The organism is Halorubrum yunnanense, from assembly GCF_026586675.1.
GTDB lineage: Archaea > Halobacteriota > Halobacteria > Halobacteriales > Haloferacaceae > Halorubrum > Halorubrum yunnanense.
In genome coordinates, this window is sequence record NZ_JAODIX010000008.1 from 9,120 (window position 1) to 55,547 (window position 46,428).

A 46,428-nucleotide genomic window follows, 5' to 3' on the forward strand; every position below is an offset into this window, starting at 1 on the left:
CCCCCCCCCACGAGGCTGGGGAGGTGTGAGGTGCGGCGCTGTCGGTGCGGGTGGGATTCAAAGGGGCAGCCGCGAGCGGTCACAGGCGACGCAAGCACTGGAAGGAGCGAGCAACACGAGCGACTGAAGCGCGCAGCGAGCGTGTGACCGCCTCGCGGCTGGGGCTTTGCAGGCATTCACCGCCGTTCTGCCACCAGCAGCTGCATATAATTGAGCGGCTGAGGCTGTAGAAGTGCACACCGTGGCAGTAATCGATTATAACCGATCGAGAGTCTATTCAACGACCGCGAGCGCGACCCCCTCCACGTCCCGCACGCCGACCACCTGGTGGCGCCAGCCGTCGCCGGCGTCGACGCAGAGCGTGCCGCCCGCGGTGACGGCGACGGAGAGTCCCGGCCCGTAGCCGAGCGCGACCGCGTCCTCATCGACCGGGAGGTCGGCCACCCGCCACGTCTCGTCGTCCCACGCGTCGGTCCCTCCCGCGGTCTCTTCGGCCCCGTGAACTCGGATCTCCCCGCCGACGACCGCCATCGCGTGGCCGTCGCCGTCGGCCGCGACCGCCTCGGCGACTCCCTCCAGTGCCGTCATCCAGCCGTTGCCGAGCCAGTAGAGCCCGGACCCGGTCGCCGCGAGGGGCATCCCCGAGCCGGCGACGTCGCGGGCGTCGTCGAGGCCCACCGCGGCAAGCGCGGGATCGGAGCCCGTGCCGTCGCCCCCGGAGACCTGATACACGCCGTCGCCGGCGGCGACGAGGGGACCGTCGATCGCGCGCGGGTCCGAGACGGTTCCCGCGTGAGCCGACGTCGACACCGACCCCTCGCCGTCGACCGCGATTCGGTCAATCCCGCCGTCCTCGCCCGCGACGAGGAAGGCGTCGTCGTGGACGCCCACGGCGACGAGAGGGTCGGAGGCAACGGGCTCGAACTCGGGGGTGTCGCCGACAGCGGCGACGCGCAGCCCCTCACCGGTCGCGACCCCGACGAGGTCCGCCCTCGCCTCGGAGGGGAGCACGGCGACGTCGCGGGCCGGCTCGCGGGCGACCATGTCGAACGCGCCGACCTTGTCGGCCGACAGCGCCACCCGGACGACGCCGCCTTCGGTGGCGACGTAGGCGTCGGTGCGGCCCGCCGTCCCGGCGTACACGCGCTTCTCCTCGATCGAGATGTCGTCCTCCGCGGGTGCCATCGGCCGGGGGTTCGGGCGGGGGTCTCATAAGCCCCGCGAGCGGTCGCGCCGAGATCGACCGCCGCCCGCCGATTTCGACGCGCATTAGGTCGGCGACCGCGTAGCGCCGGCCGTGCAATCGGTCGCCGCCGAGGTCGTCGCCCTGCTCGTCGAGGTCGCCCCGCGGCTCGCCCGCATCGCGGCGTTCATCGCGGTCGGCGTCTTCGCCGCCAACGTCGCGGTCGCGTTCGGGCTGATCCGGTACGTCGCCGGGCTGGCGGGGTGGCTCACCCGGCCCGCGAACCTCCCCGACGAGGTGGGCACCGCGATTCTCACGACGGCGGCGTCGACGACCGCGGGCTACGCCACGCTCGCCGAGTACCGCGAGTCGGGGCTGCTCGATGACCGGGCGACGCTCGTCGCGGTGACAATCAACACGTTCTTCGGCTTCGTCCAGCACGTGTTCACGTTCTACATCCCCGTGTTGATCCCGATCTTGGGCGTCGAGAGGGGGGTCGTCTACGTCTCCGCGCGCGCCGGGATCGCGCTGGCGATCACGGTCACGGGCGTCCTCGCCGGCGGCGTCCTGCTCTCCGAGCGCAACGTGGACCGGTCGGCGCTCTCCGAGGTCGACGCGAGCGGTCCCGACGTAGACGAGCGCACGAGCCGCGAGCGCGTCCGAGAGGCCGCCGAGAAGTCGTGGGGCACCCTCCGCCGGATCGTCCCGCGGCTCGCGGTCGTGTACACGCTCGTGATCGGGCTCGTCAACAACGTCGACGTGGAGGCCCTGACGAGCGTCGCCGAGCCGATCACCGGCGTCTTAGGGCTCCCCGGCGCCGCGGTTCCCGTGATCGCCGTCTACACCCTCGACACGACCGCCGGCGCCGTCACCCTCGCCGGCGCCGACCCGGGCGTGTTCACCACCCGGACCGCGGTCGCGAGCCTGCTCATCGGCGGCATCCTCTCGTTCGCCGTCTCCACGTTCCGACGCTCGATCCCCTTCCAGTACGGGATCTGGGGCGCCGAGTTCGGGACGAGGGTGATCGTCGTCAACACCGCGCTGAAGCTCGTCTTCATCTCGGCGGCGGTCGCGCTGCTGCTCGCGCCGGTGTGGTGAGGCGGGGGTCGGTGGAGTGACACGGTCATCGCCGCAACGGCCGATCGCGGCTCTGAGAAACGAGTTATAAATCGAAACGCGGTCGGCGCGCGCCTCTGAGCCCCCAACGGGCGCGAAGAGCGCGTGCGAGGCAGCCCGCGGCGGCGTTTATAAACGCCGCCGCGGCGAGGCTGGGGAGGCGTGAGGCGCTGTGCGGTGCCGTGCGGGTGGGACTCAAAGAGGCAGTCGCGAGGGCGAAGCACGGCGTAGTAAGCACCGCAGCGAAGGAGCGGTAGCGACTGAGCGAGGAGCGAAACAAGCCGCGCGAGTCCTCGCGGCTGGGGCGTTGGAGGTGTTTTCAGTCGATTCCCAGTCAGCGACGTGGAAACGACGGCCAACTGGCAACAACCGACCGGTCACTGGGTGAAATATCCCGCTCGAAACGACTGCGACCTCTCGACTTATTCCAGGTCGAACCGGTCGAGCCGCATCACCTTCGTCCACGCGTCGACGAAGTCCCGCACGAGCTTCTCCTCACCGTCCTCGCTCCCGTACACCTCCGCGATGGCGCGGAGCCGGGAGTGCGAGCCGAAGATGAGGTCCAGTCGGGTGGCCTCCCACGCGACCGCGCCGCTCTCGCGGTCGATCCCCTCGAAGGCGTTCGCGGTCTCCGCGTCCTCGTCGACGGGGCGCCACTCGATGCCCATGTCGAGCAGGTTCACGAAGAAGTCGTTCGTTAGCGTCCCGGGGCTGTCGGTGAGGACGCCGCGGTCCGTGTTCTCGTAGGTGGCGCCGAGCGCGCGCATGCCGCCCACGAGCGCCGTCGTCTCGCCGGCGTCCAGGTCGAGGAGGTCCGCCTTGTCGACGAGCAACTCCTCGGGCTCCTCGTCGCCAGCGTCGCCGATGTAGTTCCGGAATCCGTCGACGCGCGGGTTAAGCGCCTCGAACGCGTCGGCGTCGGTCTGCTCCTGCGAGGCGTCGGCGCGCCCCGGCTCGAACGGCACCGTCACGTCGTAGCCGGCGTCGGCGGCCGCCTGCTCGACGGCGGCGCTGCCGCCGAGGACGATCAGATCGGCCAGCGAGACGCGAACGTCGTCGCGAGAGGCGTTGAACTCCTCCCGGATCCCTTCGAGGGTGTCTAGCACCGTCTCGAGCTCATCCGGCTCGTTGACCTCCCAGTCGCGCTGGGGATCGAGCCGGACGCGCGCGCCGTTCGCGCCGCCGCGCTTGTCGCTGTCGCGGTACGTGGACGCGGAGGCCCACGCGGTCTTGACGAGCTGTTGCCGCGTCAGATCGGCGTCGAGGAGCTCCGTCTTGAGCGCCGCGACCTCCGCGTCGCCGATCAGGTCGTGGTCGACCTCGGGGATCGGGTCCTGCCAGATCATCTCCTCGTCCGGGACCTCGGGACCGAGGAACCGCGACGGCGGGCCCATGTCGCGGTGGGTCAGCTTGTACCAGGCCTTCGCGAAGTTCATCCCGAACGCCATCGGGTTCTCCTGGAACTCCTCCATGATCTCGCGGTAGGCGGGGTCGCGCTTCAGCGCGATGTCCGTCGTGAGCATCATGGGCGTGACCCCCTCGTCGGGGTCGTGGGCGTCCGGGGCGCTCCCGCGGAGCTCCCCGTCCTTGGGCGTCCACTGCCAGGCGCCGCCGGGGCCCTTCTCCGCGACCCACTCGTACTCGAGCAGGTTGTCGATGTAGCCCATGTCCCACTCGGTCGGCGAGCCGGTCCAGGGGCCCTCGATCCCGCTGGTGATGGTGTCGCCGCCCTTCCCGGTGCCGTGGTCGTTCTCCCAGCCGAGGCCCTGCGCCTCGATGGGGGCGGCCTCGGGCTCCGGACCGAGGTTCTCGTCGGGGTCGGCGGCGCCGTGGACCTTCCCGAACGTGTGGCCGCCGGCGATGAGCGCGGCGGTCTCCTTGTCGTTCATCGCCATGCGGTCGAACGTCTGGCGGATGTTCTTCGCCGACAGCTCGGGGTCGGGGTTCCCGTCCGGCCCCTCGGGGTTCACGTAGATGAGCCCCATCACGGACGCGCCGAGCCCCTTGTCGATGTCGCCGGGCTTGTCGAAGCGCTCCTGGGTGTCCATCTCGGACTCCGGGCCCCAGTAGACGGACTTGTCCGGCTCGAAGGCGTCCTCGCGGCCGCCGGCGTAGCCGAACGTCTTGAAGCCCATCGACTCGATGGCGACGTTCCCGGCGAGGATCATCAGGTCGGCCCACGAGAGGGCGCGGCCGTACTTCTGTTTGATCGGGAGGAGCAGCCGCCGCGCCTTGTCGAGGTTCGCGTTGTCGGGCCAGCTGTTGAGCGGCGCGAGCCGCTGCCGACCGCCGGCCGCGCCCCCGCGACCGTCGGCCGTCCGGTAGGTCCCGGCGCTGTGCCACGCCATCCGAATGAAGAGCGGCCCGTAGTGGCCGTAGTCGGCGGGCCACCAGTCCTGCGAGCTCGTCATCAGCTCTTCGAGGTCCGACTTGACCGCGTCGAAGTCGAGCGACTGGAACGCCTCGGCGTAGTCGAAGTCGTCCTCGTAAGGTCCGACGTCGCGGGCGTTCTGGTCGAGCATCTCCAGGTCCAACTGGTTTGGCCACCAGTCGTGGTTTGCCTTCTGAGACATTAGGTTCACCTCCAGCTTCCGGTACCTCGAATAAAAAGGTATTCGCTTTGGAGAGATACACCCAGCAAAAATAACCTGTGTTTTTATATCATAAAAATATGTTTTGATACTGCGAAAACACGGCGACTTTGTTACGCGTCGCCGTTCGTTCACGGGACCGGACGGCCGAGACACGCGGTGAGAAACGATTACCGAACCGATCCGTCCAGAGTTGCACCCGACGACCTCGCGGCTCCGCCCGAACGTGTTCGTCTCAACACGGATGCGGACGGGTCGCGAACGCTCGGACGCATGCCGAGACTCGACGTCCGCGACATACCGCCGGTGAACAGGCACGACCGAATCCACGACGAGTTCGACGGGATCGCCCCGGGCGAGACGCTCACCATCGTCAACGACCACGAGCCGAAGCCGCTGTACTACGAGATGGCCGCCGAAGTGCCCGACTTCGACGAGGAGGGGTACGAGGTTCGGAAAGACGCGCCCGACGAGTTCGTCGCCGAGTTCCCGAAGGTCGAGGGCTGAGACCGCGACGCTACTCGTTCGACGACGACCGCCCGCCTGAGCCGGTCGCCGGCCCTCCGTCGGCGTCGAACAGTCGCGCGAGAGCGCGGGCGGTCGCGTCGCCCGGGGCCGACCGTTCCAGCGCCGCCTCGGGGCGGGACGTGAGCCGCCGGCGCAGGGCGGCGCCGAGGAGACGGACCGTCTCCCGCTGCTCGTCCGTCAGGTCGCCCCGCGCCTCGAGCTTCGAGACCGCCTCCTCGACCTGGCGGCGCTCGATGCCCTCGGCCCGGCGTCGGAGCCGCCGTCGGACGCGGTCCGGGTCGGCTCGCGCGTCGCTCGGGGGAGCCGGTCGCGCGTCGGTCGACGAGTCGGGTCGCGCGTCGGTCGACGAGTCGGGTCGCGCGTCGGAGCGTTCGAGTGCCACATCCGCCCCTCGACTCCCACGCGGGTGAGGGTTCCCTCGAACGTGTTCGGCCCTCGGCTCCCGGCGGGCGCACACTCGACTTCTCGCCGCGCGACGCCGGCGTATGGAGTCCGCCCGCTTCCCGTTCGTCTCCCCCGACGCGGCGCTGATCACCGGCCTGGCCTGACGAGTCTACCGCGAGGGCCACGAGGTGAAGTACCACATCGAGGCCGAAAGCGATCGGGAGATCGGCGACGGGTTCGTTCCCGAGACCGACGACTGGCGCGCTCGCTCCCGCCGCCGGTCGGGTCACCGAGGAACCGTGCGGTGAGCGACGCCGGTTCTCGCTTTCCGACGGACGGACGACCCTCCACGACTTTTTAACCGTCCGGGTCCACCACTCGCGGTATGGCGAAGTACTCGACGGGCGGTGGCGGCGGCGGCGACGACGGCGACGCCTGCGAGCTCTGCGGGCGCGAGACCACGAAGCTCCAGCGGGCGACGGTCGCCGGCGCGAAGCTGCTCGTGTGTTCCGACTGCCGGCCGCACGACGACGCCGGCAACGCGCCCGAAAGCGGGGACCGTTCGGGGTCCGGCGGGAGCCGCGGCGGGAGTTCCGGGGAGAGCCCGGGCGGCGCCAGCGCCGAGTCGAGCGGTCCGGAGAGCCGGAAGAAGGAGCTCGCCCGGAAGCAGGCGAAGATGTACGACTCCGCGACCGGCGACTCCAAGCACTGGGAGGAGGACGGGACGAGCTACGAGTCCGACCGGCTCCCGTACCTCGTCTCCGGCTACGGCGACGACGTGGCGGCGGCCCGGCAGGCGGCCGGCCTCACCGTCGAGGAGGTCGCCGAGGAGCTCGATGTCGACGAGGACGACCTGTTCGCGGTCGAGGACGGGCGGGCCGCGACGGCCGGCGTCGGCGGCTCGGTCGTCCGCGCCCTCGAAGAGCGGTTCGGCGTCGAGATCGTCGACGAGTGACGCGTGCGACGATGAAGGCGATCAAGGACAGCGTCCACGGCCACGTCCGGCTCGGCGACGTCGCCGCCGAGCTGATCGACACGCCCGCCTTCCAGCGGCTGCGCCACATCAAACAGCTGTCCACCGTCCGGCTGGTGTACCCCTCCGCGAACCACACCCGCTTCGAGCACAGCCTCGGCGTCTACCACCTCGCGCGGAGCGCGGTCGAGGGGTTCGACCTCGACGCCGACACCGCCGCCCACGTCCGGGCGGCGGCGCTCCTCCACGACGCCGGCCACGGTCCCTACGGCCACCAGACCGAGGGGATCATCCGGCGCGCGACGGGCCGCGACCACGACGACGTCGCGTGGCTCCTGACCGACGCCGACCGCGAGGTGTGCCAGGTCCTCGAGCGCAACGGGCTCGACCCCGAACGGGTCGCCTCGCTGATCGCGGGCGAGGGTGGACTCGGGGCCCTGGTCTCGGGCGAGCTCGACGTCGACCGGATGGACTACCTCGTGCGCGACGCCCACCACACGGGCGTCCCGTACGGCACGGTCGACACCGGGCGGCTCGTCAACGCGCTCCGGCTCGCGGGCGGCGGGAGCGCGGGCGGCGAGGCGAGCGGCTCCGGCTCGGTCGACCCCGAGCGTGCGGAGCTCGTACTCGCCGAGGGGAACGTCCCGACGGCGGAGAGCCTGCTCGTCGCGCGCTCGCTGATGAACGCGGTCGTCTACCGCCACCACGTCTCGCGGGTCGCCGGCGCGATGCTGGAGCGCGCCTGCGAGCGCTACCTCGACCGGACCGGCACCGACCCGGGGGCGTTCCGCCGGATGGCCGACCACGACCTCCTCGTCGAGCTCCGCGAGACCGTCCCCGAGCTCGGCCGACGCATCGAGCGCCGCGACCTCTACAAGCGGGCGGTGTGGGTCGGGCTGGCCGACGTGCCAGCCGGGACGGTCGACGCGGGCCACGCGGAGGAGGTCGCCGCCGAGCGCGAGATCGCCGACGCCGTCGGGCTGGACCGCGAGGCGGTCGTCGTCGACGTGCCCTCCCGACCCGGGCTGAAGGAATCGGGCTCGACCGTCGTCGTCGACGGCGTGCCGCAGCGCTTGGAGGACGCGTCGGAGCTCGTCGGGGGGTTGCGGAGCGCCGAGCGCTGCCGCTGGACGCTCGGCGTCTACTGTCCGGCCGAACACGTCGACGCAGTCGGCGACGCCGCGCGTGACGTGCTCGGACTCCGCGGCGTCGGCGCGCGGGCCTGACGGGTCAGTCGTTCTGTGGCGCCGGCACCGCGAACACCGGACGGTCGCTCCCGAGGACGACGTCCTGCGTCACGCTCCCGAACATGGCTTTCCCGGTCGGGCTGCGCTTGCGGCCGGAGACGCAGATGGCGTTCGCGTCGACGTCGGCGGCGGCCGCGAGCAGCTCGCCAGCCGGGTCCCCGCTCGCCTCGCGGTGGACGCAGGTGACCCCGGCCGCCTCGAGCGTCTCCCGAGCGCGCCGAACGGCCGACAGCTGGTGGACCGAGGCGCCCTCCGGGTTCTCCCGGAACACGTGGCACAGGTGCGCCTTCATGTCGTCGGCCGCGTGCGGGAGGTCGGCCACGGCCTCCGCCTGCTCGACCGCGCGTCGGTCCGCCTCGTCGTCGATCCCGATGAGTACTTCGTACATGTGCTTACGTTCGCGGACGAGGCATATAAACGATGGCGTGGGTTCCCGCGCGTCGCCACCGGCCCTCCCACTCCTTTTATCAGACGCAGACGAACCGGCCTGCATGATCACGGTCAAGGACACCGTCCACGACCACATCGAGATCGACGGTGTCGCCGCGGCGCTGATCGACACCCCCGCAGTGCAGCGCCTCCGCCACGTGAAACAGCTCGGCACGGTCCAGCTCGTCTACCCCTCCGCAAACCACACCCGCTTCGAACACAGCCTCGGCGTCTACCACCTCGCCAGCCGCGCGCTCGACGGCCTCGGTATCGGGGGGAAGCGGGCCGAGCGGATCGAGGCGGCGGCGATGCTCCACGACGTTGGACACGGCCCGTTCAGCCACAACCTGGAGTCGCTCACCCACCGCCGCACCGGGAAGTACCACGACGACGTCGGCGAACTCCTCGCGACCGGGGCGGTCGGCGAGGTCCTCCGGGACCACGACCTCGACCCGTCCCGGATCGCCGACATCGTCGCCGGCGAGGGACGGTACGCCGGGCTCGTCTCGGGCGAGCTCGACGTCGACCGCATGGACTACCTCGTGCGCGACGCTTACCACACCGGCGTCCCGTACGGCACCGTCGACACCGAGCGGTTCGTCCGGGAGCTGACGTTCGTCGAGCGGGACCGGGAGGCGGGGGAGGGCGGCCCGGACCGCGACGGCCCCGAGCTGGTCCTCGACGAGGGAAACGTCCAGACCGCGGAGAGCCTCCTGCTCGCGCGCGCGCTGATGAACCCGGTCGTCTACACCCACCACGTCGCGCGCATCTCGAAGGCGATGCTGCGACGGGCCGCGAGCGAGCTGCTCGACGCGACCGCGACGACGGCCGCCGAGCTCAGGCGCATGGACGACCACGACTTCCTCGCCGCGATCCGCGACTGCGGGGCGACCGCCGAGCTCTCCCGGCGCTACGACGATCGAGACCTCTACAAGCTGGCGGTGTGGGCCGAGTACGACGACGTGCCCGAGCGCGTCCACGAGGCGGACCACGCGACCGAGACCGACTTGGAGCGCGAGATCGCGCAAGAGGCGGGCGTCGCCCGCGGACACGTTGTCCTCGACGTGCCGCCGGAGCCGTCCATGCGCGAGTCGACCGCCCGCGTGACGGTCAGCGGTGAGGTCCGCCGGCTGGAGCGCCAGTCTCCACTGGTCTCCGCGCTCCGGACCGCACAGCGCAACCAGTGGCGCCTCGGCGTGTACGCCCCCGAGCCGGCCACCGACCGCGTCGGTCGCGCGGCCGCGGACGTGCTCGGGCTCGACCCAGACGGGCTCGTGACCGAGGTCCGCGGCGCGATACCGACGACGCTCGACGAGTTCGAGTAGGCGGACGGGACGCCCTCTCACCGGTCCGTTCCGTGACGTTTTAAGCCCGGGCTGGCGACCGTTGAGTATGCATCTGGAGGGGACGGTACTCGTCGGCGAGGCGTTCGAGCCCGTCGAGGGGCGGGTGGTCGTCGACGACGGCGAGATCGTCCGGATCGAAGAGGCGTCGGTCGAGAGCGACGACGTGATCCTCCCGGCGTTCGTCAACGCCCACACCCACATCGGCGACTCCATTGCGAAGGAAGCCGGCGAGGGGCTCTCGCTCGACGAGCTCGTCGCGCCGCCGGACGGGCTCAAACACCGGCTGCTCCGGTCGGCGAGCCACGAGGAGAAGGTGGCGGCCATGGCGCGGACGCTCCGGTACATGGAGTCGACCGGGACGAGCACGTTCCTGGAGTTCCGCGAGGGCGGCCGCGACGGCGTGGCCGCCCTCCGGGACGCGGTCGCCGGGGAGGGCGTCGACTTCGGCGAGCGCGCGATCGAGCCGGTCGTGCTCGGCCGCGACGACCCCGGCGTGCTCTCGGTCGCCGACGGCTACGGCGCCTCGGGCGCCCGGGACGGGGACTTCGACGCCGTGCGGGCGGACGCCCGCGACGCTGGGAAGCTGTTCGGGATCCACGCCGGCGAGCGCGACGCCGACGACATCAACCCCGCGATGGACTTGGACCCGGAGTTCCTCGTTCACATGGTCCACGCCGAGGGCATCCACCTCGACCGCCTCGAGGACCGGGGCACGCCGGTCGTCGTCTGCCCCCGCTCGAACCTCGTGACGAAGGTCGGCGTCCCGCCGATCCGGGACATCGCGGAGCGCACGACCGTCGCGCTCGGCACCGACAACGTCATGCTCGACTCCCCGTCGATGTTCCGCGAGATGGAGTTCGCCGCGAAGCTGGCCGACCTCCCCGCCCGCGACGTGCTCCGGATGGCAACCGTCAACGGCGCCGAGATCGCGGGGCTGAACCGGGGCATCGTCGAGCCGGGCGCCGACGCCGACCTGCTCGTACTCGACGGCGACTCCGACAACCTCGCCGGCGCGCGCGACCTCGTCCGCGCGATCGTCCGCCGGGCGGGCGCCGCCGACGTCTCGCGGGTCGTGATCGGCGGCGACGAGGTCGGCGGCGACGAGGTCGGCGGCGACGGAGTCGACGCGTCGGGGGACTGAAGCCGGTCGCGTCCGTACCGATCGCCGATGGCAACGTTCTCGCTCCTGGCCGGCCTCGCGCTCGGGCCGGTCGTCGGACTGCTCGCGACGCTCGCGATGGACCGCGTGATGCCCCGGCTCCCGGAGGGAGCGACGGCTCCCGATGTCGCCGCGGGCGTACTCACCGACACGCGGGTCGACGACGCCCCCGAGCGGCTGGCGACGCGGGTCCACTACGTCGCCGGCGGCGGGTCCGGGCTCCTCTTCGTCGGGCTCGTCTCCGCGGTCCAGATCGGCCTCGGCGCCGGCGTCTCGCTCGCGATCGCCGTCGCCTCGCCCGTCATGTTCGCGCTGATGGTCGGCTTCTTCGCGCTCGTTCCGCTCCCGCGCGCACAGGGGCTCCCCCGGCAGCGCCTCTCGCCGATCCGGCGCGACTGGGCGGTCTCGGCCGCGGCGTACGTCGTCGTCGCCGCGGTCCTCGTCGCGGTCGCGGGCGGCGTTTGACCGCGGCCGAGATCCGGTCCCACGCAACGGGAGAGAAACGGTTTAGTCGCTGGCACCTGCCGGATCGCTCATGCACGCCATCACTCGATCCGGCTGGATCGAGGTCATCTCGGGGTCGATGTTCTCGGGCAAGACCGAGGAGCTGTTGCGCCGCCTCCGCCGCTCCGAGATCGCGGGGCAGTCCGTCGCCGTGTACAAACCCGCGGTCGACGACCGCTACGGCGAGGAGACAATCGGCAGCCACACGGGCCGTCAGTGGGAGGCGTCCGTCGTCGACAACGAGGGCGACGGGCCCCTGGACGTCCTCGACGACGAGCCGTTCCCGGAGGTCGTCGCGATCGACGAGGCGAACTTCTTTTCGGACGCGCTCGTCGAGGTCTGTAACGCGCTCGCCGACGCCGGGACCCGCGTGATCGTCTCCGGCACCGACCAGACGTTCCGGGGCGAGCCGTTCGACCCGCTCCCGCAGCTCATGGCGACCGCCGAGTACGTCGACAAGCTCCAGGCGATCTGCTCGCAGTGCGGCGAGCCGGCCTCGCGGAACCAGCGGCTCATCGAGGGCGAGCCGGCCCACGAGGACGATCCGACGATCCTCGTCGGCGCCGAGGAGTCGTACGAGGCCCGGTGTCGCGACTGTCACGTCCTCCGGACCGGCGAGCGCCCGGACGGCGGCCGGCGGTACTTGCCCGACGAGGAGTCGGGATCCGAGGACTCGATCGACGGCGCCGAGGAACCGATCGACGCGAGCGACGACTGAGAGGATAGACGCGAGCGACGGCTGAAGGATAGACGCGAACGGGAACGGTCGCGGGCGCCGACGCTTTTCGGAGCTACTCGCCCGTCCGGTCGTCGAGCGCTCTCGGCGGCTCCTCGGCGTCGGGCTCGGCCGTCGCGGCGCGGTACAGCCCGCCGAGCGAGACGACCGCGAGGACGGCGCCCTCCGTCCGGGCCGCGACGTAGGTCCACTCGCGAGGCTCCACGTCGGCCGCGTCCCGGTACGCGATGCGGGTCCACGCCCGCACGATCGGGCGCGGGGCGAGCGTCTGGACCACTCCGACGAGGCCGACTGCCAACAGCAGGGCTGCTCTCATACCGGCCCCTTCGCCGGACGAGTTCAAAAACGATGCGGGGGGGACGTCGGTGTTCAGAGCGAGCCGCCGCGCCGGCGACTCACACCGGTTCGGCGGCCGCGAGGAACCGCCGACAGGTCGCGGCGGCCCACTCCCGAACCGGGGGCGCGTCCGACCACAGCACCGCGGCGAGCCCCCGCTCGTCGAACAGCCCGACGATCGCGCGCTCGCCGACGAGGAGCACGCCCATCGGGGAATCGCCGCCGTGGCGGGACGCCTCGACGCCGTGCGCGTCGAGCACCGACCGGATCGCGGCGCCGGCGGGACCGTCGAATCGGTCGCCGGCGCTCCCGGTGAAGACGAGTCGCGCCTCCCCGCTGACCCCGTCCGCGACCCCCCGGGCGAGCGACGGGTCGATCCGCGGGATCACGCCGACGACCGAGTCGCCGCCGTCGGACCGTTCGACGAGCGCGGAGAGCCGCGCGGCGGGCCCGGGATCGCCGCCGCGCTCGACGACGGTGACCGGGGTCTCCGGGCCGCCGAGGTCGCCGCCGACAGCCGACTCCACGAGCGCGCGGAGCGAGGCTCCGGGTCCGTCACCGCTCGCCGGTCGGGAGCCGTCGTCACTCATCATCCTCGTCCTCCCGCGGCCGCGCCGGGTACGACTGCCGGCCGCCGGTCGACCGTCGGGCGAGCAGGCGAGCCGTCGCCCGTCGCCGGTCGTCCGGGCGCTCCTGGGTCGTCTCGTCGTAGTACAGCACCGTCAGGCCGAGCCCCGCCCGCAGGAGCTCGTTGGCCGCGAACCGGTACCGGTCGCCGCTCGGCCCGGACGGCGTCGGCGACGCGGACCGGAGGTGGCCCTCGACGAAGAGGTAACCGCCGGGGGCGAGAGCCTCGGAGAGATCGGCAAAGCGGTCGAGGGTGTGGAAGAAGCTCATCGTTATCAGCTCGTACGCCTCGCTCGGGAAGCCGTACGTGGAGATGTCGCCGCAGATCGGTTCGATCCGATCGGTGATCCCGCGCTCTCCGGCGCGCTCCCGGATGATTCTCAGTCCTTCTCGGGAGGTGTCGAGGGCGTCGACCGCGTAGCCGGCCTGGGCGAGGAACACCGCGTTCCGGCCGGTGCCCGCGGCGACATCAAGCGCGCGCCCGTCGGGGACCGAGGGCTCGTACGAGCGCAGCACGGCCGACGGCTCCGGCTCCCGCGGGTACTCGCCCGACGCGAACCGCTCGTCCCACTCGGTCATGGGCGCGCTTGCGTCCGGCCGAGCGTAAACCCCACGGGCGTGGGGGTCGCAGGGCGGGCATGGACGAGACGGAGTCGACCGCGGCGGCCCTCGGCGAGCTGCTGACCGACCGCGAGGAGTCGCTCGCGGTCGCGGAGTCGCTGACCGGCGGGCTGGTGGGGTCGCGCGTGACGGACGTGCCCGGCGCGAGCGCCTACTTCGATCGGGGGTTCGTCACCTACGCGTACGACGCGAAACGGGAGCTGCTCGGCGTCTCCCGGGAGTCGCTCGACGCCGAGGGGGCGGTGAGCGCGACCGTCGCCGAGGAAATGGCCGCCGGCGCGCGGGACCGCGCGGACGCGACGTGGGCGGTCGCCACCACCGGGATCGCCGGCCCGGGCGGCGGCACTGCTGAGAAGCCCGTGGGCCTCGTGTACGTCGCGGTCGCGCACGCCGCGCCGTGGGGGACCGAGGCGTCGTTCGTCCGGAGCGAGCGCGTCGTCCTTGACGGGAACCGGAACGCCGTGAAACGCGGCGCGGTCGACGCCGCGCTCGACGCCTTGGTCCGGGCGATCCGCGAGGTCGACGCCGAGGGGTCAGCGGGCGAGCCGGACGGGTCGCCGCCGTCCGAGTAATTCGGGTGTGCGAGCGTTTATCACCGTGTCCCGTGTACGTCCGCCATGGTCGAACGCGTACTGGTGGCGATGGACGGCTCAGAGCTCTCTAAGCGGGCGCTGCGCTACGCTCTCGACGCGCATCGAGACGCCGACGTGACGGTGTTACACGTCGTCGGCGAGCCCTCCGGGATGATGGGGGCGGCGACGGGTATCGCGCTCGCTGACGACAGCGAGGAGCGGGTCCGGGAGCTCTCCGAGGACGTGTTCGAACAGGCGGGAGAGATCGCCTCGGAGCACGGGGTCGCCGTCGGCGTGGAGTCCGAGGTCGGGTCACCTGCCAGCCGGATCGTAGAGCGCGCCGAGGAGTTCGACGTGGTCGTGATCGGGACGCACAGCGGGTCGCTCGCCGACCGGCTCCTCGTCGGCAACGTGGCGAAGTCGGTGTTTCAGAATTCGCCGGTGCCCGTGACGGTCGTGCGGTAAGCCGGGGGCTCCCGGTCCGCGCCGTCAGCCGTCGATGTACGCGTGACCGACGACCGCGACGATCAGCGCCGCGACCACGATCCACGCGAACGGCTCGACGGCGAGGAGGCGGAGCGGCCGGGCTACCGACTCGTCAAGCCCAAATAACGCCCCGGTGGCGAAGACGATCGCGAGGGCTAGGGCGGTGACGACCCCGGCGACGCCGAGGAGAGCGGTGTCCGTCCGGTCCATACTGCGGATCGGAGCGGGACGAACATAAACGGATCCCGACGGGATCTGCGTCGGTCTCGGAGGAGAGCGCGAAGCCAGGTTGACATCCTCTCCGCCCTGATGGGCGAAGATCCCCACGGCACCGTACCGCTGGGTTGGGCGCTCTTCTGTGGGAGAGTGTTGATGCAGTCGCGGCCGGTTGAGCGAGTGTCGTGACCATTGTTCTGGGAGTCTCTGCAACAGGATCTCATCTCGTCCCGTTCAACAACAAATCGCAACACAGCGGCCCATCAACAATGTGCTACAGAAGAGCGATACGGAAATCCAAACCTAACTAACCGTCGAAGGGTCACGCGAAAGCGTTCTTGAACCCCGAGGAAACACGGAACCTCAAACTCCACTTTGTGGAATCTTCGCCCTTTAGCGCGGGGAGGATGTCAACGAACACGACGTGGAACACGAACCCGAACACGGCTACTGCTACCGTCGTGCGTCGTGGGAGGCCTGCGACCGTTGCTACCTGCCAACAACAGAGTGCAAATACCCCGATGAGAACGTATCGACGCGACCAACGTGAGGTCTCAGCGGTCGTGTTTCACCCCTGTCGAACTCGTCATAAATGACGCTCAGTCGTCGAGCGCGACGATGCGGCCGTCCGCGGTGACGACGAGCACCTCGTCGGTCCCGTCGCCGGTCACGTCGGCGAACAGCGGTCCCGCGTACACCACGGCGGTGCCCACGTCCCCGCGGGCGATCGCCTCGCCGCTGGGGTTCAGTGCGAGCACCTCGCCCTCCCGATTCACCGCGACGGGGCCGGGACCGACGGCCGCGCTGACGGTGCCGACGCCCGGCGCGTTCACCCGGGTGTCGCCCCCGTACTGCTGTTTCCAAATAACCTCCCCGCTGGGGAGGTCGACGGCCCAGACGCTGCGCACGCCGCCGACGTGGACCCGGCCACGGTCCGTCTCGCCAACGGAGAGTGGGAGGTCTTGGAGCCCGATCTCGTACCTGCTGGAGCCGTCGGCGGCGTCAAGCGCCTCGAGGTTCCCGTTCGTTCCGCCGAGCGCGATGACGGGACCGTCCTCCGTGTCGGCCGCGTTCCAATTCAGCGGCGTGACCGACGGCGTCACCGTCCAGCGGACGTCGCCGTTCGCGTCGAGCAGGCGCACCGTGGCCGCCTCGTCGCCGACGGTCGAGACCGCGACCCCGCGGGCGTCGTCCGCCGGGCCGTCGGACTCGTCACCCTCGGGGGCGACGATCAGCGGCCGTCGGTCGACCGGCTCGTCGAGGGTCGTCTCGAACACCGTCTCCCCGCCGCCGTCCACGGCGAGGACGCGACCGTCGGCCGTGGCCGCCGCGACCTCGGCGCTCCCGTCGCCGGTGAGGTCGCCGATCGCGGGGCGGAATCCGCCCGATCCGCCGAGTTCGGCGGTGAAGCGCGTCGCGCCGTCCGCCGCGTCGAGGACGATGAGCGACCCGGACTCGGTCGTGAACGCGACGACCTCCTCGCCGTCGAGCGTCCCGGCGGCGAGGGCGCTCACGTCGGGCGGATCGTCGCCCGTCGCGTCGCCGTCGCCCCCGCCGGCCCCGTCGACGGACGAGGGCGGGGCGCGCCACTCGACGTCCCCGCCGACCGCGGTCGCGCGGACGACGCGCTCGCCGTCCTCGACGGTCGACTGGAGGACGAGCGAGTCGCCGTCCATCGTGGCGACGACCGCGCCGCTCCCGTCGTCGCCCGCGACGGGCGCCGTCTCCCACACGATCTCTGAGTCGGTCGCGGCGTCGTCGACACCGACGAACGCGAAGAGGGCGACGCCGACGCCGGTCGCGCCGCCGGCGAGGAGGATCAGGCTCGCGAACAGAACGCGGCGGTCCATTAGTGACCGGTTCGGGCGTCGCGGGCATACCACTGTCGGATGCGGGTGGCGGGGGCACGGCGAACGGCCGGAGAGCGCGCCGGCTACAGCAGGGTGGCGACGCTGTCGGCGTGGGTCTCGCCGACGAGCTCTCGGAGTGCGTCCGGGTCGCGCTCGCCGTTCGCGTTGACGAGGTAGACGGCGCCGTCGCGCTCGCCGTACGCGCCGTGGAAGTCGTACACGAAGCCGTACACGTCGGCGTCGGCCGCGGTCTCGGTCTCGCGGGCGACCGCCACCTGCTCGTGGACGTTGTACTCGACGAGGCGGTTGTGGAGGCTCGCATCGGCGCCGTCGGCTTCCCCGCCTCCGCCGATCGCCGCGAGGCCGGCCTCGACGGTCGGGGCGAGCTCCTCGACGTCCGCCCGGACGCCGGGGTCGTCAGGGACGGCGTCGTCGCGGACCGCGGCGAGGGCGGCGCCGACGGCCCCGCAACCGGTGTGCCCGACGACCGCGAGGACGCCCGTTCCGGTGTGTGCCAGGGGGTAGGCGACGCTACCGGAGAGCACGCGCTCGCCGTCGACGACGCTGCTCACGCGGTTTCCGATGTTTCCCGCGGTGAAGAGGAATCCCGGCCGGTCGACCGCCCACATCCCCTCCTGCGAGACGCGCGAGTCCGAACAGCAGACGGAGACGACGGGCGGCCGCTGGCCGTCGCGCCGGGCGGCGAGGTCGGCCGCGGCGGCGGAGTCGACGTGGTCGTCGTTCCCGTCGAGGAGGTCGGCGAGGAGGTCGCGGGTCATACGCTGATGATCGGTCGTACGGCCAGTTTAGACCGCGATCCCGGTGATCTGGATCAGAAATCCGAGGACGAACACGGCGAGCAGCGCGATCGTCGCGACCACGACGGCCGGCGCGAGGGCCTCCTCGTTCTGGTCGAGGACGATGCTTTCCATGTCTTGCATACGAGTCGCGTCGTCGCCGCGGGGTTTGAACGCTTCGCTCGCCTCCGAGACCCGAGACGCCCCCGAGGTCGGACCCGCCGGACGCTGAAGGGAACTTTCTTCTACTTCTCGGCGGACCGTACAGGTAGATGAGCAACGGAGGGCGACGACTCGCCGGACCGGACGGAGGCGCCGATGTCGAACCGTGACGCGGCCGACGGCGCTGGGCTCGCGGGAGCGGACTCCGGGACCACGGCATCCGCGGGTCCGGTCACCGATCACGACGCTGACCCGGCCGCGGCGACCGACGCGGAGGGGCCCGAGGCCGAGGCGGGCGCCCTTGCGGTCGTCTGCGGGCTCCCCGGAGTCGGCAAGACGACGGTCGCCGAGCGCGTGGCGGCCCATCTCGACGGGGAGATCCTTCGCACGGACGTGATCCGCAAGGAGCTGTTCGGCGATCCCGAGTACACGGACGCGGAGACCGAGGCGGTGTACGCGGAGCTGATCGACCGGGCCCGCGAGCGCGTCGTCGACGGCGACGCCGTCGTCCTCGACGCGACGTTTGCCGACGCCCGCTTCCGCGCCGACGTCCGAGAGACGGGCGAGCGGGCGGCCGCCTCGTTCGACCTCGTGGAGGTCGAGTGCGACGAGGCGGTCGTCGAGCGACGCATCGAGCGCCGCGACGGGATCAGCGACGCCGACTTCGAGGTCCACCTCCACTTCAGGGACGTCTTCGACCGGATCGAGACCGACCACGCCGTCGTCGACAACTCGGGGGACGAGGCGGCGACGCTCGCGCAGGTCGACGCGGCGTTCGACGACTCGGTCGATGAGGCGTCTGACGGTGCGGTCGGTGAGGCGTCCGACGGTGCGGTCGACCGCGACGGGTGAGCGGCGGGCGGCAGGCCCGCCCGTCTCGGTGCGTGCTATTGATCCGCACGACAATCGCGCACACGCGTCTCCCATCACTTATACCCACGAACGCACTACGATGTGTATGAGCGAAGAATCCGGGCGTCGGAACCTCCGAATGCCCTCGGACGACGAAGTGTTCGCCGTGGTGACGGAGCATCTCGGCGGGAACCACGTCCGCCTGCGCTGCGTCGACGGCGAGACGCGACTGGGCCGGATCCCCGGCCGCATGAAGTACCGCACCTGGATCAGCGAGGGCGACGTCGTGCTCGCCGAACCGTGGGACTGGCAGGACGAGAAGGCGAACGTCGAGTGGCGCTACGACGACGACGACGCGGACCAGCTCCGGCGCGAAGGACACATTCAGTAGTCGCTTCCGGGCGTCCGTCGACCGTCTCAGAGTAACTCACCGCGTAGCGACGGGTCTCGCCCGGTGTGCTCGCCGCGCTCCGTTCCCGCTCGCGGTGATGTTCGCGTCGGCGGCAGCCTCCTCGACGGATCGAATCAGGCGAACAGCAGAACGATCACGGCCGCGAACGCCAGCTCGCCGCCGACGAGGAAGACGGCGACCAGCCAGTAGCGGTAGGTCCAGATCCACTCGACGGTCCGGTTCCATCGGGCCGCGAGCGGGCCCTCTTCGGTGGCGTCCTCGCTCTCGTTGCGCCCCCTCACGTACGTCTCGTCGAGCCGCCACCCCTCGTCGGGGTCGTACGTCGCGGGGATCCGCGTCCCGACCAGCTCGTCCACGTCGAGCGGCGAGACGCCGGCGGCGTCGAGGAACGCGAGGAACGCCTCGGACTCCGCGAGAGACCCGTTCCGGGGCGCCGGGAAGCGCTCGACGTGGGTCGTCCCGCCGTGCGGCGGGCGAAGCTCGACGGCGACGCGGCGCCCCGTCGACCGCAGCGCGGTCACGACGAGGACGCTCTCCTCGTCGTTGAGGTACGCCTCTCGGAGGCGACGCTGGACCTCGCCGTCGACGGCCCCCGTTGCGCCGGAGGTCTCGTCGGGCGTCCTCGCCGCCTCGGGGGGCTCGTCGATCGCTTCCGTCAGCTCGCCGCCGTCGCCGGGTGGCGGCCCGGTCCCGTGCCCGTCGTCGGAGGGGTCGTCGGGCATTCGACCGGCGGTTGGCGACGCGCGCTGATAAGCCCGTGGCAGCCGCGAGGGCGAGGCTCGACCGGACCTCGGGGCCCACCGACCGTCTCGTCCCGGAAACCGTTTGAACCTCGGCGGCTACCCTCGGGTATGCGCGAGGTGACCCTTCGGATCCGTCACCGCGGCGGGCCGGAGTCAGAGGTGAGCGCCCGCCACCCGGAGGTGACGCTGCGGTCGGTCTCGTCAATGACCGGGCGGGGAAGCGAGCGGAAGCGGATCGTGGAGCTCCGCGGACCGACCGCGGAGGTCGAGTCGTTCGTCGAGGAGTTCCGCGCGGCCGACGACGTCGTGGCGGCGGAGCCGCTCTCGCCGGTCACCGGCAACCACGCCTACGTGGCGGTGGTGATCGACAGCGACGGCTGGGAGGGGATCCGCGAGCGGCTCTCGGAGCTGGGGATCCACTACCGGACCGGGACGACCATCGCCGGCGGGATCGAGCGCTGGACGGTGTACATCGAGGCCGACGACGACCTCTCGGCGGTGATCCGCGAGCTGGAGCGCGGCGGCAACGACGTCGAGCTCGCGCGCAACGTCGAGCTGTCGTCGATCGATCGACCCCCGGGGCTGCCGGCGTCGGGTATCCTCGACGGCCTCACGTCGAGACAGCGGGAGGTGCTCGCCACGGCGATCGCGGTCGGCTACTACGACCACGGGGGCGGCGTGGGCGTCGAGGACGTCGCGGACGAGCTCGGGCTCGGGTCGACGACGGTGTGGGAGCACCTCTCGCGGGCGGAGTCGACGGTGATGAACGCCCTCTTCGATCGGTTCGAGGGGTAGCGGTGCCCGTCGAGAGGCCGCGGCGCAACTCACAACCCCTCCTCCGTCGAAGGAGGGGCATGCCCGCGACCCTCGACACCGGCGTCACGCTCGTCCGCAACGCGACCCTTCTCGCGACTGTCGGCGAGACGACCTTCCTCGTCGACCCGCTGTTCGCGCCGCGGGGCGCGTTGCCGCCGATCGACGACACGCCGAACGACCGAGCGAACCCCCTCGTTCCGATGCCCGACGTCGACCTGTCGCACGACGCCGTGATCGTCACCCACCGACATCCCGACCACTTCGACGACGCGGCGAAGGCAGAACTCGAATCGGACGTCCCGCTGTTCTGCCAACCCGCCGAGACGGGGGCGTTCGCCGACGAGGGGTTCACCGACGTGCGCCCCGTCGAGGACGCCGGGTCGTTCGCGGGGGTCACCCTCCACCGGACCCCCGGCCGTCACGGGCACGGCGAGCTGGCCGAAAAGATGGGCCCGGTCTCCGGCTTCGTCCTCGAGGGCGACGAGACGCTGTACCTCGCCGGCGACACGGTCTGGTACGAGCCGGTCGCGGAGACGCTGGACCGGTTCGACCCCGACACCGTCGTGCTCAACGGCGGCGCGGCGCGATTCAATCAGGGGGAGCCGATCACGATGGGGGTCGACGACGTCGCCGCCGTGCGCGAGGCCACCGACGCCGCGGTCGCCGTAGTCCACATGGAGGCGATCAACCACTGCCTGCTGTCGCGGGAGGAACTCCGGTCGGAGACCGAGGGTGTTCTCGTTCCCGAGGACGGCGAGGAAATCGAGTTTTAAGCGCGTAGCTATCGAAAGAGCGGCGTTCCACAGGAGGTCCGGGTGCGAGAATCGAACCCGCGTCTCAGCCTCCACAAGGCTGAAGGATAGTCCACTACCCTAACCCGGACACGCGTCGATATCTATCCCGCTTTGATAAATAACCGTTACGACTCCCGGACGGGCGTGTGACGCGGTGCCGTCCGGAAATTGGCCGCGCTCAGTCCCGTTCGGCCGGCGTCCCGGCATCGTCAACGACCACGCCGCTTTTACTGCCGGCCGCCGTAGCCCGCGGCAACCGTGGCGTTCACCGATAAGATCTACGTGAAGAACCACCGGCAGCTCGCCTCCCAGCTGGAGACGAACATTCCGAAGGGCGCGTTCGCCGGCGCCACCCTCGACATGCTGTTCACCGGCGACGGGCTCTCGAAGCTTGACTCCACGACTCAAGACCGGATTCTGGACTTCGCCGAGGATTTCCTCGACTGCGACTGTCAGGCGAACCCCTACTGCGGCTGTCCCGAGGAGAAGTTCATGCGGTACGTGTTGGAGCTCCGCGCCGAGGGGCTCGGCCCGCAGGCGATCGTGGACGTGATGACTGACGACTACATGGTGTACGCGTACACCGGCGACGTGCTCTCGTTCCTCGACGACTCGGTGCGGAACCTGGAGGCCGTCGAGACCCTCGCGGACGTCGAGGGCGACGAGGAGATGTCCGATCGAGCGCGGCGAGCGAAGCGCGAGTTATCGGGATAAGACGCGTATCGGTACCGCGGTTCTGTTGATGTCGTCGGTGGTTTATAACCCGTTACCGGCGACTGCGCGACGGACGGCTACGGAATCCCAGTTGTCCACATATAACTGAATGATTGTGGATCGGTGGAGAACGCTCACAAAGCCCCAGTCGCTTGTTTATAACTGAATGACTGTGGATCGGTGGAGAACGCTCACAAAGCCCCAGTCGCTTGTTTATAACTGAATGACTGTGGATCGGTGGAGAACGCTCACAAAGCCCCAGCCGCTCGTTTATAACTGAATGACTGTGGATCGGTGGAGAACGCTCACAAAGCCCCAGCCGCGAGGACTCGCGCGACTCGCTGCGCGCTTCAGTCGCTCACTCCGTTCGCTCCTTCCAGTGCTTGCGTCGTCGTGCTTCGCCCTCGCGACTGCCCCTTTGAGTCCCACCCAACCGCACAGCACCGCGCCTCACGCCTCCCCAGCCTCGTCGGCCGCCCTCCGCGTCGCTTCGAGCGGCCGACTCCAGCGAGGGACCGAAGGTCCCTCTGGCAGCCGGCGCGACGCGCCGGCGACCTCGCGCGTGCTGCTCGCGGCCGGCAGGCCGCTCGCAGGCACGCGCCACCGCGATTATTTATAAATATCGGAGCCGGTTTCCAGCCGATCGTCTTCCCGGCCGCGTAGAGCCTCCGAACGGTCTAAGTGCGCTCGCGCCTGAACTCGGGTAATGAGTCTTCGGCCCGCGTGGCTGACCTTCAGGCGATACGCGGCGGCGACGACGGGGATGACGCTGACGCTGTTCGCGATCGGCGTCTACACCGCGGCGACCGGCTCCGGGCTGGCGTGCGAGGCCCAGTGGCCGCTCTGCTCCGACCAGCTCATCCCCGCGATGACGATCAACCCCGACTTCATCGAGTGGTTCCACCGCGCGTGGGCGATGGTCACCGGCTTCCTCATCATCGGGACCGCGGGCTGGACGTGGCTCGGGAGCTTCGACCGGCGGACCCGACTCGCGGCGACGCTCGCGGTCGTCATCCTCCCGCTGCAGATCACCGTCGGCGCGATCACCGTCACGGTCGGCGGGCTCGTCCCCGGCGGCTACGCCGTCTCGACGCACGCGGCCCACCTCGTCGTCGCGCTGACCATCTTCACGCTGCTGGGGCTGGCGACCGTCTGGGGCGGCGGGGGCGGCCGGGGATCGGCGCGGCTCCTCCGAGTCGCGGCGACCGTCGGCGTCGCCGGGATCGCCGCCAGCGCGGTCTTCTCGCGGGCGGTCCCGTTCGTCACGTACTCGCCGGGCGCGCAGGCCGGCTTCTACGCCGCCGGGCTCGCGGGCCACCTCGGGCTCGTCGCGACGGTCGCGTTCGCCACCGAAGCGGTCCGGTCGGGCTACCCCGGCGTGAGCGCCTCAGCGGCCGGCACGGTCCGCTTCCTCGCCGCGGGCGCGATGGCCGCGCTCGTCGCGACGCTCCTGCTGGGCCGGGATCTGGTGTTGTACACCCCGGGTTGGGAGCGGCTCAACCTCGCCGCGCTGAGTGTCGCCGTCGCGCTCGCTGCGGCCGCGGCGTGGGTCGCGCGCGACGGCGACGACGCTGGAGCCGCGACGGAGCCGATCGGCGGCGACTGAGCGCCTCCGGGGCCGAGCGCTCCCGGAGGCCGTTTTTTCCGATCTCCCGGACCGACCGAGCGCTGTTCGAGAGACGCCGATCGGCGACGGGACCGACGCTCCGCCCGCGGAGGAAAGGTTAAAATCGCTTCCCGTTCTCTCACCGGTATGTCATATCGCACGGAGACCGACGTGAGTCGTCGAACGTATCTGAAGTTGACCGGCGGCGCCGGCGCCGTCGGACTGACCGGCGTCGCCGGCTGCCTCGGCGACGGCGGAGACGGCACGACGATCACCCCGGGTACCGCGCCGGGGTTCCCCCCGTTCGAGATGCAGGAGGACGGGGAGCTGATCGGCTTCGACATCGAGCTGCTCGAGGCCGTCGTCGGCGAGACCGAGTACGAACTCGGCGAGTGGGCGACCTTCGAGTTCGACTCGCTCATCCCGGCGCTCACTCAGAACGAGGAGATCGACGTGATCGCGGCCGCGATGACGATCACCGAGGAGCGCCAGGAGACGATCGCCTTCTCCGACCCGTACTGGGAGTCCGACCAGGCGATCCTCGTGCGCGGGGGCGGCGACTTCCAGCCGTCGGGCTGGGAGGACTTCGAGGGCGTCAGCGTGGGCGCGCAGTCGGGAACGACCGGCGCCGACCAGGTCCAGTCGAACCTCGTCGAACCCGGCATCGTCGCCGAGGACGACTCCAGGACGTACGGGAGCTACGTCCTCGCGGTCGAGGACCTCGAGAACGGCAACATCGACGCCGTCGTCGTCGACAACCCGGTCGCCGAGACGTTCGCGGCCAACCGCGACGTGACGATCGCGTTCGTCGAGGAGACCGGTGAGGAGTTCGGATTCGGTCTCCGGCAGGGCGAGTCCGACTTCCAGTCGGCGCTGAACGACGGCCTCGCGACCGTCCGCGACGACGGGGCGTACGAGGAGATAACCAACACCTGGTTCGGGCAGGAGTAGGATGTCGGTCGCGGGGACGCTCGCGCTCGCGGCGGCCGAGAGCCTCGGCGCCGTAGCGAGCGAGTCAGCCGTCGGGGCCGCCCCCGCGTTCATCGGCGAGGCCGCCGACTGGGAGTTCGTCTTCAGGAACGCGGACTACCTCGGGGTCGGCGCCCTGTTGACGATCGGGCTCACGGTCGCGTCGATCCTCCTCGGCTTCCTCGTCGGCTTCCCGGCCGGCGCGGTCGAGGTGTACGGCGACGGCTCCCTCAAGCGGGCGGTCAGCGTCGCGGGGGTCGTCCTCCGCGGGACCCCCATCGTCGTGATCCTCATCGTGATGTACTTCGTCGTCGGGGTCCCGCAGATCAACCTCGGGGTCGCCTCGGTCTCCTCGGCGGTCACTGCCGGGATACTCGGCCTCGGCCTCCGCAGCGCCGCCTACCAGTCGCAGATCTTCCGGGCGGCGCTGTCGAGCGTCGACGCCGGCCAGCTGGAGGCCGGCCGCTCGATCGGGCTCTCGCGGTTCGAGGCGGTCCGACACGTCGTGGTCCCGCAGGCCCTGCGCCGGTCGCTCCCGGGATTCCAAAACGAGTTCACCATCGTGTTGAAGGACACGAGCATCGTCTTCGCGATCGGCCTCGCCGAGCTGTTGACCCGCGGGTACGACCTGTTCTCGGAACAGACGACCGCGGTGCTCGAAGTGATCCTCTTCATCAGTGCAATCTACTTCGTCCTCACGTTCACGACGAACCGCGCGCTCGACCGCCTCGGCGACCGCTACGCGATCCCGGAGGGGGAGTCGGCGTGAGCGATGACGACTTCCTCCGGGTGGCCGACGTCTCGAAGTGGTACGGCGACGAGCAGGTGCTCGAGGACGTCTCCTTCGAGATGGACCGCGGCGACGTCACCGTCCTGATCGGCCCGTCCGGCTCCGGCAAGTCGACGATGCTGCGCTGCGTCAACCGGCTCGCCGAGGCACAGGAGGGGTCGATCCTGCTCGACGGGGAGGAGGTGCTCTCGCCCGACCTCGACGTCGACGACCTCCGCCGGGAGGTCGGCATGGTGTTCCAGGGGTTCAACCTGTTCGCGCACCTGAGCGCACGCGGCAACGTCGCGCTCGGCCCCCGCCGGGTCCTCGGCCTCTCCGACGCCGACGCCGGGGAGCGGGCGGAGGAACAGCTCGACCGTGTCGGGCTCGCCGACCAGCTCGACTCCTACCCCGCGGAGCTGTCGGGGGGTCAGAAACAGCGGGTCGGCATCGCCCGCGCGCTGGCGATGGAGCCGAAGCTGATGCTGTTCGACGAGCCGACGAGCGCGCTGGACCCGGAGCTCATCGGCGAGGTGCTGGAGGTGATGCACGGGCTCGTCGACGAGGGGATGACGATGCTCGTCGTCACCCACGAGATGAGCTTCGCCCGCGAGGTGGCCGACGAGGTCGTGTTCCTCGACGAGGGGCGCGTCGTCGAGCGGGGACCGCCGGACCAGCTGTTCGAACGACCGGACGAGGAGCGGACCGGCCGCTTCCTCGAGCGGATCGCGAGTCACGACTGATGGCGAGCGCGACGAGACCCACGACGGTCCGGGAACGCGTGGCGGAGTCCGACCGGTCGGTCGGCCGGCTCCTCCTCGTCGCCGCCGGCGCGCTGTTCTGGGGCTGGCTCGTCGTCAGCTGGGTTAACCGGTGGGTCGGCGGCGTCCTCGTGCCGGTCGGCCAGCCGCTCGTCCCGCCCGGAGCCGTCGAGGCGACCCTCGCCGGCGTTCCCGGGCTCGCTGCGTACGCGGCCGACGCCGCGTTCGTGGTCGAGCTCACGCCCGAGTTCGCGCGGGGGACGTGGCTCACCGTCGTGATCACTGCGGTGAGCCTCGGCCTCGGCTTCGTCATCGCCGTCCCGTTGGCGGTGACGCGGGTGTACGGCCGGGTTTCGGCGTGGGTCTCGCTCGCGTACACGGAGCTGTTGCGCGGCACGCCCCTCCTGGCGCAGCTGTTCGTGCTCTACTACGGGCTCAACCTCGCGAGCTACGTCCCCGGCGCGCTCTCCGGCGTCTTCGCGCGCAACGTCGTGTGGGTGGCGATCCTGGGGTTCACGCTCAACGGCGCCGCCTATCAGGCGGAGTACATCCGCGGCGCGTTAGAGAGCGTCGAGGAGGGGCAGATCACCGCCGGCCGCGCGATCGGTCTCTCGAAGCTGGAGACGATCTACTACGTCGTGCTCCCGCAGGGGCTCCGGTACGCGATCCCGTCGTGGACCAACGAGTTCGTCTACCTCATCAAGTACTCGTCGCTGGCGGCCTTCATTACGGTGCCTGAGCTGTACTACCGGGCCGACCAGATCGCCTCCGAGACGTTCCGGTACACGCTCATCTTCGTTCTCACCGGCGTGATGTACCTCGCCCTGGTCCTCACCGCCTCGAAGGTGATGGCGCGCGTCGAGGGCGCGGTCGCGATCCCCGGGCTGGGCGCTGAGCGAGGGGAGTGAGCGGCGTCATCTCGCGAACTCCGTGACGACCTCGACGCCGTGCACCTCGTACTCGCCGAGCGCGGCGAGGCGGTCGGAGACGTCCGAGAGACTGACCTCGTCGCTCACGAGCGCGCCGGGGTCGACGTCGGTCGCCTCGACGAGCGCGAACAGGTCGTCGTAGCTCGTCGGCGGCATCCCGCGCGAGCCGAGGAACGACACCTCCCAGCGGGTCATCCAGTCGGTCGGGAGCGACACCTCGCCGCGCTCGGTCTCGGTGGTCAGCCCAACCTGGACGTGGCTCCCGCGGGGTCGCACGGAGCGGACCGAGTTCCGGCAGGTCTCGGCGATACCCAGCGCGTCGACGGAGACGTCGGCGCCGCCGTCCGTGAGGTCTCTGACGCGGTCGGGGACCCCGCTCTCGTCCCCGCCGCCGTCGGACTCGATTTCGGCCGGGTTCACGAGCTCGTCGGCGCCGATGTCGCCCGCGAGCGAGAGCGCGGCGTCGTCGACGTCGACGGCGAGGACCCGGGCGCCGAGCGCGTCGCCGAGCTGTATCGCGGAGAGCCCGACGCCGCCGCAGCCGTGGACCGCGAGCCACTCGCCCCCGCTCAGGCCCGCCCGCTCGGCGAGCGCGTGGTAGGCGGTCATGTACCGACAGCCGAGCGCGGCCGCCGCGGTCGCCTCGAGCCACGAGGGGCGCTCGACGAGGTTGTAGTCGGCGGCCGGGACCGCCACCCGCTCCGCGAAGGCGCCGGGGGCGTCCGGCTCGAAGCCCAGCGCGCGTCCATCGGCGCAGACGTTGCCGGCGCCCCGCCGGCAGTACGGGCAGACGCCGTCGCCGAGCGAGAAGGGGACGACGACCCGGTCGCCGGGCGCGAACCGGTCGACGGACCGGCCGACGGCGACCACCTCGCCCGCGGGCTCGTGGCCGAGTACCTGCCCGCGCGGGACGCGGTCGTCGGCCCACTCGCCGTGCCCCATCCAGGCGTGCCAGTCGCTCCGGCAGACGCCGCAGGCCGCCACGCGGACCACGGCCTCGTCCGGTCCGGGCTCGGGGGCGGGGACGTCGCGGACCGCCAGCGGCTCGCCGTACTCGCGAAGGATCGCCGCGCGCATGCCCGGGGAGACGGAGCGGAGCGGGGTAAAACCCTCCCGAACCGGGACCGGACCGGACCGATCGGGGTCGGAGCCCTGGCGTCCGACTCGCATTCCATTCTTGATAAAACGAGCCACAGCGTGGAAACGCAGACTCGGCGTTCGACTCGAGACGCCCTCTTCGGCCTCCCAACGTTAATTTCGCGGAGAGACGGGTTTGATATCGAAAGTCAGACAACTGATAGTTAAATAAGGTTTAATATCCTACAATACTCCGGTAGAAACGTGACTTCCCCGACAGCGCGTCGACCCGGTATCGCCTATCGGCGGCCCGACGCCGACCCGAGTCGGCTCGTCGTCGAGGCCGCCGGCGATCCGCGGTTGGACGTCGACGCCCTCCCCCGAACCGACTGGTTGGAGTCGACGGTCGAGGCCGACCGCGAGCGCCTCCGATCGGCCCTCGACGGCGGAGCCGTCGACGTCACCTACCGCCTCGCGATCGGCGACGACGAGAGTCCCACGTGGGTCCGGGAGTACGGGCGCCCGGACGGGAGCGGCGACGTCGTCGGCTACCTCCTCCCGGCGAGCGAACGGACCGAGCGCCGCCGTCTGGAGCGCCAGCGCGAGCGCTCGGAGGAGTTCGCCAGCGTCGTCTCGCACGACCTGCGGAACCCGCTCTCGGTCGCCGTCGGCAACGTGGAACTGGCGAAGGAGCTCGACGGCGAGGCGGCCGACGAGCGGCTCGATCGCGCCCACGACGCGTTGGACCGGATGGACGACCTCATTTCCGACCTCCTGGCGCTCGCCCGCAAGGGGCGGTTCGTCGAGGAGACCGCGACGGTCGACCTGCGCTCCGTCGTCGACGCGGCGTGGCGCACGGCGGGGACCGCTCCCGACGTCGCGCTCGTCGTCGAGGACCCGCTCCCGGCGGTCGAATGCGACCGCAGCCGCCTGCAGGAGGCGTTTGAGAACCTCTTTCGAAACGCCGTCGAACACGGAGCGCCGGACGGCTGCTCGCCGAGCGACGTGTCCAAGGAGGCCGAAACGGACGCCGCTGGCGACGGTACCGGGGGCGACGGCGCGTCGACGAACGCGTCGCTTCGAGTCTCTGTCGGTTCGCTCCCGGGCGGGTTCTACGTCGCCGACGACGGGGTCGGAATCGATCCGTCGGAGCGGGAGTCGGTGTTCGAGCCGGGACAGACGACCGCGGAGGACGGCACCGGATTCGGACTGGCGATCGTCGAGCGCATCGTCGAGGCCCACGGCTGGTCGGTGTCGGCCACGGAGAGCCGGGCTGGCGGCGCGCGGTTCGAGTTCGACGGGGTCGACGTCGTCGAGGGCGAGCCGACGGGGGCAGACGAGCGAAGCGTCGCGACCGAGTCCGGCGGCTCACCGCCGTCGACGGAGTAGCGGCGGGGGTCACGGCGGCGCGCGTTCAGACGAAATCGCTCAGCCCGGCCTGCCCGTCGTCCTCGCTGTCTCCGTCGTCCGCGTCACCGGTGTCGCCGGCGTCGTTCGCCGTCTCCGCGGGGTCTCCCACGGGATCCGAGCCGCCGTCAGCGCCCGCATCGCCAGTCCCCTCTGCGCCGGCGCCCGGTCCCTCTGCCGCCCGCGCGCCGCCAGCGAACGCGCCCTCGGCGTGGTCCTCCATGCGCTCCTCTCGGAGCGCCTGCGCGTCCTCGACGATCGACGCGACCTTGTTTGTGGACTCTCCGGAGCCGGTGACGAAGGCCACGCCGGCCTCGTCGAGGTCGTAGGCGGCCGCCATCGCGACCGTCAGCTCGCGGGGCTTGCAGTGGTGGGTGACGGTCTCCAGGAACGGGAGCACCTCGCGGCGCGCGGTCGCGACGCTGCAGCCGCTTCTGGCCGCAATCTGTCCGACCACCTCGTCGGCGGTCGCGTCCGAAGACGACCAGAACTGCGGCCGGCCGTAGCGCGTCCACCCGCCCTTCTCCCCGTCGCGGGCGGCGGCGACCCCGGCGGCCGCGTTGTCGGTCGCGTAGCGCCAGTAGGTGTAGTTCTGCGTGGCGCGCACGCGGCCCAGCCAGACGTCGGCGTTGGCGAGGAAGTCGTAGGCGCGCACGGCCTCCATCGGCTCGTACACGTCGAGGACGTTGTTCTCGATCCACCTCGTGAGGTCGTCGGGGGTCTCGTCGACTGCGTACGCCGACTGCAGCGCCTCCTCCGCCGATTCCTCTTTCAAGACCGCGTCGAGGAACGGGAACAGCCCGAGCGCCTTGTCGCGGTCGCCGGTGACCACGTCCTCGACCGCGATCGAGTCGCGCCCCTCCGTGGCCGCCTGCAGGTCGTTGATCGCGCCGCGGAGATCGCCGCGGTTGCGCTCGGCGATCCGTTCGAGCGCGTCCGACTCGAATTCGATGTGTTCCTTCCGGCAGATGTCCCGCAGCACCGGGACGATGGACCGCGCGGAGACGTCGCGGAACTCGATCTCCTGGGTTGCGTTCCGGAGCCCGCGCGCCATGTCGTAGTAGTCGTTGGCGATCAAGACGATCGGCTGGCCCGACTCCTTGACCAGCTCCGTGATCGCCGAGGCGCCCCCGCGGTCGTAGTTGCCGTGGATGTTGTCGGCCTCGTCCAAGACCACGAGCTGGCGGGAGGCCGTGTCGCCGCCGGTCGCCCCGCCGCCGGCCGCGCTCCCGCCGAGGGTGGCGTTGCGGGCGGCCCGCCCCGCGAAGCGCTCGATGACGTCGGCGGTGCGCTGGTCGGAGGCGTTCAGCTCGACCGTCTCCCACTCCATGTCGTTCGCGAGCGCGTGGGCCGCGCTCGTCTTCCCGACGCCCGGGCTCCCGTGGAGGACGACGGCCTCGCGGTGGTCGTCCCACGAGCGCGCCCAGTCCGCGAACGCGTCGCGGGCCTTGTCGTTGCCGCGGACCTCCGAGAGGGTACTCGGGCGATACTTCTCCGTCCAGTCGGCCATTACCGGAGCAAAGAGCGAGTCGCGTTTAGTGGTTCCGGAGCGTCACTCGTCGAGCGCCGCACTTCTCGCTTCCCCTCGAAGTTCGTCGGCGCTCTTCGCGACATCCGCGAACTCGTCTCTGAGCGCGTCAAGCGGATCGTCGGCAAGCGGAATCAGTTTGATTCCGTGGCGAAGTCCGACGATGCGGTAGCGATCGCCGTATCGGTCCCGAAGGTCCTTCGCAAGCGTGAGACGACCACGTTCGTCGACCGGTTTCTCGGACATATCCGGGTATTTATATGGTGCCGAGATGCGTTTTTCGTGATACAGAGTCCGCTAACGCTCTCCAGCGCGGTGCTCGGTGAAAATTGAGTGGGACCGCTGAGAGTCGAACTCAGGTCATACGGACCCCATCCGCATAGGATACCACTACCCCACGGTCCCCGTCTGCACGCGAAAAAATGAGAGTGCGGTAATTAAGCACTTCGTTTCACTCGTCGTCGTCCTCGCGCGGAACCACCAGATCGCTGCCGACGGGGACGGTCGGCTCGTGCTCGTTACACCGGATCGGCGCGGACGATCTTATAAAAGAACGCGTTCCAGCGAGACGACGACGCCCGACTCGGCGTCGGGGTCGCCCACGAGCCGACCGAGACAGACCGCGACGCCGTCGGAGGTGTGGCAGGCGACGAGCGACGGGTCGTCGTCGGTCCCCACCGGCTCCGCGCCCGACTCCGCCTCGATGACTCCGGGCGCGTACACCGGCGCGCCGGTGGCGACGTTGCGCGCGGCCGAGGGAGCGATTGTGACCGACGGGAGGTGCACCAGCGCCTCCTCGGCCGGTCGGACGACCTCGCGAAGCAGCGACTCGTCGCCCTCGCGCGCCCACGCGAGGCCGTCGACGAGGTCCTGTAGCGCGCGGAGGTCGCCGTCGTCGAAGGGGTCGGTGGCGGTCCGGCGGAGATGGCCCATGTGGGCGCCCACGCCGGTCGCGAGGCCGATGTCGTGACACAGCTTTCGGACGTATGTCCCCGACTCACACCGGATCCGGAAGAGCGCCTGCCGGTCCCGAACCTCCAACACGTCAAGCCTGTGGATCGTCCGTGTCCGGAGCCGACGGGTCACGGCGCTCTTCCGCGGCGGCTTCTGGTAGATCTCCGCCTCGAACTCGCCGGCGACCTCGCGGAAGTCGCCCGGGGCCGGGCCGTGAAGCTCCAGCACCGAGACGTACTCCTTGCTCCCTTCGAGGAACACCTGCGCCGCCCGGGTCGCGTCGCCGGTGAGGGTCGGCAGACAGCCGGTGACCTTCGGGTCGAGGGTCCCGGCATGGGCGACGCCGTCGATCGGCTCGCCCTCGGGGTCGAGCGCGTCGAGGGCCTCGTTGATCGCGTCGCGCACCCACGCGGAGAGCTGGTGCGAGGAGGGGCCGGCGGGCTTGTCGACGTTGACGACGCCGAACCGGAGCAGCTCGGGGACGGAGCGCTCGCCGGGCGGGGCCCGGAGGGGGTCGCCGGCGGAACCGGCGGAGGCAGTAGCGGGGTCGTCGGCGTCGTCGGCTGTGTCGGTCATCTTGGAGTAGCGTCTCGTCGCGAACTCAGAAGTCGTAGCTCACGCCCTCGATGGGCGTCTTCCCCTCGTCGTCGTCGGGGTCGTGCGCGTCGACGGTGGCGACGAGCACGTCGAGGAAGCGCTCGGGCCCCCAGCGGGCAGTGTTGTACGCGGCGTCGTAGATGGACAGATCGTCGATGTCGATGTCGTAGAGCTCGCGGTACCGCTTGCGCTCGGAGTCCTCGCGCCGCTCCGTCTCGGCCCGCGCGCGGTCGACGGGCTTGGCCTCGCGCTCGGCGATCCGCTCGGCGCGGACCGCGATCGGGGCGTCGAACCAGAACCGGAAGTCGGCGTGATCGGCCGCGAGCCACCCGGCGAGCCGCGACTCCAGGACCAGCTCGTCGCGCGTCGCGGCGATCTCGCGGAGGCGGCCGTCGAGCTTGTGATCGAACCGGGGGTCCTCCTCGGCGAACTCGTTGAACTCGACCGGCGTCATGTCGCGTTCGGCCGCCATCTCGCGGAAGATGTCGCCGCCGGAGACGTGCTCCACGCCGAGGCGTTCGGCGAGTCCCGCGGCGTTCGTGCTCTTCCCGCTACCCGGCGGGCCGGAGACGGTGATCAACATATCGCTACTGCGCGGCTGTCGTTCAAAACGGTTGTCGTTCGTCCGTCGCGGGTGACTCGCTCTCGCCGTCGCTCCCGCGGGGACGGCACCTCCCGCTACGGGTCCCGCGTCGCCGCGGTCATCGACCAGACGGCGACGAGGCCGAGCAGGACGGCGGGGACGAACGGGAGCGCGAGGTACGTGGCGAAGAACGGCAGCCCGAACCAGCCCGCGGCGTACGGGTAGAGGTAGATGATCCCGGGGATGACGAGGACGCACGTGAACAGCACGGCCGTCAGCGCCCACCCCTTCCGGCCGAAGCCGTCGGCGGTCGGCGCTTCGCTCGCCGACGTCTCGCCGTCGTGTCCGTCCGGGACGTGGACGTAGCCGCCGTCCGCGCTTCCGTCCGCGTCGGTCTCAGAGCTCACTATCCGGTTTAACCACTACCTTGCCAAAGCCCTCACGATTCTCGATCATCTCGTGGGCGCGCGCGGCCTCGCTCATCGGAAGGGTGTCGCGAACGCGCGGCTCGAAGGTGCCGTCCCAGACGAAGTCGAGGACGTCGTCGACTTCCCCGGGCGTCGCCATCGTCGAGCCGATGACCGACAGCTGGTTCCAGAAGATGCGGTTGAGCCCCGCGTCCGGGTTCGGTCCGGTGGTGGCGCCGCAGGTGACGAGCCGACCGCCCTTCGCCAGCGACTTCAGGGAGTTCGGGTAGGTCGCCTCGCCGACGTGGTCGACGACGACGTCGACGCCGCGGCGGCCGGTGAGCTCCGAGACCTCCTCGGCGAAGTCGTTCGTCTCGTAGTCGATGACGTGGTCGGCGCCGCACTCCTCGGCGTGCGAGAGCTTCTCCTCGGTGGAGGCGGTCGCGAACACCTCACAGCCCGCGTGGTCGGCGATCTGGACCGCCGCGTGACCGACGCCGCCCGAGGCGCCGAGCACGAGCACCGACTCGCCCGCCTCGATGTCGGCGCGGGTCTGGAGCATCCGCCACGCGGTCTGGAAGACGAGCGAGGCCGAGCCCGCGACCTCCCAGTCGACGCCCGACGGGACCGGCACGAGGTTCTCGGCGGGGACGGCGGCGCGCTCGGCGTGGACGCCGCGGACGTGTTCGCCGATGATGTGGAACGAGGGGCACAGCGACTCCCCGCCGTGGCGGCAGAACTCGCACTCGCCGCAGGAGACGCCGGCGCTCACGGCGACGCGGTCGCCGGGCTCGAAGCGGGACACCCCTTCGCCGACGGCCTCGACGACGCCGGCCGCGTCGCTGCCGGGGATGTGCGGCATCCCGAGGTCGATTCCGGGCATCCCGCGACGCGTCCAGATGTCGAGGTGGTTCAGCGCGCCCGCCTTGACGTCGACGAGGACCTCGCCGCGGTCGGGCTCGGGGTCCGGGAACTCGCCGTACTCGATCACGTCGCGGTCGCCGTGGGAGTCGAACTGGACGGCCTTCATGGATCTGCTCACCCGCGGCACCCACTAAACAGTACGCCAAACGGAACCGCCTCGCGCGAGCCGCCGCTCCCCGCGAGGATTCGCGCCCCTCCGTGTTAACCACTCTCGGCCGTGCGAACCGGCCGCATCCGTCTCGGCCCTTTCGTGATGTTTAAGTACCGAAAGCGGGACCGTACTGATGCACGAACTGCAGGGGCGTCGGGTCCCGAGTCCACGAGGGCGATGATACAACGCGGGTTGCGGTAGCCAAGCCTGGCCCAAGGCGCAGGGTTGCTAACTCTGTGGCGTCACTGCCTCCGGGGTTCGAATCCCCGCCGCAACGCTCGAACGGACCGAGTACCGCCGGATTCGCGCCGGTAGGCCTCACCACAACCAACACATGAGCACGGAAGAATCACAGGACGACTCACCGGAGGAGGAGGAAGACCTCCAGTACTTCGTCCGGATCGGGGGCGCTGACCTCGACGGGACGAAGACGGTCGAGCGAAGCCTGTCCGAACTCGACGGCATCGGCACGCGCACGGCGCGGCTGGTCGCCGAGAAGGCCGACGTGGACCGAAACGCCACGTTCGGGCTCCTCGACGAGGGCGACATCGACGCGGTGGTCGACATCGCGGAGAACCTCGAAGACCACGTCCCGTCGTGGATGACGAACAGACAGAACGACTTCTACTCCGGAGAGACGACGCACCTCGTCGGCACCGACGTCAGCGAGAAGCGCCGGCACGACATCAACCGGATGAAGGTCATCAAATCGTACAAGGGCGTTCGCCACAAGCGCGGCCAGAAGGTACGCGGCCAGCGCACGAAGTCCACGGGGCGGTCCGAGGGCACCATCGGCGTCAACGTCGAGGAGATCCGCGAGGAGATGGCCGAAGAAGAAGCGGAGGGTGACGACGAATGAGCACCGGCAAAAACACCAAAGGCTACGAGACGCCGAACCACCCGTATCAGGGCGAGCGCATCGCCGAGGAGTCCGACCTCCTCTCGCGGTACGGCCTGAAGAACAAAGAGGAGTTCTGGCGCGCCCAGTCCGAGCTGCGCAGCATGCGACGCGAGGCGCGTCGCCTGCTCGGCGAGGCCCAGGGCGACGTCGACGCCGCCCAAGAGGCCGGCGCGGAGTTCGTCGCACGGCTCCGCCGCATCGGCATCCTCGGCGACAACGACGACATCTCCGCGGTCCTCTCGCTGGACGTGACCGACCTGCTCGAGCGCCGCCTCCAGACGGTCGCCTACCGGCAGGGGTTCGCGTCCTCGACCCAGCAGGCCCGACAGTTCATCGTCCACGGCCACATCACCGTCGACGGCGCCCGCGTCACGCGCCCCTCGGTGAAGGTCGACGTGGACGACGAGGGCGTCATCGCCTTCGACGAGACGAGCCCGCTCGCGGACGATCTCCACCCCGAGCGCGCGGAGTCACAGGAGTAAGCATACATGAGTGAATCCGAGGACGGAAAGTGGGGCATCGCCCACGTCTACGCGTCGTTCAACAACACGCTCATCACGGTCACCGACGAGACAGGCGCCGAGACGATCGCCAAGTCGTCCGGCGGCACCGTGGTGAAGCAGAACCGCGACGAGGCGTCGCCGTACGCCGCCATGCAGATGGCGGAGGTCGTCGCCGAACGCGTCAAGGACGCCGGCCTGGAGGGCGTGCACGTTCGCGTGCGCGGCCCCGGCGGCAACCTGAACAAGTCCACCGGTCCCGGTGCGCAGGCGACGATCCGCGCGCTCTCGCGTGCGGGCGTCGAGATCGGCCGGATCGAGGACGTCACGCCCATCCCGCACGACGGGACGAAGGCGCCGAAGAACAAACGAGTCTGACATGACGGAAGACGACTTCGACGTCCAGTACGTCGAACGGGACGAACGAAGCGCGCGGGTGCTGATCCGCGGGCTCACGCCGGCGTTCGCCAACGGCATCCGCCGCGCGATGATCGCCGACGTCCCGACGTTCTCGATCGACACCGCCCGGTTCGTCGAGAACTCCTCCGTCATGTTCGACGAGATGATCGGCCTCCGACTGGGGCTGGTGCCCCTGAAGACGCCGCTCGACGACTTCGAGGTCGGCGACGAGGTCACCCTCGCGCTCGACGTCGAGGGACCGGCGACGGCGTACTCCGGCGACATCGAGTGCGCTGACCCGCTCGTCGAGGTCGCCGACGATAACGTGCCGATCATCGAGCTGAAGGAGGGACAGCGGCTGGAGTTCGAGGCGGACGCGGTGCTGAACACCGGCAAGGAGCACGCCAAACACCAGGGCGGCGTCTCGGTCGGCTACCGCCACCTCCAGCGCGCCTCGGTCGAGGGCGACCGCGGGGAGTTCGACGACGACGAGCCGCGGATCCTCCGCGGCGTCATCGAGGCGCCCGACGGGTCGATAGAGCTCACCGACGAGTTCGACAACGACCTCTCGGAGCGGTTCCCCGGGAAGGAGGTCGCGGTCGAGGACGTCCCCGGCGCGTTCGTCTTCCACATCGAGACGGACGGGTCGTTCAGCGTCGAGGAACTGCTGCTCCGCGCGATCGACTCCATCGAGGAGCGCGCGGACGAACTACAGACGAAAGTCGCGGTCTAACGTAATGACGGACCTTCAAACCGCACGCTCGGCGCTCGCCCCTGCACGGAGTCGCGACGCCGGGACCGAAAGTGGTTTGAAGGGAGCCGAGTTACGCAGGAGTGCACGCAGGGATAGCCAAGTCAGGCCAACGGCGCAGCGTTCAGGGCGCTGTCCTGTAGAGGTCCGCAGGTTCAAATCCTGCTCCCTGCACTCCGTTTTCACGAACTCTCCGATTCAGGAGGGACAGCTATGAGTAGCAAGACGAATCCGAAACTACAGAACCTCATCGCCGATCTGAAGTCGGTCTCGCGCGATTCCGGTGCCAACGTGTGGCAGGATATCGCCGACCGACTGGAGAAGCCACGGCGCACGCACGCTGAGGTCAACCTGGGCCGCATCGAACGGTACGCTCAGGAAGACGAGACGGTCGTCGTCCCCGGCAAGGTGCTGGGCAGCGGTGTGCTCGAAAAGAACGTCACCGTCGCCGCGGTCGACTTCTCGGGAACGGCCCGCACGAAGATCGACCAGGCCGGCGAAGCGGTGTCGCTAGAACAGTTCGTCGAACAGAACCCCGAAGGGACCAACGTCCGGGTGATTCGATGAGCATCGCGAAGATCGACGCGGACGTCGTCGTCGACGCCCGCGACTGCATCCTCGGTCGCGTCTCGTCGAAGGTCGCACAGCGCGTCCTCGACGGCGAGACGGTCGCCGTCGTCAACGCCGAGCACGCGGTCATCACCGGCAACGAGGAGGCGACGATGGAGACGTACCACACCCGCGCGGAGATCGGCTCCGACAGCGGACCGTACTACCCCAAGCGCCCCGACCGGATCTTCAAGCGTGCCATCCGCGGCATGCTGCCGTACAAGACGGAGGACGGCCGCGAGGCGTTCTCGAACGTCCGCGTCTACGTGGGCAACCCCTACGAGCGCGACGAGGATGCCGAGAGCGTCGTCCTCGACGGCACCTCGCTCGACCGCCTCTCGAACATCAAATTCACGACGCTCGGAGAGATCTCCGAGTCTCTGGGAGCCAACGTCACATGGTAACTAACACCTCAGGCAAGAAGAAGACGGCCGTCGCCCGCGCCACGGTGCGCGAGGGCGAGGGTCGCGTTCGCATCAACTCCCAGCCAGTCGAGCTGGTCGAACCGGAGCAGGCGCGACTCAAGATGCTTGAGCCGTTCCGCATCGCGGGCGACGAGCTCCGCGACGGCGTCGACATCGACATCAACGTCGAGGGCGGCGGCTTCAGCGGCCAGGCCGACGCGACGCGGACCGCCATCGCGCGCGGTCTCGTCCAGCACCTCGGCGACGCCGAGCTGCGCGACGCGTACATGAGCTTCGACCGCACGCTGCTGGTCAACGACGTGCGCCAGTCCGAACCCAAGAAGTGGGGCGGACCCGGCGCGCGTGCCCGTTACCAGAAGTCCTACCGCTGAGGTGATCCAGTCATGATGATCCCCGTCCGGTGTTTCACGTGCGGTAACGTCATCGGTGAACACTGGGAGGAGTTCAAGGAGCGCGCCCGCGAGGGAGACGAGGACCCCGGTGAGGTGCTCGACGAACTCGGGGTCGACCGGCACTGCTGCCGCCGGATGATGGTCAGCCATCGCGACCTCGTCGACGTCGTCTCGCCGTACCAGTAACAATGTCAGGACAGCGATACAATCGATACGAGAAGGCACGCATCCTCGGCGCCCGAGCGCTGCAGGTGTCGTACGGAGCGCCCGTGCTGATCGACACGGACCAGACGGAGCCCATCCTCGTCGCCGCCGAGGAGTACGACGCGGGCGCGCTCCCGTTCACGGTCCGGAGGGAGTCCAACTGATGACCCGAATCACCAGGGTCTCGCTGCGCCGGGTGCTCGACTCGCGGGGGAACCCGACCGTCGAGGCCGACGTGCTCACCGAGTCCGGCGGCTTCGGCCGCGGGGCGGCGCCCAGCGGGGCGTCCACCGGCGAGTATGAGGCGATCGAACTGCCCGCCAGCGAGTCGATCGCGAAGGCCCGCGAACACGCGGTGCCTCGGCTCGAAGGGCAGTACGCCGGCGATCAGCGCGCCGTCGACGCCGCGCTCCGCGCGGCCGACGGCACGGACGACTTCTCGAACATCGGCGCCAACAGCGCCGTCGCCATCTCGATGGCGGCCGCCAAGGCCGCCGCCGACGTGCTCGGGGCCCCGTTGTACCAGCACCTCGGCGGCGCGTTCCGCGGCGAGAACTTCCCGATCCCGCTCGGCAACGTCGTCGGCGGCGGGGAGCACGCCAAGGAGGCGACCCACATCCAGGAGTTTCTCTCGGCGCCCGTGGGCGCGCCCAGCGTCTCGGAGGCCGTCTTCGCGAACGCCGCGGTCCACGCGGCGGTCGCGGACGTGCTCGACGAGCGGGGCGTGCCGGCCGCGAAGGGCGACGAGGGCGCGTGGGCGCCACCCATCTCGGACGCCGAGGCGTTCGAGGTCGTCGAAGAGGCGGTCGCCCGCGTCGAGGACGACGTGGGCTTCGAGATCCGCTTCGGGCTCGACATGGCCGCCGCGGAGCTGTACGACGACGACCGAGAGGCGTACGTCTACGGCGACGAGACCAAGTCGGCCGGCGAGCAGATCGAGTACGTCGCCGGCCTCGTCGACGAGTACGACCTCGCGTACGTCGAGGACCCGCTCGACGAGAACGATTACGCGGCGTTCGCGGAGCTGACCGACCGGGTCGGCGACCGGACGCTGATCTGCGGCGACGACCTGTTCGTCACCAACGTCGAGCGGCTCCGGGAGGGAATCGAGACCGACGCGGCAAACAGCATCCTGATCAAGCCGAACCAGATCGGGACGCTGTCGGACGCGTTCGACGCGGTCGAACTCGCCGCCCGCAACGGGTACGAGACGATCATCTCCCACCGTTCGGGCGAGACCGAGGACACCACGATCGCACACCTCGCCGTGGCGACCGACGCCGGGTTCATCAAGACCGGCACGGTCGGCGGCGAGCGCACCGCCAAGCTGAACGAACTGGTCCGCATCGCGGACGACGCGGTATGACGGGCCCACACCACGCATGAGCGAAGACAACGACGCGGTCGAACTCGACGACGACGCGGAGACCGAGGCGGTCGACGCGGCGGTCGAGGAGGAGGCCGACACGACCGAGGAACCGACCGCCGACGCGGCTGCCGACGGGGCGTCCGCCGACGCCGAAACTGAGGCATCCGCCGACGCCGAACCCGCCGAGGGCGACGACGCCACGGAAGCGGACGAGGAGGAGGCCTCCCCGTTCGACGACGACGTCATGCCCGACGACGACGTCGACCTGCTGATCCCCGTCGAGGACTACCTCTCCGCCGGTGTCCACATCGGGACTCAGCAGAAGACGAAGGACATGGAGCGGTTCATCCACCGCGTCCGCGACGACGGCCTGTACGTGCTCGACGTGAGCACGACGGACCAGCGGATCCGCACCGCCGCGGACTTCCTCTCGAACTACAACCCCGAGCAGATCCTCGTCACGTCCTCGCGGCAGTACGGCCGGTTCCCGGCCGAGAAGTTCGCGGACGCCATCGGCGCCCGCGCCCGCACGGGACGCTTCATTCCCGGGACGCTGACGAACCCCGACTACGCCGGCTACATCGAGCCGGACGTCGTCGTGGTGACCGACCCGATCGGCGACGCGCAAGCCGTCAAGGAGGCCATCACCGTCGGCATCCCGGTGATCGCGATGTGCGACTCCAATAACCAGCTGTCGAACGTCGACCTGGTCATCCCCACCAACAACAAGGGTCGACGCGCGCTGTCGGTCGTCTACTGGCTGCTCGCTAACGAGACGCTCGACCGCCGCGGCGCCGACACCGTCTTCGCCCTCGACGACTTCGAGGACGAGCTGTAGCCGACCTTCGACGTCGAGTTCGACTTTTCGGACGCTTCGGTCCCGCAGAGCCGCCGCTCTTCTCGTTGCTGTCGCGGTATCGAACCGCGTGGACGGGGCAACCCGAGAACGTCGCCGCGATCCGGGAGCGAGCCCGCTCTGTGACCTTCAGATGATATCCGGCGTGTACGGGTACGCGTACACTTGGCCGTCGTTGGCTCTCACCGTGGCGATCAGTACCAACACGACGTCTATCACGCCGATGAGCGGGAGCAGCAGGATTCCGATGAAGACGAAGCTGAGGAGTCCGGCGACGACAAGCGCGACGAAGACGACGATCTGGAAGTTGAGCGAGTTCTTGGCGTTCCGTCTGGCCAGTTCGTCGTCGTCGTCCGCGAGCACGAGGAACAGCAGCGGCCCCAGGAACGAGGCGACCAGCGCCGACGCGTGCGCGAGGGCGGCGAGAGTCGTGTCTCCGGCGACCGCTTCTCTGTCACCCGCGTCTGTTTGGGAGGACATATCATGAACGTCTCAGACTGAATAAATAAATATTGGGTCGCTTGTCCCGCCCGTCCCGCTCCGCCGGGGCTCAGCTCTCGTCGGCTACATTATGGGTCCAGCGCGACTCGATCTCGCGGTTCGCCAAGACGACGCGGTCGCCGGCGTCCGTGTCGATCCGGGTCTTCCGGAGCTCGATCGCGGCGACCGTCCCGGTCACGCCCTTCGCCTCGACCCGGTAGCCCGGGTTGAAGTCGGGGTCGCGCAGGAGGTAGACGCCCGCCACGGTGCCCTCGATCATCTCGGAGAGCGCGTACGAGACCCCCAGTGCGATGAAGCCGACGGCGGTGCCGAGGCTCGCCGCGATGTCGCCCATGCCGAGGACCTTCAAGAACGTCAGCGCGACCCCGAACCACAGGAAGATCGCCGTGAGCGTGACGATGAGGTCGCCGACGAGCTCGCGGTCGCCGACGTACACCCGCCCGACCGAGGTCCGGACGAGCGAGAGGACGATCCGGACCGTCACGGACGCCAGCGCGAGGAAGACCAGCCCCGAGAGCAGTCGCGGTATCGCGGCCGCCACGCCGTCGACGAAGTTATCGATCGACCGCGCGAGCAGCGACGGTATCTGCGTCATGCCCCACGCGAGGCGGGGCGGCGAAGAAAAAGCAGGGGATCGAGAGACCGCCGCGGCCGCGCGAGTCGCGGGGGGCTCGACAAGCGCAACGCCTGTAAGCCCACGGAGAGAGTTGGTTCGTATGACCGTCTGTGAGGCGCCGGGGAAGGTGTACCTCTTCGGCGAACACGCCGTCGTCTACGGTGAGCCGGCCGTGCCGGCGGCGATCGAGCGTCGCGCCGCGGTGACCGCCGAGCCGCGGGCGGACGACCACGTCCGCGTCGAGGCCGAGGACCTCTCGCTCGACGGGTTCACCGTGGAGTACTCCGGCGGCACCGACGACCGTCCCGACGTCGACGTGCCGACGCCGCTGGTCGAGGCCGCGATGGGGTACGTCGACGCCGCGGTGCGGCAGGCCCGGGACGCGGCCGACGCGCCGGACGCCGGCTTCGACATCACCGTCGAGAGCGACATCCCACTGGGGGCCGGGCTCGGCTCGTCCGCGGCCGTCGTCGTCGCGGGGATCGACGCGGCGACGCGGGCGCTCGGAGCGCCGCTCGACCGCCGCGAGCTTGCCGACCGCGCGTACCGCGCCGAACACGACGTGCAGGAGGGGCAGGCCTCCCGCGCCGACACGTTCTGCTCGACCATGGGCGGCGCGGTCCGCGTCGAGGGCGACGACTGCGAGCCGGTTGCGGCGCCGAACCTCCCGTTCGTTGTCGGCTTCGACGGCGGTGCTGGCGACACCGGCAAGCTCGTGGCCGGGGTCGGGGAGCTCCGCGAGGAGTACGGGTTCGCGGCCGACACCATCGAGTCGGTCGGCGACGTCGTCCGAACCGGCGAGGCGCTGCTGGCCGACGCCGTTCCAGAGGGGGAGCCCTCGCCGGAACTGCTCGCGGAGCTCGGCGAGCTAATGGACTTCAACCACGGGCTGCTCGCCGCGCTCGGGGTCTCGGCGCGCTCGCTCGATTCGATGGTGTGGGCGGCTCGGGACGCGGGCGCGCACGGGGCGAAGCTCACCGGGGCCGGCGGCGGCGGCTGTATCGTCGCGCTCGACGCGAGCGACGCGACCGAGACCGCGCTCTCGTTCACCCAGGGCTGCGAGGAGGCGTTCCGCGCCGAGCTGGCGACGGAGGGCGTCCGGGTGGTGGAGCCGTGACGGGCGACGGCGCGTCCCGCGACGCCGACGACGCCACGCCCCCCGTCGTCCTCAAGCTCGGCGGGAGCCTGATCACGGAGAAGGACCGGCCCGAGACGCTTGACGACGACGCCCTCCCGGCCGCCTGCGACGCGATCGCCGACGCCCTCGCCGACGGGGCGGTCGAGCGCCTGGTCGTCGTCCACGGCGGCGGGAGCTTCGGCCACCACCACGCGAGCGAGCACGGCGTGTCGACGACCGCGGGGACTCGCGATCCGGCGGCCGTGATGGACGTCCACGGCGCGATGACGGCGCTGAACCGGGCGGTCCTGGACCGACTCCACGAACGCGACGTACCCGCGGTGCCCGTCCACCCGCTGTCGCTGTCGGCCCGTCCGGCGGGGGCCGACGGCGACCTCGACCTGCCGCTCTCCTCGACGGCGACGCTGCTCGGCGAGGGGTTCGTCCCGGTGTTCCACGGCGACGGCGTCGCGACCGCGGGCGAGGGAGTCACCGTCGTCTCCGGCGACGAGCTCGTTGCCGAGCTCGCGGCGGGGCTGGGGGCTCGTCGAGTCGGCGTCTGCTCGACCGTACCCGGCGTCCTCGACGCCGACGGCGCGGTGATCCCCGGGATCGACTCGTTCGACGCGGTCGCCGACGCGCTCGGCGCGAGCGACGCGACCGACGTCTCGGGCGGGATGGCGGGGAAGGTGCGGGAGCTCCTGGCGCTCGACGCGCCGGCGCACGTGTTCGGCGCCGCGGGGCTCGCGCCGTTCCTGCGCGGCGAGGCCGCCGGCACGCGGATCGACTGATCGGCTGACAGAACCCTTATTCGCCCCACCGCCCTCCGTCCGGGCATGAACGAAGCGGACGTGCGGGAGCGGCTCGCCGACGTGCAGGACCCCGACCTCGGGGGCGACATCGTCTCGCTCGGTCTCGTGAACGACGTCGCCGTCGAGGGGGAAGGCGGCGCCGGCGGGACGGTCACCGTGTCGCTCGCGCTCGGCGCCCCCTTCTCGCCGCACGAGTCGGAAATCGCGGCCGACGTCCGGGCGGCGCTCGCGGACACGGACTTCGACGTGGAGCTGTCGGCGTCGATCCCGGACGAGCTGGACGCGGACGAGCAGGTGTTACCGGGCGTCAAGAACGTGATCGCGGTCGCCTCCGGGAAGGGCGGGGTCGGGAAGTCGACGATGGCCGTCAACGTCGCGGCCGGGCTCTCGGAGCTCGGCGCGCGCGTCGGCCTCTTCGACGCCGACGTGTACGGGCCGAACGTCCCGCGGATGGTGTCGGCCGAGGAGCACCCGCAGACGGACGGCGAGACGATCGTCCCGCCCGAGCGCTTCGGCGTGAAACTGATGAGCATGGACTTCCTCACCGGGGAGGACGACCCCGTCATCTGGCGCGGGCCGATGGTCCACAAGATCATCACCCAGCTCGTCGAGGACGTGGAGTGGGGCGAGCTCGACTACCTCGTCATGGACCTGCCGCCGGGGACCGGCGACACCCAGCTCACGATCCTCCAGACCCTCCCGCTGACGGGCGCCGTGATCGTCACGACGCCCCAGGAGGTCGCGCTCGACGACGCGGTGAAGGGCCTCCGGATGTTCGGCAAACACGACACGAACGTGCTCGGGATCGCCGAGAACATGGCGGGGTTCCGGTGTCCGGACTGCGGCGGCTTCCACGAGATATTCGGCTCCGGCGGGGGGAAGGCGCTGGCACAGGACCACGAGCTCCCGTTCCTGGGCGGTGTCCCGCTTGACCCCGCGGTTCGGACCGGCGGGGACGACGGCGAGCCGGTGGTCTTAGCGGAGGGCGAGACGGCGGACGCGTTCCGGGTGATCGTGGAGAACGTCGCGAACAACGCCGGCGTGGTGCGCCGCCGCGGGGCGAGCGAGGAGCGATGAGCGGGGAGGGTGGCGGTGAGGGTGGAGAGGAAGGTGAAAGCGAGCCCGACGCCCTCGACGCCGCCGGCGTCGACCCGGTCGTCCCCGAGTCGGCCGCAGATGCGGCGGCCGGGGAGTTCGCCGACGACGACGAGGTCCGGGCGTTCCTCCGCGAGGTGGCTGGAGACGTGCGCGGCGACAGCTCCGAGAGCAAGCAGCTCTCCGCGATCCTCTACCGCGTGTCGGATTTATACGACCCCAACGAGCAGACGTCCCCCGAAGAGATCTACCTGAACGTCCGACACATCATGCGGATCAACGCGCAGGGCGGGATCGAGCGATAGGACGGGGTTGGTGGTTAGGTGGCAGGCCGAGAGGGTTCGTCGATCGCTTTTAAATGGATGCTACGGGCGCTGCGGTGAAGACCTCCAAAGCCCCAGCCGCGAGGACTCGCGCGACTCGCTGCGCGCTTCAGTCGTTCGCTACGCTCACTCCCTCCAGTGCTTACGTCGTCGTGCTTCGTCCTCGCGGCTGCCCCTTTGAATCCCGCCCCGCACGGCACCGCACCTCACGCCTCCCCAGCCTCGCGGTTCGCGCTCTCCGAGCGCTCACCGCGTCCAGCGAGGGACCTCCGGTCCCTCTGGCAGCCGGCGCGTAGCGCCGGCGACCTCGCGCGTGCTCCTCACCCCCTTCGGGCGGTCGGAGGCACGCGCCACCGCAGTTCGTTCATAAACAATCCACTCCGATTTCGGCGTCACAGAGGAACAAGGAGGGAACCCACGGCTTCATACTGATTAGGTCTAACGACGTGCTGATCCGTACCTCTGATGAGAGCTGCTGAACCGACGCTTCTTGACACCGTCCCTGAAACTATTTGCAGTAACCAATATCAGTCGTGGGTTACGGAGAATCAAGGAGAAAGCCCCGTGCTTTAGCGCGGGGATGAATCCGACAGTATTCTACATCAACCACGACCACCGCCCCGGTCGGATGTTTTAACTAATCGTACGTGTTTACCCTGAGAAGGATTTCGGCACTCTCTCGTAGGTTGCCCCTGACCTAAC

Annotated in this window: 57 protein-coding genes, 4 tRNA genes and 1 pseudogene; 39 read left to right on the forward strand and 23 right to left on the reverse strand. The window is 70.2% G+C overall.

Annotation, left to right across the window (positions count from 1 at the left end):
* Window positions 1-273: 273 nt before the first annotated feature.
* On the reverse strand, window positions 274-1,185 hold the full coding sequence (locus N5096_RS02220; RefSeq protein ID WP_267662710.1) for an HVO_0234 family beta-propeller protein: 912 nt from the start codon (window positions 1,183-1,185) through the stop codon (window positions 274-276).
* Window positions 1,186-1,297: 112 nt separating this feature from the next.
* Here N5096_RS02220 and N5096_RS02225 point away from each other — a divergent pair, with 112 nt between their 5' ends.
* A complete protein-coding gene (locus N5096_RS02225) occupies window positions 1,298-2,281 on the forward strand; it encodes a nucleoside recognition protein (RefSeq protein WP_267662711.1) in 984 nt (327 codons plus the stop codon).
* 440 nt (window positions 2,282-2,721) lie between these two features.
* Here the strand turns inward: N5096_RS02225 and katG are convergent, their stop codons facing one another.
* Window positions 2,722-4,872, reverse strand: coding sequence for a catalase/peroxidase HPI (gene katG, locus N5096_RS02230; protein WP_267662712.1), 2,151 nt, complete (start codon window positions 4,870-4,872; stop codon window positions 2,722-2,724).
* Between the two features lie 291 nt (window positions 4,873-5,163).
* Between katG and N5096_RS02235 the strand changes: the two genes are divergently transcribed.
* Window positions 5,164-5,397: a DUF2249 domain-containing protein gene (locus tag N5096_RS02235; RefSeq protein WP_267662713.1), complete on the forward strand. Its 234-nt coding sequence runs from the start codon at window positions 5,164-5,166 to the stop codon at window positions 5,395-5,397.
* A gap of 10 nt (window positions 5,398-5,407) precedes the next feature.
* Here the strand turns inward: N5096_RS02235 and N5096_RS02240 are convergent, their stop codons facing one another.
* Window positions 5,408-5,800 carry a glutamyl-tRNA reductase gene (locus N5096_RS02240; protein ID WP_267662714.1) on the reverse strand — a complete coding sequence of 131 codons (393 nt, stop codon included), beginning with the start codon at window positions 5,798-5,800 and terminating at the stop codon, window positions 5,408-5,410.
* A 103-nt stretch (window positions 5,801-5,903) separates the two neighbouring features.
* On the opposite strand from N5096_RS02240, the pseudogene N5096_RS02245 reads away from it, so the two are divergent.
* The 3 genes and pseudogenes from N5096_RS02245 to N5096_RS02255 form a co-directional block, all read left to right on the forward strand.
* A pseudogene (locus N5096_RS02245) lies at window positions 5,904-6,068 on the forward strand (phosphoribosylamine--glycine ligase); the annotation flags it as partial.
* A gap of 119 nt (window positions 6,069-6,187) precedes the next feature.
* Window positions 6,188-6,757, forward strand: a complete 570-nt coding sequence (locus tag N5096_RS02250; protein WP_267662715.1) for a helix-turn-helix domain-containing protein — start codon at window positions 6,188-6,190, stop codon at window positions 6,755-6,757.
* Between the two features lie 11 nt (window positions 6,758-6,768).
* A complete protein-coding gene (locus N5096_RS02255; protein ID WP_267662761.1) occupies window positions 6,769-8,001 on the forward strand; it encodes an HD domain-containing protein in 1,233 nt (410 codons plus the stop codon).
* Between the two features lie 4 nt (window positions 8,002-8,005).
* Here the strand turns inward: N5096_RS02255 and N5096_RS02260 are convergent, their stop codons facing one another.
* Window positions 8,006-8,410, reverse strand: coding sequence for a universal stress protein (locus N5096_RS02260; RefSeq protein WP_267662716.1), 405 nt, complete (start codon window positions 8,408-8,410; stop codon window positions 8,006-8,008).
* A gap of 103 nt (window positions 8,411-8,513) precedes the next feature.
* Between N5096_RS02260 and N5096_RS02265 the strand changes: the two genes are divergently transcribed.
* The 4 genes from N5096_RS02265 to N5096_RS02280 all read left to right on the forward strand — a co-directional run bounded on the left by N5096_RS02265 (window position 8,514) and on the right by N5096_RS02280 (window position 12,178).
* On the forward strand, window positions 8,514-9,776 hold the full coding sequence (locus tag N5096_RS02265) for an HD domain-containing protein (protein ID WP_267662717.1): 1,263 nt from the start codon (window positions 8,514-8,516) through the stop codon (window positions 9,774-9,776).
* A 67-nt stretch (window positions 9,777-9,843) separates the two neighbouring features.
* On the forward strand, window positions 9,844-10,938 hold the full coding sequence (locus tag N5096_RS02270; protein ID WP_267662718.1) for an amidohydrolase family protein: 1,095 nt from the start codon (window positions 9,844-9,846) through the stop codon (window positions 10,936-10,938).
* Window positions 10,939-10,965: 27 nt separating this feature from the next.
* Window positions 10,966-11,421: a hypothetical protein gene (locus N5096_RS02275; protein ID WP_267662719.1), complete on the forward strand. Its 456-nt coding sequence runs from the start codon at window positions 10,966-10,968 to the stop codon at window positions 11,419-11,421.
* 70 nt (window positions 11,422-11,491) lie between these two features.
* Window positions 11,492-12,178, forward strand: coding sequence for a thymidine kinase (locus tag N5096_RS02280; RefSeq protein ID WP_267662720.1), 687 nt, complete (start codon window positions 11,492-11,494; stop codon window positions 12,176-12,178).
* A gap of 73 nt (window positions 12,179-12,251) precedes the next feature.
* On the opposite strand, the gene N5096_RS02285 is transcribed toward N5096_RS02280, so the two are convergent.
* The 3 genes from N5096_RS02285 to N5096_RS02295 all read right to left on the reverse strand — a co-directional run bounded on the left by N5096_RS02285 (window position 12,252) and on the right by N5096_RS02295 (window position 13,738).
* Window positions 12,252-12,512 (reverse strand): hypothetical protein, encoded by a 261-nt coding sequence (locus tag N5096_RS02285; protein WP_267662721.1) that lies wholly within the window; start codon window positions 12,510-12,512, stop codon window positions 12,252-12,254.
* 79 nt (window positions 12,513-12,591) lie between these two features.
* A complete protein-coding gene (locus tag N5096_RS02290) occupies window positions 12,592-13,122 on the reverse strand; it encodes a transcriptional regulator FilR1 domain-containing protein (protein ID WP_267662722.1) in 531 nt (176 codons plus the stop codon).
* Complete coding sequence (locus N5096_RS02295) at window positions 13,115-13,738, reverse strand: class I SAM-dependent methyltransferase (protein WP_267662723.1); 624 nt, start codon at window positions 13,736-13,738, stop codon at window positions 13,115-13,117. Before N5096_RS02295 ends, N5096_RS02290 begins: the two co-directional genes overlap by 8 nt.
* A gap of 59 nt (window positions 13,739-13,797) precedes the next feature.
* On the opposite strand from N5096_RS02295, the gene N5096_RS02300 reads away from it, so the two are divergent.
* Together N5096_RS02300 and N5096_RS02305 are read left to right on the forward strand one after the other, a co-directional pair.
* Window positions 13,798-14,352, forward strand: coding sequence for a CinA family protein (locus N5096_RS02300; RefSeq protein WP_267662724.1), 555 nt, complete (start codon window positions 13,798-13,800; stop codon window positions 14,350-14,352).
* Window positions 14,353-14,397: 45 nt separating this feature from the next.
* Window positions 14,398-14,817 carry a universal stress protein gene (locus tag N5096_RS02305; protein ID WP_267662725.1) on the forward strand — a complete coding sequence of 140 codons (420 nt, stop codon included), beginning with the start codon at window positions 14,398-14,400 and terminating at the stop codon, window positions 14,815-14,817.
* Window positions 14,818-14,841: 24 nt separating this feature from the next.
* Here N5096_RS02305 and N5096_RS02310 read toward each other — a convergent pair whose 3' ends face one another.
* From N5096_RS02310 to N5096_RS02325, 4 genes are all read right to left on the reverse strand, one after another.
* Window positions 14,842-15,048: a hypothetical protein gene (locus N5096_RS02310; protein ID WP_267662726.1), complete on the reverse strand. Its 207-nt coding sequence runs from the start codon at window positions 15,046-15,048 to the stop codon at window positions 14,842-14,844.
* Window positions 15,049-15,653: 605 nt separating this feature from the next.
* Window positions 15,654-16,904 carry an outer membrane protein assembly factor BamB family protein gene (locus N5096_RS02315; protein ID WP_267662727.1) on the reverse strand — a complete coding sequence of 417 codons (1,251 nt, stop codon included), beginning with the start codon at window positions 16,902-16,904 and terminating at the stop codon, window positions 15,654-15,656.
* 83 nt (window positions 16,905-16,987) lie between these two features.
* Window positions 16,988-17,683 carry a carbonic anhydrase gene (locus N5096_RS02320; RefSeq protein WP_267662728.1) on the reverse strand — a complete coding sequence of 232 codons (696 nt, stop codon included), beginning with the start codon at window positions 17,681-17,683 and terminating at the stop codon, window positions 16,988-16,990.
* Between the two features lie 27 nt (window positions 17,684-17,710).
* Complete coding sequence (locus tag N5096_RS02325; RefSeq protein WP_267662729.1) at window positions 17,711-17,845, reverse strand: hypothetical protein; 135 nt, start codon at window positions 17,843-17,845, stop codon at window positions 17,711-17,713.
* A 174-nt stretch (window positions 17,846-18,019) separates the two neighbouring features.
* Between N5096_RS02325 and N5096_RS02330 the strand changes: the two genes are divergently transcribed.
* Both N5096_RS02330 and eif1A read left to right on the forward strand, forming a co-directional pair.
* On the forward strand, window positions 18,020-18,715 hold the full coding sequence (locus N5096_RS02330; RefSeq protein WP_267662730.1) for a P-loop nucleotide/nucleoside kinase family protein: 696 nt from the start codon (window positions 18,020-18,022) through the stop codon (window positions 18,713-18,715).
* 106 nt (window positions 18,716-18,821) lie between these two features.
* On the forward strand, window positions 18,822-19,106 hold the full coding sequence (gene eif1A, locus N5096_RS02335; protein ID WP_123112614.1) for a translation initiation factor eIF-1A: 285 nt from the start codon (window positions 18,822-18,824) through the stop codon (window positions 19,104-19,106).
* A gap of 134 nt (window positions 19,107-19,240) precedes the next feature.
* On the opposite strand, the gene N5096_RS02340 is transcribed toward eif1A, so the two are convergent.
* The gene (locus N5096_RS02340; protein ID WP_267662731.1) at window positions 19,241-19,849 is read right to left on the reverse strand and encodes a hypothetical protein; all 609 of its coding nucleotides are present in this window, start codon (window positions 19,847-19,849) and stop codon (window positions 19,241-19,243) included.
* A gap of 129 nt (window positions 19,850-19,978) precedes the next feature.
* On the opposite strand from N5096_RS02340, the gene N5096_RS02345 reads away from it, so the two are divergent.
* Both N5096_RS02345 and N5096_RS02350 read left to right on the forward strand, forming a co-directional pair.
* Window positions 19,979-20,665, forward strand: coding sequence for a helix-turn-helix domain-containing protein (locus tag N5096_RS02345; RefSeq protein ID WP_267662732.1), 687 nt, complete (start codon window positions 19,979-19,981; stop codon window positions 20,663-20,665).
* Window positions 20,666-20,724: 59 nt separating this feature from the next.
* Window positions 20,725-21,459 (forward strand): MBL fold metallo-hydrolase, encoded by a 735-nt coding sequence (locus N5096_RS02350; protein WP_267662733.1) that lies wholly within the window; start codon window positions 20,725-20,727, stop codon window positions 21,457-21,459.
* Between the two features lie 36 nt (window positions 21,460-21,495).
* Here the strand turns inward: N5096_RS02350 and N5096_RS02355 are convergent.
* Window positions 21,496-21,568: transfer RNA gene (locus N5096_RS02355), tRNA-His, on the reverse strand.
* Between the two features lie 170 nt (window positions 21,569-21,738).
* Between N5096_RS02355 and N5096_RS02360 the strand changes: the two genes are divergently transcribed.
* The 6 genes from N5096_RS02360 to N5096_RS02385 all read left to right on the forward strand — a co-directional run bounded on the left by N5096_RS02360 (window position 21,739) and on the right by N5096_RS02385 (window position 27,207).
* Window positions 21,739-22,194: a DUF5814 domain-containing protein gene (locus tag N5096_RS02360; protein WP_267662734.1), complete on the forward strand. Its 456-nt coding sequence runs from the start codon at window positions 21,739-21,741 to the stop codon at window positions 22,192-22,194.
* Window positions 22,195-22,957: 763 nt separating this feature from the next.
* Entirely contained in the window at window positions 22,958-23,800 is an 843-nt protein-coding gene (locus N5096_RS02365; RefSeq protein ID WP_267662762.1) for a COX15/CtaA family protein, read from the forward strand.
* Window positions 23,801-23,947: 147 nt separating this feature from the next.
* Window positions 23,948-24,751 (forward strand): basic amino acid ABC transporter substrate-binding protein, encoded by an 804-nt coding sequence (locus N5096_RS02370; protein ID WP_267662735.1) that lies wholly within the window; start codon window positions 23,948-23,950, stop codon window positions 24,749-24,751.
* 1 nt (window position 24,752) lies between these two features.
* Window positions 24,753-25,538 (forward strand): amino acid ABC transporter permease, encoded by a 786-nt coding sequence (locus tag N5096_RS02375; RefSeq protein ID WP_267662736.1) that lies wholly within the window; start codon window positions 24,753-24,755, stop codon window positions 25,536-25,538.
* Entirely contained in the window at window positions 25,535-26,281 is a 747-nt protein-coding gene (locus N5096_RS02380; RefSeq protein ID WP_267662737.1) for an amino acid ABC transporter ATP-binding protein, read from the forward strand. The genes N5096_RS02375 and N5096_RS02380 overlap by 4 nt, the downstream gene beginning before the upstream one ends.
* Window positions 26,281-27,207: an amino acid ABC transporter permease gene (locus N5096_RS02385; protein ID WP_267662738.1), complete on the forward strand. Its 927-nt coding sequence runs from the start codon at window positions 26,281-26,283 to the stop codon at window positions 27,205-27,207. Before N5096_RS02380 ends, N5096_RS02385 begins: the two co-directional genes overlap by 1 nt.
* A gap of 6 nt (window positions 27,208-27,213) precedes the next feature.
* On the opposite strand, the gene N5096_RS02390 is transcribed toward N5096_RS02385, so the two are convergent.
* A complete protein-coding gene (locus N5096_RS02390) occupies window positions 27,214-28,305 on the reverse strand; it encodes a zinc-dependent alcohol dehydrogenase family protein (RefSeq protein ID WP_267662739.1) in 1,092 nt (363 codons plus the stop codon).
* Window positions 28,306-28,569: 264 nt separating this feature from the next.
* On the opposite strand from N5096_RS02390, the gene N5096_RS02395 reads away from it, so the two are divergent.
* Entirely contained in the window at window positions 28,570-29,694 is a 1,125-nt protein-coding gene (locus N5096_RS02395) for a sensor histidine kinase (protein WP_267662740.1), read from the forward strand.
* A 25-nt stretch (window positions 29,695-29,719) separates the two neighbouring features.
* Here N5096_RS02395 and N5096_RS02400 read toward each other — a convergent pair whose 3' ends face one another.
* The 7 genes from N5096_RS02400 to N5096_RS02430 form a co-directional block, all read right to left on the reverse strand.
* On the reverse strand, window positions 29,720-31,222 hold the full coding sequence (locus N5096_RS02400; protein ID WP_267662741.1) for a replication factor C large subunit: 1,503 nt from the start codon (window positions 31,220-31,222) through the stop codon (window positions 29,720-29,722).
* Between the two features lie 42 nt (window positions 31,223-31,264).
* Window positions 31,265-31,486: an AbrB/MazE/SpoVT family DNA-binding domain-containing protein gene (locus N5096_RS02405; protein WP_267662742.1), complete on the reverse strand. Its 222-nt coding sequence runs from the start codon at window positions 31,484-31,486 to the stop codon at window positions 31,265-31,267.
* 88 nt (window positions 31,487-31,574) lie between these two features.
* Window positions 31,575-31,645, reverse strand: a tRNA-Pro gene (locus tag N5096_RS02410).
* Window positions 31,646-31,783: 138 nt separating this feature from the next.
* Window positions 31,784-32,770, reverse strand: a complete 987-nt coding sequence (locus N5096_RS02415) for an RNA-guided pseudouridylation complex pseudouridine synthase subunit Cbf5 (RefSeq protein ID WP_267662743.1) — start codon at window positions 32,768-32,770, stop codon at window positions 31,784-31,786.
* A gap of 25 nt (window positions 32,771-32,795) precedes the next feature.
* Complete coding sequence (gene cmk / locus N5096_RS02420; protein WP_267662744.1) at window positions 32,796-33,374, reverse strand: (d)CMP kinase; 579 nt, start codon at window positions 33,372-33,374, stop codon at window positions 32,796-32,798.
* Window positions 33,375-33,469: 95 nt separating this feature from the next.
* Window positions 33,470-33,781 carry a DUF7977 family protein gene (locus N5096_RS02425; protein ID WP_267662745.1) on the reverse strand — a complete coding sequence of 104 codons (312 nt, stop codon included), beginning with the start codon at window positions 33,779-33,781 and terminating at the stop codon, window positions 33,470-33,472.
* A complete protein-coding gene (locus N5096_RS02430) occupies window positions 33,771-34,811 on the reverse strand; it encodes a zinc-binding dehydrogenase (protein WP_267662746.1) in 1,041 nt (346 codons plus the stop codon). Before N5096_RS02430 ends, N5096_RS02425 begins: the two co-directional genes overlap by 11 nt.
* 236 nt (window positions 34,812-35,047) lie before the next feature.
* On the opposite strand from N5096_RS02430, the gene N5096_RS02435 reads away from it, so the two are divergent.
* From N5096_RS02435 to rpsB, 13 genes are all read left to right on the forward strand, one after another.
* A tRNA-Ser gene (locus N5096_RS02435) sits at window positions 35,048-35,133 on the forward strand.
* Window positions 35,134-35,190: 57 nt separating this feature from the next.
* Window positions 35,191-35,715 carry a 30S ribosomal protein S13 gene (locus N5096_RS02440; RefSeq protein ID WP_267662747.1) on the forward strand — a complete coding sequence of 175 codons (525 nt, stop codon included), beginning with the start codon at window positions 35,191-35,193 and terminating at the stop codon, window positions 35,713-35,715.
* Complete coding sequence (locus tag N5096_RS02445) at window positions 35,712-36,239, forward strand: 30S ribosomal protein S4 (RefSeq protein WP_267662748.1); 528 nt, start codon at window positions 35,712-35,714, stop codon at window positions 36,237-36,239. The genes N5096_RS02440 and N5096_RS02445 overlap by 4 nt, the downstream gene beginning before the upstream one ends.
* Window positions 36,240-36,245: 6 nt before the next feature.
* The gene (locus N5096_RS02450) at window positions 36,246-36,635 is read left to right on the forward strand and encodes a 30S ribosomal protein S11 (protein ID WP_004046448.1); all 390 of its coding nucleotides are present in this window, start codon (window positions 36,246-36,248) and stop codon (window positions 36,633-36,635) included.
* A 1-nt stretch (window position 36,636) separates the two neighbouring features.
* Window positions 36,637-37,389 carry a DNA-directed RNA polymerase subunit D gene (locus tag N5096_RS02455; protein ID WP_267662749.1) on the forward strand — a complete coding sequence of 251 codons (753 nt, stop codon included), beginning with the start codon at window positions 36,637-36,639 and terminating at the stop codon, window positions 37,387-37,389.
* A 107-nt stretch (window positions 37,390-37,496) separates the two neighbouring features.
* Window positions 37,497-37,581: transfer RNA gene (locus tag N5096_RS02460), tRNA-Leu, on the forward strand.
* 39 nt (window positions 37,582-37,620) lie between these two features.
* On the forward strand, window positions 37,621-37,974 hold the full coding sequence (locus tag N5096_RS02465) for a 50S ribosomal protein L18e (RefSeq protein ID WP_267662750.1): 354 nt from the start codon (window positions 37,621-37,623) through the stop codon (window positions 37,972-37,974).
* Window positions 37,971-38,420 carry a 50S ribosomal protein L13 gene (locus N5096_RS02470; RefSeq protein WP_267662751.1) on the forward strand — a complete coding sequence of 150 codons (450 nt, stop codon included), beginning with the start codon at window positions 37,971-37,973 and terminating at the stop codon, window positions 38,418-38,420. The genes N5096_RS02465 and N5096_RS02470 overlap by 4 nt, the downstream gene beginning before the upstream one ends.
* Window positions 38,414-38,812, forward strand: a complete 399-nt coding sequence (locus tag N5096_RS02475; protein ID WP_092564721.1) for a 30S ribosomal protein S9 — start codon at window positions 38,414-38,416, stop codon at window positions 38,810-38,812. The genes N5096_RS02470 and N5096_RS02475 overlap by 7 nt, the downstream gene beginning before the upstream one ends.
* 12 nt (window positions 38,813-38,824) lie before the next feature.
* On the forward strand, window positions 38,825-39,019 hold the full coding sequence (locus tag N5096_RS02480; RefSeq protein ID WP_267662752.1) for a DNA-directed RNA polymerase subunit N: 195 nt from the start codon (window positions 38,825-38,827) through the stop codon (window positions 39,017-39,019).
* 2 nt (window positions 39,020-39,021) lie between these two features.
* Window positions 39,022-39,201 (forward strand): DNA-directed RNA polymerase subunit K, encoded by a 180-nt coding sequence (locus N5096_RS02485; RefSeq protein WP_049930742.1) that lies wholly within the window; start codon window positions 39,022-39,024, stop codon window positions 39,199-39,201.
* Window positions 39,201-40,403: a phosphopyruvate hydratase gene (gene eno / locus N5096_RS02490; protein ID WP_267662753.1), complete on the forward strand. Its 1,203-nt coding sequence runs from the start codon at window positions 39,201-39,203 to the stop codon at window positions 40,401-40,403. The genes N5096_RS02485 and eno overlap by 1 nt, the downstream gene beginning before the upstream one ends.
* Before the next feature lie 16 nt (window positions 40,404-40,419).
* Window positions 40,420-41,244 carry a 30S ribosomal protein S2 gene (rpsB, locus tag N5096_RS02495; protein ID WP_267662754.1) on the forward strand — a complete coding sequence of 275 codons (825 nt, stop codon included), beginning with the start codon at window positions 40,420-40,422 and terminating at the stop codon, window positions 41,242-41,244.
* Window positions 41,245-41,391: 147 nt separating this feature from the next.
* On the opposite strand, the gene N5096_RS02500 is transcribed toward rpsB, so the two are convergent.
* Both N5096_RS02500 and N5096_RS02505 read right to left on the reverse strand, forming a co-directional pair.
* Complete coding sequence (locus tag N5096_RS02500) at window positions 41,392-41,742, reverse strand: DUF4870 domain-containing protein (RefSeq protein WP_267662755.1); 351 nt, start codon at window positions 41,740-41,742, stop codon at window positions 41,392-41,394.
* 70 nt (window positions 41,743-41,812) lie between these two features.
* A complete protein-coding gene (locus N5096_RS02505) occupies window positions 41,813-42,358 on the reverse strand; it encodes a mechanosensitive ion channel domain-containing protein (protein WP_267662756.1) in 546 nt (181 codons plus the stop codon).
* Window positions 42,359-42,479: 121 nt separating this feature from the next.
* Here N5096_RS02505 and mvk point away from each other — a divergent pair, with 121 nt between their 5' ends.
* Genes mvk through N5096_RS02525 form a run of 4 tightly spaced genes read left to right on the forward strand, consistent with a single transcriptional unit; the run spans window position 42,480 to window position 45,708 of the window.
* A complete protein-coding gene (gene mvk / locus N5096_RS02510; protein WP_267662757.1) occupies window positions 42,480-43,496 on the forward strand; it encodes a mevalonate kinase in 1,017 nt (338 codons plus the stop codon).
* Window positions 43,493-44,287 carry an isopentenyl phosphate kinase gene (locus N5096_RS02515; protein WP_267662758.1) on the forward strand — a complete coding sequence of 265 codons (795 nt, stop codon included), beginning with the start codon at window positions 43,493-43,495 and terminating at the stop codon, window positions 44,285-44,287. Before mvk ends, N5096_RS02515 begins: the two co-directional genes overlap by 4 nt.
* A gap of 45 nt (window positions 44,288-44,332) precedes the next feature.
* Window positions 44,333-45,385 (forward strand): Mrp/NBP35 family ATP-binding protein, encoded by a 1,053-nt coding sequence (locus tag N5096_RS02520; protein WP_267662759.1) that lies wholly within the window; start codon window positions 44,333-44,335, stop codon window positions 45,383-45,385.
* Window positions 45,382-45,708 (forward strand): DUF7976 family protein, encoded by a 327-nt coding sequence (locus tag N5096_RS02525; protein ID WP_267662760.1) that lies wholly within the window; start codon window positions 45,382-45,384, stop codon window positions 45,706-45,708. The genes N5096_RS02520 and N5096_RS02525 overlap by 4 nt, the downstream gene beginning before the upstream one ends.
* The last annotated feature ends 720 nt before the right edge of the window (window positions 45,709-46,428 follow it).

What these genes read in the sequence shown, in the direction of transcription:
- N5096_RS02445 (WP_267662748.1), top strand. Translation starts at nt 35,712, where the DNA reads ATGAGCACCGGCAAAAACACCAAAGGCTACGAGACGCCGAACCACCCG.
- N5096_RS02220 (WP_267662710.1), bottom strand. Translation starts at nt 1,185, where the DNA reads ATGGCACCCGCGGAGGACGACATCTCGATCGAGGAGAAGCGCGTGTAC.
- eno (WP_267662753.1), top strand. Translation starts at nt 39,201, where the DNA reads ATGACCCGAATCACCAGGGTCTCGCTGCGCCGGGTGCTCGACTCGCGG.
- N5096_RS02345 (WP_267662732.1), top strand. Translation starts at nt 19,979, where the DNA reads ATGCGCGAGGTGACCCTTCGGATCCGTCACCGCGGCGGGCCGGAGTCA.
- N5096_RS02325 (WP_267662729.1), bottom strand. Translation starts at nt 17,845, where the DNA reads ATGCAAGACATGGAAAGCATCGTCCTCGACCAGAACGAGGAGGCCCTC.
- N5096_RS02305 (WP_267662725.1), top strand. Translation starts at nt 14,398, where the DNA reads ATGGTCGAACGCGTACTGGTGGCGATGGACGGCTCAGAGCTCTCTAAG.
- N5096_RS02475 (WP_092564721.1), top strand. Translation starts at nt 38,414, where the DNA reads ATGGTAACTAACACCTCAGGCAAGAAGAAGACGGCCGTCGCCCGCGCC.
- N5096_RS02295 (WP_267662723.1), bottom strand. Translation starts at nt 13,738, where the DNA reads ATGACCGAGTGGGACGAGCGGTTCGCGTCGGGCGAGTACCCGCGGGAG.
- N5096_RS02300 (WP_267662724.1), top strand. Translation starts at nt 13,798, where the DNA reads ATGGACGAGACGGAGTCGACCGCGGCGGCCCTCGGCGAGCTGCTGACC.
- N5096_RS02400 (WP_267662741.1), bottom strand. Translation starts at nt 31,222, where the DNA reads ATGGCCGACTGGACGGAGAAGTATCGCCCGAGTACCCTCTCGGAGGTC.
- N5096_RS02370 (WP_267662735.1), top strand. Translation starts at nt 23,948, where the DNA reads ATGTCATATCGCACGGAGACCGACGTGAGTCGTCGAACGTATCTGAAG.
- N5096_RS02365 (WP_267662762.1), top strand. Translation starts at nt 22,958, where the DNA reads ATGACGCTGACGCTGTTCGCGATCGGCGTCTACACCGCGGCGACCGGC.
- N5096_RS02480 (WP_267662752.1), top strand. Translation starts at nt 38,825, where the DNA reads ATGATGATCCCCGTCCGGTGTTTCACGTGCGGTAACGTCATCGGTGAA.
- N5096_RS02470 (WP_267662751.1), top strand. Translation starts at nt 37,971, where the DNA reads ATGAGCATCGCGAAGATCGACGCGGACGTCGTCGTCGACGCCCGCGAC.
- N5096_RS02235 (WP_267662713.1), top strand. Translation starts at nt 5,164, where the DNA reads ATGCCGAGACTCGACGTCCGCGACATACCGCCGGTGAACAGGCACGAC.
- N5096_RS02265 (WP_267662717.1), top strand. Translation starts at nt 8,514, where the DNA reads ATGATCACGGTCAAGGACACCGTCCACGACCACATCGAGATCGACGGT.
- N5096_RS02340 (WP_267662731.1), bottom strand. Translation starts at nt 19,849, where the DNA reads ATGCCCGACGACCCCTCCGACGACGGGCACGGGACCGGGCCGCCACCC.
- N5096_RS02500 (WP_267662755.1), bottom strand. Translation starts at nt 41,742, where the DNA reads ATGTCCTCCCAAACAGACGCGGGTGACAGAGAAGCGGTCGCCGGAGAC.
- katG (WP_267662712.1), bottom strand. Translation starts at nt 4,872, where the DNA reads ATGTCTCAGAAGGCAAACCACGACTGGTGGCCAAACCAGTTGGACCTG.
- N5096_RS02285 (WP_267662721.1), bottom strand. Translation starts at nt 12,512, where the DNA reads ATGAGAGCAGCCCTGCTGTTGGCAGTCGGCCTCGTCGGAGTGGTCCAG.
- N5096_RS02450 (WP_004046448.1), top strand. Translation starts at nt 36,246, where the DNA reads ATGAGTGAATCCGAGGACGGAAAGTGGGGCATCGCCCACGTCTACGCG.
- N5096_RS02250 (WP_267662715.1), top strand. Translation starts at nt 6,188, where the DNA reads ATGGCGAAGTACTCGACGGGCGGTGGCGGCGGCGGCGACGACGGCGAC.
- N5096_RS02255 (WP_267662761.1), top strand. Translation starts at nt 6,769, where the DNA reads ATGAAGGCGATCAAGGACAGCGTCCACGGCCACGTCCGGCTCGGCGAC.
- N5096_RS02525 (WP_267662760.1), top strand. Translation starts at nt 45,382, where the DNA reads ATGAGCGGGGAGGGTGGCGGTGAGGGTGGAGAGGAAGGTGAAAGCGAG.
- N5096_RS02350 (WP_267662733.1), top strand. Translation starts at nt 20,725, where the DNA reads ATGCCCGCGACCCTCGACACCGGCGTCACGCTCGTCCGCAACGCGACC.
- N5096_RS02375 (WP_267662736.1), top strand. Translation starts at nt 24,753, where the DNA reads ATGTCGGTCGCGGGGACGCTCGCGCTCGCGGCGGCCGAGAGCCTCGGC.
- N5096_RS02415 (WP_267662743.1), bottom strand. Translation starts at nt 32,770, where the DNA reads ATGACCGACACAGCCGACGACGCCGACGACCCCGCTACTGCCTCCGCC.
- eif1A (WP_123112614.1), top strand. Translation starts at nt 18,822, where the DNA reads ATGAGCGAAGAATCCGGGCGTCGGAACCTCCGAATGCCCTCGGACGAC.
- N5096_RS02385 (WP_267662738.1), top strand. Translation starts at nt 26,281, where the DNA reads ATGGCGAGCGCGACGAGACCCACGACGGTCCGGGAACGCGTGGCGGAG.
- N5096_RS02520 (WP_267662759.1), top strand. Translation starts at nt 44,333, where the DNA reads ATGAACGAAGCGGACGTGCGGGAGCGGCTCGCCGACGTGCAGGACCCC.
- N5096_RS02315 (WP_267662727.1), bottom strand. Translation starts at nt 16,904, where the DNA reads ATGGACCGCCGCGTTCTGTTCGCGAGCCTGATCCTCCTCGCCGGCGGC.
- N5096_RS02455 (WP_267662749.1), top strand. Translation starts at nt 36,637, where the DNA reads ATGACGGAAGACGACTTCGACGTCCAGTACGTCGAACGGGACGAACGA.
- N5096_RS02310 (WP_267662726.1), bottom strand. Translation starts at nt 15,048, where the DNA reads ATGGACCGGACGGACACCGCTCTCCTCGGCGTCGCCGGGGTCGTCACC.
- mvk (WP_267662757.1), top strand. Translation starts at nt 42,480, where the DNA reads ATGACCGTCTGTGAGGCGCCGGGGAAGGTGTACCTCTTCGGCGAACAC.
- N5096_RS02280 (WP_267662720.1), top strand. Translation starts at nt 11,492, where the DNA reads ATGCACGCCATCACTCGATCCGGCTGGATCGAGGTCATCTCGGGGTCG.
- N5096_RS02405 (WP_267662742.1), bottom strand. Translation starts at nt 31,486, where the DNA reads ATGTCCGAGAAACCGGTCGACGAACGTGGTCGTCTCACGCTTGCGAAG.
- N5096_RS02320 (WP_267662728.1), bottom strand. Translation starts at nt 17,683, where the DNA reads ATGACCCGCGACCTCCTCGCCGACCTCCTCGACGGGAACGACGACCAC.
- N5096_RS02485 (WP_049930742.1), top strand. Translation starts at nt 39,022, where the DNA reads ATGTCAGGACAGCGATACAATCGATACGAGAAGGCACGCATCCTCGGC.
- N5096_RS02290 (WP_267662722.1), bottom strand. Translation starts at nt 13,122, where the DNA reads ATGAGTGACGACGGCTCCCGACCGGCGAGCGGTGACGGACCCGGAGCC.
- N5096_RS02275 (WP_267662719.1), top strand. Translation starts at nt 10,966, where the DNA reads ATGGCAACGTTCTCGCTCCTGGCCGGCCTCGCGCTCGGGCCGGTCGTC.
- N5096_RS02430 (WP_267662746.1), bottom strand. Translation starts at nt 34,811, where the DNA reads ATGAAGGCCGTCCAGTTCGACTCCCACGGCGACCGCGACGTGATCGAG.
- N5096_RS02505 (WP_267662756.1), bottom strand. Translation starts at nt 42,358, where the DNA reads ATGACGCAGATACCGTCGCTGCTCGCGCGGTCGATCGATAACTTCGTC.
- cmk (WP_267662744.1), bottom strand. Translation starts at nt 33,374, where the DNA reads ATGTTGATCACCGTCTCCGGCCCGCCGGGTAGCGGGAAGAGCACGAAC.
- N5096_RS02465 (WP_267662750.1), top strand. Translation starts at nt 37,621, where the DNA reads ATGAGTAGCAAGACGAATCCGAAACTACAGAACCTCATCGCCGATCTG.
- N5096_RS02330 (WP_267662730.1), top strand. Translation starts at nt 18,020, where the DNA reads ATGTCGAACCGTGACGCGGCCGACGGCGCTGGGCTCGCGGGAGCGGAC.
- N5096_RS02260 (WP_267662716.1), bottom strand. Translation starts at nt 8,410, where the DNA reads ATGTACGAAGTACTCATCGGGATCGACGACGAGGCGGACCGACGCGCG.
- N5096_RS02270 (WP_267662718.1), top strand. Translation starts at nt 9,844, where the DNA reads ATGCATCTGGAGGGGACGGTACTCGTCGGCGAGGCGTTCGAGCCCGTC.
- rpsB (WP_267662754.1), top strand. Translation starts at nt 40,420, where the DNA reads ATGAGCGAAGACAACGACGCGGTCGAACTCGACGACGACGCGGAGACC.
- N5096_RS02440 (WP_267662747.1), top strand. Translation starts at nt 35,191, where the DNA reads ATGAGCACGGAAGAATCACAGGACGACTCACCGGAGGAGGAGGAAGAC.
- N5096_RS02390 (WP_267662739.1), bottom strand. Translation starts at nt 28,305, where the DNA reads ATGCGCGCGGCGATCCTTCGCGAGTACGGCGAGCCGCTGGCGGTCCGC.